Origin of the sequence: Streptomyces sediminimaris (assembly GCF_047049295.1) — a bacterium.
Lineage (GTDB): Bacteria > Actinomycetota > Actinomycetes > Streptomycetales > Streptomycetaceae > Streptomyces > Streptomyces sediminimaris.
In genome coordinates this window covers 1-55,619 of the sequence record NZ_JBJWOT010000004.1, presented here as the reverse complement: position 1 = coordinate 55,619, position 55,619 = coordinate 1, and the positions used below count along the sequence as shown (strand labels likewise).

The window sequence follows — 55,619 nt, the reverse complement described above, 5'->3', positions numbered from 1 at the left end:
CTACGGCGACACCGCCTTCGCATCACCGGATGCCGGAGGCGAGAACCTGCTCACCGCGACGGCGGCCGCGCTCTGCTCTCCCGAGGTGCCGCGATGACCGATCACGCCCTGGCCCCCGGCTGGACCCATCCCGTACGGGAAGCGGTGCTTCCCGGCTCCCCACAGGGGCTGCAGAGACTCCTTGAGAAGGTCCAGAACTGGGCGCCCTACGTCGACGGTCTGTTACTCGACGACGTCGCCGCCGTCCTGGACGACCACATGCCCGGCGGGGACGAGATCGCCGGACTCGCCCCCAGGCTCCGCAGCCACCTGATGCGCCTGGTGAACCTTGCCGTCACCTCCAAGCTGATCCACAAGGATCGAGAGGTGGCTGCCCTGGTCGAGCGGGGGCGCGCGCTCTGCGCCGAGGAACTGCCCGGCGACCATCACCGAGACGTCGGGTACCTGCGGCGGCTCGCGTGGACCCTCAACGAGCTGCTCGAACTGATGGTGATGCACCAGTGCCTCACCGAAGAGCCGTGAGAACCCGGCCGAACGCTGCCCAAGAAGACCGCGGGTTCCCGGAGAAATTGGTGGCGTGCGCCCTGGCGCGGCCATCAACGCCGGTTCTCCGGTCCGTTTTGGCCTGAGGCAGCTAAGCGGAAAGCAGAAGGAACTCCCGAACCGCTCGGACGTCTCGGTGGACCCCCAGCTCCTCGCGGAGACCATCGAGGGCATCCGATGGCCGTGAGGAATTGAGAGCGACGTTCTGCCTGAACGCGTCCGTCGCGGTGGCGCAGGCCGCGTCCAGATCACCGAGCTGGAGGTGGGCCAGGGCCGTCCGGGTCAGGTACAGGACGTTGTCGCGTACATAGCCGTCGACCGCGTACTGGGCCTGGCGTGCCCGTTCGAAGTGCGTCAGAGCACGTCGGGGATCTTTGAGATCGAGGGCGGAGGAGCCGGCCAGCATCTCGATCTCTCCCTCGTTGAGCCAGTACGACCAGGACGGGTCATCGTCGTGCGGCCCCCGCGCGTACTCGGTCCTCGCGGAGTCAAGGGCGTTGAAGCACGCGGTGGCGGCGCCGGTCTTGGACAGGGCGCGCGCCGCGCGAGCATGGAGCATCGCCTTCACCCGCGGGGTCGTACGGCGCATCGTGGCGTCCTGGGCCGTACGCACCAGGCCGACGGCGTCCTGCGGGTTGCCCTCGGAGTAGACCTGAATGGCCATGAAGGCGAGCGTGTTCGCGCCGACCTGAGGGTCATTGGCGCTGGCCGAGGCCCGCATCGAGGTGACGTAGTAGCGCTGGGCGACGGCTTGGTGGCCGACGTCGAAGTGCAGCCAGCCACACATCCGGGCGGCTTCCGACAACAGCGAGAGCAGGCGGTGCTCGAGTGGCCCGTGCTGGCCGGTGTTCTCGGCCAGGTCCTTCAGCAGTTCGTATTCGGCGAGGGCCGTCCTGCGCAGCCGGGCGCCGCCGAGGACGTCGTCCAGGCGGCGTAAGTCGTCCAGGCGCTGTTCCAGCGTGTTCAACAGCCCGGGGGACAGGGGAGTGTTGGCCAGCACCTGGCCGGCTGGGAGGGCAGGGGAGGCGGCGGCTGGCTCGGCCAGCGCCTCGCTCCAGCTCACAGCCAGCCCGGCCAGCGCGGCACCGCTGGCGATGAGAAATCCCCGTCGATCCATCATGGAGCCTCCCCGAGCGGCAGCGGCTACTGCCGTCACGGTACCCGCCAAGGTCCACGGGCTGTCGAGGATCGCGCGGTCATCGGGGAAGGCCAGCAACAGGAAGGTCGGCCAGCCGAGCTCGACGACGGCCTCCGGAGGGATGCCGTGAAGGCGAGCCATGGCGTACCGGGCGTTGTCGTCGGGAGCGTGGACGCCGTTCTCCCAGCGGGAGATCTTCTGACGGCTCTTGGCCATCCGGCCGTACCCGAGCGCGTAGTGCACGTCGTCGAGCAGATCCAGATACTCCTCGCCGGTCAGCCCGAGCTCGGCACGCAAGGCGACTAACGGATGCAGTAACAGGCCCTCGGGCATCGCGGGTTCCCCTCAGCACGCAATCTCCCTGATGAACCGTCACGTTAGCCAGTCCGGGGGCCAGCTGTGCAGAACTCCGGGGACCGCTCCGCAACAGCCCCGCAACAGGATTCTCCTTCCGCGCCCGGGGGCGGTGGCGGTGACATGAACGGCATCCCGATCCCCACCGAGCGAGGAGGGAGCACCGATGCCCGATCGGCAAACGCCGCTGGTGTCCGTGGTGGTCAGCGCCCGCGGCAACACCGCCCAGGTGCGCAACCTGCTGGACGCGCTGGCCCGGCAGACCCTGCCGGCCGCACACATGGAAGCGGTCGTCGTGGACAACGACCTGCCCGGTCCCGTACGGCCGATCGCGGACGCGGTCCGCGACGGCGACTGGCCCTTCGATGTGCGCGTGCTGTACGAGCCGACCCCGGGGCTGAGCGCGGGCCGCAACCGCGGGATCTGCGCGGCCCTCGGCGAGTACATCGCCATCACCGACCCCGACATCACCCCCGAACCCGGCTGGCTGCAGGCCCTCGTCGACGCGATAGAGGAAGAGAAGGTGTTCGCCGTCGGCGGCCGCACCAACGTCACCTACCCAGGCGGTCAGGCCACGGCGCTCACGAAGGCCCTGCGCGAGTGCCACGGCGCGGTCGACTGGCCCGAGGGCCGGGAGCCGGCCGAGTGGCCGTACTGGGCCACCGGCTGCAACCTCCTCTTCCACCGGCAGACCGCGCTCGGCATCGGCCTGTTCCGCACCGATCTCGGACGCCGCGGGCGGTGGATGGGGGACTGCGAGGACCTCGAGTTCATCGACCGCGCCCGCCAGGCCGGCCACCAGACCATCATCGAGCCGGCCGCCGTCGCCTCCCACCCCGTCTACCGCCCGGAGACGACCCTGAAGTACTTCGTGCGCCAGGGCGCCGGGCACGGCGTGTGTGTCGCCCGCATGCACCTGAGCGTGACGGTGGAACCCGCCGCGATCCAGGCCGGCCGCGAAGCCGTGCACGCCGCCGCCATCAACCTCGCCGCCGGGTGGACCTTCCTGGACCGCTCCCGCGCCGTCGAAGGCGCCCGCGACCTGGTCCGGATCGGCGCCTACCACCTCGAACGCGGCCGTCTGCGCCTTAGGGGCTGCCGCCCCATCGCCCTCGCCCAGCACGCCCCGACGAAGGAGACCACCGCATGGACGTGACCACCACAATCGGCCTGTCCGCCGCCTCCGCCCTCCTGGGCGCCGAAGTCGTCGAACGCAAAGGGGCGGGGCACCCCGACACCCTCGCCGACGGAGTAGCCGAGGCGATCTCCCGCGCCTACAGCCGCTACTGCCTCGACACCTTCGGCGCGATCCTGCACCACAACACCGACAAGACCTCCCTGCTCGGCGGAGCCGCCGACGTCAGTTTCGGGCACGGCGAACTCACCGCGCCCATCCAGGTCCTGGTCAACGGGCGGATCACGGCCGGCCTCGGCGACCACACCATCCCGGCCCCCGACATCGTCACCACCGCCGCGCGCGACTACCTCGCAAGCGCACTGCCGCTGCTCGACGTCGACCGGTGGGTCGACGTGCGGCCGCGGCTGACCCAGGCCTCCAGCCCCGGCGCCGTCAGCACCCCGGACGCGGCCCTGCGCGAGGCCTCCCGCCAGCGGTGGTTCGCGCCGCGCACCCTCGACGACCTCGCCGAACGGCACCGGTTGTTCTCCAACGACACCAGCGCCGGCGTCGCCTACTGGCCGCTGGGGATCGCCGAGCAGCTCGCCCTCGGCATCGAGGAGCAGCTGACGAGCGAGACGTTCCGCGCCGAACACCCCTACTACGGCACCGACATCAAGCTCATGGTCGTCCGCCACGGCCCGCGCGTACAGCTGACCGCCTGCGTACCGCAGATCGCCCGCGAGACCCCCGACCTGGACACCTACATCGCCCGCCGGGCCCAGGCCCGCGACCTGATCACCGAACTCGCCTCCACGATCGCGCCCGAGCACCACGTCACCGTGGCCGTCAACACCCGTGACGACGACGCCCGTCCCGAGCTGTACCTGACGGCGACCGGCTCGTCGATCGAGTCCGGAGACGAAGGCGTCGTCGGCCGCGGCAACCGCGCCAACGGCCTGATCAGCATGCTCAGGCCCTGGTCCGCCGAAGGCGTCTCCGGCAAGAACCCCGTCTACCACGTCGGCAAGCTCTACAACTTGGCCGCCGCAGAAGCCGCCCGCCGCCTGCACGAGGAGACCGGGCTGGACTGCGCGGTCGCGCTCGTCTCCCAGTCCGGCCGGGACCTGACCGACCCGTGGCAGGCAATCGTGCAGAGCTCCGGCCCCAACCCCATCGGTGCCGCCTGCGTCCGGCGGGTGATCGCCGATGTGATGGAGGACCTGGGCACGCTGCGCAGGCAGCTGCTCGACGGAAAGCTGGCCACAGCATGACCGGGCCCCGCACCGAAGCTGCCGGCCGGTTCGTGCCCTGCCTGAACCCGGCCACCCTCTCCGGCATCCCACTGGACCAGTTCCTCGCCCTGGCCGCGGGCGCCGGATTCCCGAAGGTCGAAGTCTCCATCCAGCAGGCCCAGGCGTACGGCACCGGCCCGTTACGCGACCTGCTCCAGGAGATGGGCGTGACCGTGGCGGCCGCGAGCGGCATCCTGCCCGCCGGGCCCGTCCTGCCCGCCCCGCTCCTGGTCGACCCGGACACCTACCGTGCGTGCCTCGACGGCCTGGACGAGCGACTGGAGACCATGGCCGCCCTCGGCTGCACCGTGGCCACCACCGTCCTCAACCCCCGCTCGCCGCTTCACACCACCGAGGCACGGGACCTGGCCCGGGAGCGCATCGCCCAACTCGCCGCCGTGGCCGAAGCCCACGGGGTACGGCTCGCCGTCGAAGCCGTCAGTATCCGCGACGGGCTGCCGCCCGACCTGGACGGAGCACACCCGGTCGTCGACAGCCTGCCCCTGCTGGCCGAACTGCTGCACGACACCAAGACCGGCAACGCAGGCGTGCTGGTGGACTCCTTCCACTGGGCCGCCGCCGGCGCCGACCCGGCCCACATCACCAGCCTCGGCACGAGCGCGATCACGCACGTGCAGATCGCCGACATCCCACAGCACGGTCCCGGCACCACTGGCGAACTCACCGACACGCAACGGGAGTTCCCCGGCGACGGTGCCCTGGACTGGAAGGCCTTCGCCGACGCCCTGACCCGAGCCGACTACACCGGGCCGGTGTCGGTGGAGCTGTTCAACCCCCACCTGCGGGCGCTGCCCGCCGGCGAGATCGCCCGCTGCTCCCACCATGCGGCCACCACCTGCTGGACTCTCCCGGAGGCATCCCGATGACCCCCAGTTCGACCACACGGCCGTGGCGGGTCGCGGTCGCCGGATGCGGCGCCGCCGCCTTCGGACTGCACCTGCCGCTCCTGGCCGGCTCCGAGGCCTTCGAACTGACCGCCGTCACCGACCGCGACCCCGAGCGTGCGACCAAGGCCCAGAAGCAGTTCGCCGTTCCCCGCACCGCCACGCGGGCCGGAGACCTGCTGCAGGACGCGGACGCCCTGGTGATCCTCACCGGCGTGCACGAGGACCTCATCGAGGAGGCCCTCGACGCCGGAGTCCACGTCGTCACCGAGAAACCCGTCTGCTTGGACGTCGTCCGTACCCGCAAGCTCGCCGAACGGGCGCGGGACGCCGGTCTGCTGCTGGAAGTCGGGGCGATGCGCGCCCACGACCCGGCGCTGCTCGCCGCCCTCGCCCACGTTCCCGAACCGGCCGGCGGCTGGCTGGTGAAGGCCGACGGGGTCGACGAAGCCGCGCGCCGGCGCCTGCTCCCGTCCGGCTTCGCGCCGTACACCTTCGCCAGTGACCCGCCGCAGCCCGTCCCCGACCACCTGGCGCCGCACCAGGTGACGGCCCTGCAGATCCTCCTGTGGCAGGGCTACCACCTGCTGACCGCGCTGGCCCTGGCCGTCCCCGGCACGACCGCGACGGCCTGCACGCTCGACCCGTCCGGGCAGTCCGTGCACGCCCTCCTGCACGGTCCGAAGGGCGAACCGTTCACCCTGGTCATCGCCGCGACCCCGGCCGGCGTCTTCCGCGAGCAGATTCACCTCGCCGACGCGGACGCCGCCGCCACGATCGACTTCGCCCGCCCCTACGAGCCGGCCGACGGCACCCGCCTGACCACGGCCGACGGCACGCAGAGCGGCTTCGCCGACCCGTTCGCCGCCATGTGGGCGTCCATCGACGTCCGCCTGTCCGGGCAGCACCCCGCCGACCTGCCGAGCAGCGTCGCCCTCGCCCTGCGCGTCGAGGACCTCGCCCTCGCCCTGGCGGAACTCGCCCACCCCGGCACCCGCACCCGGAAGGAATCCTGATCGTGGCAGACCAAGCTCCCGTACTGGTCCTGGACGGCCCGCCCGGAGCGGGCAAGACGTCCCTGCTTGCCCGCATGGTGTGCGCCCTGGGCGACGAGGCCATGTGGTTCACCGAGCCCAACGCCCGCCTCGCCACCGGCCTCCACGCGCCCGTGCACCCCAGCCCGGCCGGACACACCCTGTGGTTCCTGCGGCACGAGCTGGACAAGGCCCGCGCCATGCAGCCCCTGACCGCCGACCCGGCAACGAGCCTGCTCATCTCCGACCGCGACCACCTCGGCGCCCTGGCGTACTGCTACGCCACCCGGGCCGAGGACTCCCTGCCCTACCGCACCGCCCGCGACTTCTACGCCCGCCGCATCGCCCCGGAACTGCCTGAGACGGTCCTCACCGCGATCCTCCTGGTCAGCCCCGACCAGAGCCTCACCCGTCGAGGCCGGGTCGCTGAACTGCCGCGCTGGAAGCAGTGGTTCGACACCGGGCTGCTGGAACGTCTGCACACCTTCTACAGGGAGATCGCCCCCACGCTGTGCCCGACCCCACCGGCGATCATCAACACCGACGGTGCCACCCCCGAGGCGGTCCTCGCCCAGGTCGCCGGCGTCCTCGCCGACGCCGGCTTCGCGCAGAGCGCACGACGTCTCACCACCGCCCAGACCCCGGATCCGCGGCCGCCGCTGGCCGACGAGTTCGCCGACGCCTACACCCAGCTCGGCGGCCTGGAGGCGCTCGGGCACCCCTTCACCCCGCCGATCCCTCACCGCGGCAGCACCGTCCAGCTGTGCCAGCTCGGCGCACTGCACCGCGACCCGTCCGGCCGGACCCGGCTGTGGGACCCGCTGAGCGGGCCCGCCGTACGAAGGGCCGCGTGATGAGCCGCACCAAGCGCTGCGTCGTCGGCATCAACCTCGGACACGACGGCGGCGCCGCCGTGATCACCGACACCGTAATGGTCGCGATCGGCGAGGAACGCCTCAACCGCACCCGCTACAGCCCCGGCTTCGAAGCCTCCCTGCTGTACTGCCTGCGCGCAGCCGGCCTCCAACTCAGCGACGTCGACCTTGTCGCCGTCAGCGGCATCGGCCACACCCCGCCCACCCGCGCCGAGGCCGGCCTTGCCCACCTCGGCATCGACGAGAGCCGGATCGTCCCGGTCGACCACCACCTCAGCCACGCCTACACCGCCTACTGTCTCAGCCCGTACGAGGAGGCGACCGTCCTGGTCGTCGACGGCGGCGGCAACAACAACGACACCGAGACCTACTACCGCGCCACCCCACACGGCATCGAGCGCCTGGGCGGCAACCCGCCCACCCGGCCGCGCGCGGCCGGAATCGGCGCGACCTACGAGGCCTTCACCAACTGGCTCGGCTGGCACGAACAGGAGGCCGGCAAGACCATGGCGCTCGCCTCCTACGGCGACGCCGACCGCTACCACGCCCCGCTGTTCGACGTCGTCGACGCCACCGTCCACGGACGCCTCACCCGCACCCATGCGCCCGGCATCGCGGAACTCGCCGAACGCACCGGCTTCGACTTCGGACCGTGCGACAGCCGCGGCGAGCACGAACTCGGCAAACACGCCGCCGCCTACGTCCAGGACCAGACCGAGCGCGCCCTCTGCGCGCTCGCCGAGCAGACCATCGCTGCCACCGGGCTCGGCAACCTGTGCTTCGCCGGCGGCGTCGCCCTCAACTGCGTCGCCGCCGACAAGATCCGCCGCCTGGACGCGGTCACCGGATACTTCGCCCCGCCCGCCGCATCCGACCGCGGACAGGCCCTCGGCTGCGCCCTGTACGCCTGGCACCGCCTCACCGGCGACCTGCCCAGGCGGCCTCTGACCAGCGACTACTTCGGCCGCGACTACACCGACAAGGAGATCGAGCAGGCACTGAACCGCGACCCCCGATCCGGCCTGGTCGAACGGCGCCGGACACCCTTCAGGTGGCGCCGGGAGAGCGACATCGCCACAACCGCCGCCCAGATGATCGCCGACGGAAAGATCATCGGATGGTTCCAGGGCGGCAGCGAGCTCGGCCCCCGCGCCCTGGGGGCCCGCAGCATCCTTGCCGATCCCCGCACCACCGCAAGTTCCGACGCCCTCAACCGCAGGATCAAGCACCGCGAGTCATTCCGGCCATTTGCGCCGGCCGTCCTCGCCGACCACGCCAGCACCTGGTTCGACCTCGACGTGGCCAGCCCATTCATGCTGCTGGCCCCGCCGGTCCGCCCCGACCACACCGACAAGATCGCCGGAGTCGTCCACGTCGACGGCACCGCGCGCGTCCAGACCGTCGACCCAGCCGCCGCGCCCCTCTACAGCGCCCTGATCGAGCGCTTCCACCAGCTCACCGGCGTGCCCGTCGTCCTGAACACGTCCTTCAACGACCGCGAGCCCATCGTTGAGACACCCGCCCACGCGCTCGCCACGCTCCAGGCCTGCGACCTGGACGCGGCGTGTATTGGCGAGTACCTGGTCGAGCGGTCCTGACGTCCCCTCGGGACTGCCACACTGGAGGGCATGACGACCTCCACCCCGCCGCTGAGGGAAGCCGCCCGCGCCATCGTCCTCGACGATGACGACCGCGTCCTTCTCCTGCGCTACGACGAGAACGGCGGGTTCTGGGCGACCCCCGGTGGCTCCCTGGAGGACGCAGACCAGGGAGACCACGCCGCGGCGGTGCTCCGCGAGATGGGCGAAGAGCTCGGTGTCCTCCAGGAGGCGATCGAGCTCGGGGACCAGCTCGCGGAGCGCAGCAAGGAGCACCTGGTCGGCGGGCGCGAAGTCCGCCAGGTGGAGAAGTACTTCCTTGCCCGGGTCCCCGCGGCCGCCATCGACCCGGCCCGGGCGTCGCAGCCCGACAACATCCGCGAGCACCGGTGGTGGACCCTCGCCGAACTGAGCGCCACGACCGAGACGGTCTACCCGATCGGTCTCGCCGGCCTGGTCACCGGCGTCCTCGAACACGGTGCTCCCGTGCGCCCCGTCGTCCTGGACGGATGATCCCGCCTCGAGCGGTCCGGAAGATCAGACTGCAGGCATGACTGAGGACCACTCGGCCCGCCCTTCCTCGCCGTATGACGCCGTACTGTGCGACGTCGACCGCGTACTGCGGCACTGGCCCGCTGACGACGACATCGAGCACGCGCACGGACTGCCCCGCGGCGCCATCGCGACGGCGGCCTTCGCCCCGGCACGCGTCCACCCCGCCGTCACCGGGGCGATCACCGACGAGCAGTGGCGGTCCGCGGTGGCCGCAGATCTCGCCGAAACCTACGGATCACCGGAGCAGGCCTCCGCAGCCGTCGCCGCCTGGACCGAGCTCGCCCCGCTCGTGGACATGGAACTGGTAGCCCTGCTCACCCAAGTGCGGAAGGTCGCCTCCGTAGCCCTGGTCGCCAACGGAACCACGCGGCTGGAGCAGGACCTCGCCCAACAGGGTCTCGCCGATCTCGCCCACACGGTGGTCAACTCCGCCCGTATCGGTGTCGCGAAACCTGACCCCCGGTTCTACCGCATTGCCGCCGAACGCGCCGGAACCAGGGCCGACCGGTGCCTCTTCATCGACGACACCGAAGCCAATGTCACTGCGGCCCGCAACGCGGGGATGGTCGGCCACCACTACCGCCAATTCGATCAGCTGCGCACGGCGCTTGCTCCGCTGCTCGCCCAGTAGCAAACGCGGAGCGGACCCCGGCGAGTGCCGGGGTCCGCTGTGCTCGGCTGTTGCGCCGACCGGGGTTCAGTTCTTGACCTGCCACTTCAGTGGGTCGTTGTAGTAGCCCTGGGTCAGCTCGACCGTGGAGGCCTTCTGGCCCTCGGGGACCAGAAAGACGTTGCAGATCTTCGCCGACTGCCCTCCGCTCAGCTGCTTCTCGGTGTCCGATGCCGGGCAGTTCGGCCACTTGGCCTGTCCCATAAGGACGATGAGGGCCTTGGTGCGCTGACCCTTGTCCGTCGCGACAACAAGGTCGTCGTCCATGTCGCCCACGGTCATGGCCGCGCCGCTTTTGTGGGTGAGGGTGGCCCACACGTACACGGGGACCTGGGGGCCGTCGCTCTTGTCCAGCTGCAGGCCGGACCCGTCCACTTCGGCCTTCGTCCCGGTCTGCACCTTCGTCGGCGTGACCGTGAAGGTGGCACCCTTGGACTTCTGCATGGTGGATTCCTGCGGCGGACTGGCCTCGCCCAGGCGATAGACCGACTTGCTGTCCGCCGACTGGGTCTCGGAACCGCCCTGGTTTTTCACCGATTCCGAGTTGTTGCAGCCAGTCAGCGTCACTGCCAGCGTCACAGCACCCGCTGCCACACCCGTGATGCGCGTTCGCATGCGCATGTTCCTCGCTTTCCCCGTTTATCGTTCCCGTCGCCTTCGCCGGGCACCGCCATGCCGGCGGTCTCCGAGCGCAGCTCGGCTCAGGCGTGGGCCGACACACCGCGCGGAATGCGCGGCAGCCCGGTGACGGCTGGCCCCTCGACAGGCGGGAGGACGGATGCGGAAGCCCAGCGTTCGAACTGGCCGTCCCGTACGACCGGATAGATGAACTTGAGGCCCGAGATCGCGCTGGCGTCCGCCATGAGGTTCAGGAGGTTCACGATCAGCACGTCACCTCGGTCCCGGGCGCACACGGCTGCCTCCTGCCACCAGGCACCGGTGTCCTCCACGGCGTCAGCTTCCGGGACGTCGAGACAGACCATGATCCTTACATTGCCCGGGTCGGCCCACCGTCCTGAGGGGGCCTGGACGGGTTCCTGGCGGACGCCGACGATGCGGTCCGCGCGAACGAGTTGACCGCTGGCCAGCCTGATCCATGTGGCGTTGAGCATGGAGTCTGCTCCTTCGGTGGCACGTACACCGCCGGGCAGGCCCGCAGTGGACCCGCCCGGCGGCACTTGGCATCAGTCGGCGATGTACTTGCTGGCCACCCAGCCCGTACGACCGTCCTGCGGGCCGTTGAGCACGTAGACCCGCATCCAGCCGGCCTTCTTGGCCTTGCACTTGACCTCGACGCCGTCGCCCTTGTGCAGGAGTCCGAGCGCGGCGTAGTTCGTACCGGGGCCGGCCCGGAACTTGGTGTTCGTGGTCGGATACGTCCACCAGTAGCCCGCCGGGTACTTCTTCCCGCAGGCGGAGGTCCCGACGACGGCCTTCGTCGTGGCCGCCTCAGCTGACCCCGCGAGCACGGGGACGACCAGCGTGGCGGCGGCCACGGCGGTCACCATCGTCTTCCGCATGGTTGCGCTGGCCATCAGACTGCCCGCGGGTCGGCGCACGCGAGCTTGACCCAGCCCTTCTTGGCAGTCTTGCCGTGGTGCCAAGTGCCCCACCAGTAGCTGATGTTGTCGTTCTTGTCGAGCCACGACTTGGTGATGTGGCCGTAGTCCGAGCCCTTCTGGTACACGTACATCACGTGCTTGCCCTTGCCGTTCGGCTTGGTACGCACGTCGGCCTTCTTGCAGGTGATCTGCTGGTTGAAGGAGTCGGCCGCCGAGGCCTGCGGCGCGATCGCCGAGACGCCCACACCTGCTGTGAGAGCGAGACCCAGCCCAGCCGCGGCCGTGGCGCGGCCCATGAGTGTCTTCATTGTTTCGTCCTCGCTATTACCTGCGGATGCTGCTCCGGGACACGGAGCAGTTCTCACCGCTCGAACGTGTGCCAGACCGAGCACTGCGTGGGCTTGTGCTTGCCCTTCACCGCGCAGACCCGCATTTTGAAGACCACTCCGCGGTAGAGGGTCGGGGTCTTCCAACTGCCCTGGCCGTTGGCCTTCGTGTCCTTGACGTCGACGACGAAGTAGCCGTCGCGGTTGGTGCGGACCTGAGTGATCGCGCTGTAGCCGTCCCGCCGGAGATCATTTGCGTAGACGTGGCCGTTGTTGGAGTTGTAGAAACCCTCGGCACGCCCGTGCTGGGACGTCCACCAGCCGGAGCTGTTGGCGGAGGCGGGCGTGGTAGCCAGGCCTCCGACGAGTCCGATGCTCAGAGTCGCCACGATCGCGGTGGCGCGGGCGCGCGGGCTGTTGATCAGCCGGTGCACGAAGGGTCCTCCGGGATGCACGTGCCGGTGTCGTCGGCCGACGTGTGGAGGAGGTCGCTGCGGATCCATCCGGTCTTGCCCTTGGCATTGCCGGTGGTCATCTTGACCTTGTACCAGATGCCGCTGTCGATGACCTTGACGTCCTTCTCAGAGCACCGGTTGCCCTTGTAGGCGATGCCCACCGTCGTGGAGCTGGTGGAGGCCTTCGAGCGGACCTTGGCGGAGGACGCGGTGACGTAGCAGCCCTTCGCGGCGGCTTGCCCTGTGGCGGCCTGCGCGGCGCTGGCGGTCGCGACCAGGCCGGAGCCCGCCAGAGCGGCCGTCAGCGAGAGAGCCCCTATTGCTATTCGTGCGCGCACGTGTTCCCCGTTCGATGTTTCTGGCACTCCCGTGAATGCCTTTGCGTTCGGGACGAGACGGAAGTCAATTGAAGTCTCTTGTGCATGTCAACTTTTTACGCATTCCGAAAGATGAGTCGTCTCTGAGAGATTTCGCGTGGCGTAAATACCCAGTTCAAGACCCTTGGAGGCACCTATTTTTACGCCGGGCGGAACGGGCTCTTTTCGCGTGGCGCAATAACCGCCCGCAATGCCAGGTTTGATGCGATGTAAGCGCTCTCGCCTTTTCGTGTGCCGGATGTACGATGCACCTGAGACCCGAGTGGTTGATCAAGCAATCAAGGGGGTGGTCGCCAGGCGCGGGCCGAAGCCGTGGCCCGATGAATGAACGCCAGAAGGGTCGACAGGCCCGACGGGGACAGCCGCTCAACTCGGACATGGAGAAAGCGGCTTGCATGGCGAGGGAAGACCACCTTGTTCAGCAGGGCAAGCAACACGACCGATGGAGAACCGACCACCACAGATTCACGACCAGCGGGCGGAACCGCGCACGCCCAACGGGTCAAGATGGTCGAGAGAGCATTCACGCTCCTCGACGGGCCCGCACACGGGCCCAGCGAAATCGCCGAGGTCACCGGCCTCAGCGTCACGGCGGTGTACCGCATTTTGCAGTCCGGAATCCCCAGCATGTACTTCGTGCAGCTGCCCGGGAGGAAATACCGCCTTGGCCCCGGCGCGGCCAAGATAGGCATGCAGGCAATGGTGCACACACCGGGCACCGAGACGTCCCACCCACTCCTGGAACAGCTGAGCAGCGCCCTGGACGCCATGGCGATGCTGTGGGTGATCTCCCCGTACGGCGGCCCCCGCCGAGTGCTGGCCGACTACGCACCCGGCCGGTACGACCTGGATGCGCTGGGCCTGACCGCCGACCAACTGGTGGCCGTGGGCGGCTCCTTGCGGGTCGGACCGTCCGGCCGGGTGATCGCGGCGCACCTGCCTGACCCCCTGGTCGACAGCGTGCTGACCGATGCCGTCCCCGCAGGCGCCGGCCCTGGAGTGCTGGGAGAAGCCGACGACTTCCTGGCGTCGCTGCCGGAGATACGGGACGCCGGATACAGCCTGGGCCGCGAGGAGATCGCCGGATGGGGTGAGGTCGCCGCCCCCGTGCTGTGGGGCGACGCTGTCTACGGCGCGATCAGCTCGCTCAAGCCGTCCTCACTGCTGAAGGACACGGGGGGCGCGATCAAACGGACGGTGGCAGCCGCCGACCGGTTCAGCTTGCTCGTGTCCAGCGGGGGACTGCCTCACCTGATCGGATGACGGGCAGGTGCGAGACGGTCCGCGCCCACGCGCTCGCGCCTTGCGCATCCGCTCGGCCCAGCCGACCGCATTCCACGGCTTCGCCGACGAAACAGCCGCACGCACCCCGGCGCCGGGCCTCTCTCAACCTGAGAGTGGACCCGGCGCCGGCCTCGTACTGCGCGAGGCAGCGTTCAGCGGCGGACGTGGATACGGACCTGGACCGTCCCGCCCGTGGCGGCCGCCGCGGCTCCGAGTCCGATCACAGGGGCTAGGTAGTCGCTGTTGCCGCTGAGGGTGAGCACGATGACGGCGATGATCGTGCCCAGCACGGATAACGCGCTGATCCAGGTGAGCGCCTTCGCCGTGGTCGACGAAGGCACCGAGGGACTACGGTCGGTCTGAGTCACGGGGATGTACTCCTCCAGTTCCGGGGATCTTCTGTGACCCGGGGAGAAGCCGGCCGGACCGGCGTGACGGGCTGTCCAGCCCGGCTTCCCCTCGGGAGATGGTGCAGTCGGACCGGTGCGCGCGCCGGCCTGACACAGATCGAAGCCGAGCACGCTGCGGGCCAACACCCCCTTCGGGCGACGGACTCCGCTAACACCGTTAAAGATCGTTTGAGTGCGCCGTCATCGAAGCACGGTCATGTCGCGTGCGAACCAGCTCTATGAAGGTGGCCGTGAAGTGGCCACGCTTCGCCGAGATGTCCGTGAAGTGGCCAAGGAATGGCCACGGTTCGGCATTGACATATTTCTCGACCCTGGTTGGCCGGAGCGCCCAGGGCCTTGCCCCCCCTTCTGTGTTGGCAGTCCGATGGAACGCCGAGACCGCCTCGGTCACGAGCCCCCTCGGGCGTGAACCCTGTGAACCGTGCACGCGAAGCGCGAGAACCCGTGATCCGTCCACGTGGAGTGATCGAAGCACCTGGTGGTGCGCGAGCGGTGGTCTCTGCCGCAAGTGGGGTGAAGTGGGGATCAGCCCGCCACGGCGTCGAATTGGGGAGCTTTACACCGAGGCCTCCCAGTCCCGGAAGCCCGGTACGCCCCTCTTCGCGGCCGGAGGCACGCCCATGAAAGTGGGGCGAAGTGGGGGACCACTGACCCTTGACAAGGCGGTGGCACGACGAGCTGGAGATGCTGCGCCGCACAGACCTGCACGTTCTTCTCCGAGGACGCTGAAACACTGTTCCTTTTACGACAGATGGCGGGTTATGGTCGCGCTCTGCGAGATCGTGTACGGAGGTGCCCCGGATGGAGAACGCCGCGCCCGCACGCCGAGGTCGTCCACCGGGCATCCGGACAGCCGAGGGGGAGCTGACCACCCGCCAGGCGGCGATCGTCCGGTGCATCACGGAGGCGGTCCGCCGGCAGGGCTACCCGCCGTCGATGCGGGAGATCGGCAAGGCCGTGCACCTCGCCAGCACGTCCTCGGTCGCCCACCAGCTGATGGCCCTCGAGCGCAAGGGCGTCCTCTACCGTGACCCGCACCGTCCCCGCGCCTACCGCGTGAGACCTTCGTGGGCACCCGACCTGGGGGACCGGGGAGAGGCGCCCGTCGACGTGCCGCTCGTCGGCCGGATCGCCGCCGGCGCACCCCTGCTTGCCACGGAGTTGGTCGAGGACGTCTACTCCCTGCCCCGCCAGGTCGTAGGCGACGGTGATCTGTTCGCCCTGACGGTGTCCGGCGACTCGATGATCGACGCAGCGATCTGCGACGGCGACATCGTGACCGTACGCCGCCAGGACAGCGCCGACCACGGGGACATCGTCGCCGCGCTCCTGGAGGACGAGGCCACCGTCAAAGTGCTGCGCCGCCGGGACGGGCAGGTGTGGCTGCTTCCCCGTAACCCCGCCTACAAGCCGATCCCCGGTGACCAGGCTCAGATCCTCGGCAAGGTCGTCGGCGTCCTGCGCGTGCTCTGAGGTGCCGGAAAACCCTTGGAGATCCGCCCGCTGGTCCTGCCAAACTTGACGCACCGAAGGGGTGTAGCTCAGATGGCCAGAGCGCCGGCCTCCAAAGCCGGATGCCGCAGGTTCGACTCCTGCCGCCCCTGCCACGGCAGCGTCACCGGGCCCTCCGCCACGGACGCGAAGCCTTCCCGCAGGCCCGGGCCGCAGCGGAATCCGGAAACGGCCTCTGCCGCCTGCCCCGCCGCGAGACGATGACTTCGTTCCTCGAATACCGGTGTTCACGGAGGCTTCATGTCCATGGTTGTGCTCGCCACCGACCACGTCCACGATCATGGCGGCGATGACCGACGGAGCTGGGCCACTCCCACGGAGGACGAAGAGGAGCGGGAGGGCGCGGTCGTCGGCCTGGTGACGCAGCTCTACGACACGGTCCTGGACGACTGCCAGCCGTGCCGCCAGCAGCTCATGGATGTCCTTAAGGACGACCCGGCGACCACCGGCATCCTGGTTCACTGGGCCTGCCTGGTCACTGCGGAGACGTACGGGGAACTGCCCGAAGTCCTCATGGAGGGGAGCGAGCCGGCCGACGCGCCCTTTCACCCCACCGCAGCGTTCCGGAAGGTGGCCCAGGCCTACGCGGCCAACTGGGGCACTGCCAACGGGGCGACGGGGGCAGTGTGTGAGGCCTGCGCGGGGTGTACGTCCGAGGAACGGCTCGCGGCGGCGACGACGGCGCTCGAACTCCTCGTCGGGTTCGCAGAGTTCGACGTCGACTTCCTCTACCAGTGACCGGACAGCCGATGCCCCTCGCCGAGTTCGTCGGCACCCCGCTCCCGCGCTGAACACCTGTCCGTCCGGCGTGAGCGGCCGGTGCGGCTGGGCCGATAGCCTTGGTCAAGTTCGGGCGGCCTACGGGGGGAGGACCGCGAAGATGAGCGAGGGGATCATGGCGAACTTCCTGCGACGACGGGCCGACAAACGGCTCCTGGGCCAGCAGAGCCACACCTTCAACGCCGCCAAGGCCTTCCAGGACGCGATGTACTCCCTCGGCGTCGCCATGGTTCAGGACTACCGAGCGGGCAAGAGCGAGGAAGAGATCGTCAAGGAGGCCGCCTTCGCCCTCCCCGAAGCCGACGGCCGTACGCTGTTGCACTCCTCGCTGCTGATCCACGGCGCCCTGGACGCGTTGGAGCCGTGGATGCGCGAGCCGGACGGCCTGATCGTCGTCTTCCCGCATGGCACCCGGGCGGCGACGATATCCGCAGGCTGGGACAACGAAGACGAGGCCGCGCGTCGGCGGCGGCTCGCCGGCCTGGACGAAGCTCTGCGGGCCGCCGGAATCGGCTACCGCGACCCTGAGACGAAGCAGCCGCTCACCGTGCAGGACCTGATCCTGGACGAGCGGAGCTCCCCCGAGCTCTACCTTCTCGACTCTCCCGATCTCGTGGAGTCCGTGCCGGTCTGACCCGTGGTCATCCGGGAGTCGCGGCTGCCGCGGTTACAGGCACTTCACCCGGAGACCGCGCGCGTCCGGGGCGGATGTGGCACCGTTGACTTCAGGCTGGGCCCGTCACTCCCCCCGTGGTGGCGGGCCCAGCCTTCTCTCCGCCAGCCAGTACCCGCTTCACCGGGACGGTGACGATCCGGGCCCGGCCTGCTCGGTCGAGTGATCGACCATCGAGGCGAAGGGAAGCCGTCTCGGATCTGCCGTCAGGCAGTAGGGCGACGGGAGTTGACGGCGAGGACAGCGGGATAGAGCACCTGGCGCCCGAAGCGGGCGCGGGCACGGTCGGCGACGGCTTCGAGTGCGAGAGGCTTGTCGTCGCATGCGTCGAGGGTGAGCTGTCGGGTAGCCAGGTCGTCCGGCCGAAGGGTCTCGGCGCGAAGCGCGATCGTGCGGACTCGCGCGCGCTGGAGACCGAGAGAGTCGTAGACCGTGTACGCCGCGCGGGCCAGGAGCACGGTGTGCTGGGTCGCCTCGGACAGGACACGGCTGCGGCGGGTGGAGCTCCGGTCGGCATAGTGGATGGTGCAGGTCAGGCCGCTCGCGATCTGGCCGGAGGCACGCAGCCGGGCACCGAGGTCGTCGGCGAGAGCGAGCAGGGCACGCCGGTGGGCGGCCGGGTCGAGCTCGTCGCGGTCAAAGCGGTACTCGCTGCTGATGCTCGCCGGAGTAGGGGTGGGGTCGACGACCTGAGTGTCGCGGCCCTGGGCGTGTTCGTGGAGGGCTCGGCCGGCCCGGGCGCCGAGTAGCCGTTGCAGCGTGAGCTGGGGGACATCGGCGACGTCGCCGACGGTGTGCAGCCCGTACTCGCCGAGCGTCGCGGCGGTCCGCGCGCCCACACCGGGCAACTCGTGGACCGGACGCGGGCGCAGGAAAGCGGAGATCGCCTCGGGGGAGTCGACGACGACGGTGCGCTGCCCGGGCGGGGTGAGGGCACAGGCCATCGCGGCGAGCATCCGGTTGGGGCCGCACCCCGCCGAGCTGCGCAGGCCGAAGTAGGCGAGCGCACGCAACTGGACCAACTCGGTCAGGCCGCGGGCGTCCCGCTTCCAGTACGGGATCGCTCCAGTGAGGTCGAGGGCAGCCGAGTCCGGTCCGATCATCTGCACGCGGGGCGTGACGTTCTCCAGCAAACGGCGCAGCCCCTCGGGGAGTTCGGCTTCCTCGACGCCCGGAACGTCGAAGCGGAGGTGGAGGAGGTGGCGTCCACGCATCGTGATCACCCCGCACTTCCCTCATTCACCAGACGCCTCAGACTGTCTCGCCGCGTCAGGGGCAGAGCTTTGATGCCGGGTCCGCCGGTGCGCAGCAATCGCTCGCAGACGCTTCGTGGCATGCCGCCCACCTCCAGTTTGACGAGGATTCGTAGTTGGCACCGCGGCATCGCGCTGACCAGCGCATGTGCCAGATGCGCGTCCTGGGAGTGGCGCCGAGCTCAGAAAGATAGTTGGCACTTACGTACAGGTAGGGTTCGCGCGCGTACGCCCGTCGAGCCCCTGACCAGCAGACTTCCGAGTCCGAGACCCGCCGGTGCCAACTACCCCTCTTTTGTGCCAACTACGAATCCTCGTCTCATCCAGCCGCAGGGGTAGCCTGGCTCGCGGACAATATATCGAACTTAATTCGAACACTGCGATTCTCGTTCTGCCACCGGACCAAGCTCAACCGTGCACGTTGCGTTCCCGAGCCTTCACGATGAGCAAGCCGGGATGATATGAGTACGTTGCGTGATCTTGCGTGACGGCTCAGTGCCGGGGGGCGGTGGAGTGTGGCTGGGGAGCTGAAGCCAGGCAGCGATGGGGCGAGGCCTGTCTTCGAAAACATTCCGGAGCCGGAGTCGCCTCCGGTGGTGGTCACCACTCCGCAGGGCGCTCCTACTTTCACCCCGCAACAGCTCCTGGCCCACGTCTACAAGGCCGACGACTGGGAGGACTTCACCGTCGAATGGGTCCGGGCATTCGGCCTGTGGAACGCGCGCCCCTACCTCCAGGTGAAGAGAATGGGCGGGGCTGGCGACCGAGGAGCGGACGTCGCGGCCTGCCTGACTCCGCAGGGCACCGCCGGCGAGTGGCACTGCTATCAGTGCAAGCACTACAGCAAGGCGCTGACACAGAGCGATGCGTGGCCCGAGATGGTCAAGATCTTCACGGCGAAGGTGCTGGGCGAGTACGAGCTGCCCACCCGGTACGTCTTCGTGGCACCGAAGATCGGCCAAACCCTCGATCGGCTCCTCCTCCACCCCCCGAAGCTGAAGAAGGAATTCCTCGAAGCCTGGGACAAGACGGACTCCAAACTCGGGACAGACCTTGACCCGGCCGTACGCCAGGCGGTCGGGGACCGTGCTCGGCAGACGGACTTCTCGATGTTCGAGGCCGCGGATATCGAGAACATCCTCGAGTTGCACGCGACAACCCCGTACCACGTATGGCGCTTCCCACAGCAGCTCAAGCCGCGTCGGGCTGCCGATCCGGCGCCCGCAGAACAGAGGGCTGACGAGGCCGTATACGTGCAGAAGCTCCTGGACGTCTACAACGAGAAGTACGGCCTCAGCCTGGAAACCCTTGCCCAGGCGCGCGAGCACGAGCGGATCAACCGGCACCTGTCCCGACAGCGAGAGGCGTTCTTCCACGCAGACGCGTTGCGGGTCTTCGCCCGAGAGAGCGTCCCCGAGGCCACCTACAAGAAGATCGAAACGAACCTATACAACGCCGTGGTCGACATAGAGGACCGCGACTACAACTGCGGACACGACCGCCTGGACGCCGTACTGGACGCTGCCGCAGCCCACCAGCCCAACCCACACAACATCCTCGCCCCCGTCGTGGAAGTCCTCGACCTCAAAGGTCTCTGCCACCATCTGGCGAACGACCACAAGCTGACCTGGTGCAAAGAGGAGTCCGCGTGAATCCTCTCAACAGCCCCCTGGAAGTCGGCGTCCGCGCCCTGGTTCTGCTGTCCGAGACTTTCCCCCGCCGCCTGGACGTCGCCCAGCTCGTCTACCTCGACCACGCGATGCTCCACAGCGGCGACCTCACCGACGGCCCGTCCAGCCTCCACCCAGACCTTCCTGTCGGCCCAGGCGAACTCGGCATGCGCCGGCGTCTCATCGAACAGGGGCTCGTCGTGCTGATGCGTGCCGGCCTCGCTGACATGACCGCCACCGACGACGGCTTCCTCTACGGGGCCACAGAGGAGGCAGCCAGCTTCCTCAACGTCTTGGAAGCCCCCTACGTCGGGCTGCTCACGGAACGGGCCTCCTGGCTAGTCAGCACCTACATGCACGAAGAAACGGACGTCCGCGACGGCATGAAGCAGATCACCCAGCGCTGGTTCGACCGCCTCACCGCTGACACTCCTCACCCAGCCGAAGGGGACGTGCTGTGAACAGGCTGACGCTGGTACACCTGACATTCCTCGGAGTGGGCAAGCCTCCCGCGACCGTTGAGTTCAGCCCGGGCCTGACGGTCATCTACGGCGCTTCCGAGCGTGGCAAGTCCTACGTCGAGAAGTCCGTGGACTACATGCTTGGCGCAAGCGAGCTCAAGCCCATCCCGGAGGACAAGGGCTACAGCCGCATCCTGCTCGGGCTTCGAACAGACGACGGCAGGATACTGACCCTCTCCCGTGGGCTCGCGGACAGCACCATCGACGTGTTCCACAGTGATCTTCGCCAGCTCACCACGGCGCCGGCCGACGCCACGCTCAGCTTCAAGCACAGCTCAACCTCGCAGCGGAACATCTCCCGATACCTCCTCAAGGTGCTGGGGATCGACGGACTGAAGATCCTCCGGAACTCACGCGGCGAAGTACGGCTGCTCAACTTCCGGGATTTGGCTCGGCTGGCAGTCATCAACGACTCGCGTATGGGCGGCGAGCGGTCCCCGGTCCTCACTACAGGGCTACCGCAGAACGAGACCGGCGAGAAATCAGTCCTCAAGCTCCTCCTCACCGGGCAGGACGAACCAGTCGGCCCGACCGCGCCCGGAACTGTGGAGAAGAAGGTCGGCAAGGGTCAGGTCGAGATCCTCGACCGCCTTATCGACGACAACCGTGCAAAGCTCACCATCGACGCGAATCAGCCCGAGCTACGTGAGCAGTTGGCCCGCCTGCAAAGCTCACTGGACAACGCCACATCCCGATCCGGTCAGCTCATGGCATCACGATCCGCGCTCGTGCAGCGTCGCCGCGTCATCGAAGCAGGCGAGAGCGCCAATCAGCAGCGCGCTAGCGAAGTGCGTCAACTTCTAGCCCGGTTCGCACTGCTGCGGGAGCAGTACGAATCGGACCTCGAACGCCTGCGCATGGTCGGCGAAGCAGGGAATCTCCTGGGCTACTTCCAGACCGGCACCTGCGTCTTTTGTGGTGCAGAACCAGAGCATCAGCACCCTGGGCATCACCTGGCTGAGACAACACAACTGGTGGCAGCTGTTGCCGCCGAGACCCGGAAGACCACCGAGCTGCACCGCGACCTTCTCAGCACGATCGAAGACCTTGACGCTCAAACGGAAGATTTGAACGCGGAGAGCGCCCGCCACGATGACCAGCTCACAGGCATCGACAGTGAACTGCGTGCACTTGAGGAGCAACTCGAACCACTCACGACAGACACCAGCGAGGTCCTGGCAGTTCGCTCACGCCTGGAGCAGGAGCTGGCCATCCACGCCCAGATCGAGCAGCTCGAAGAGATGAAGGCATCACTGTCGAATGGCCTGCCAGCCCCGGCGCCGGCCAGGCCGGACGGCATTCCCGCTGCCGACGTCTCAGACTTCGAGCAGGCGATCCACCAGACGCTTCAGGCCTGGCACGTCCCCGGAGAGAATCGCGTCATCTACAACCCGACCAGTGCAGAGATCGCGGTTGACGGGCGCCCCCGGGGGAGCCGAGGCCAGGGCATGCGGTCCATCATCCACGCGGCTTTCGTCGTAGCGCTGGCACGCCGCAACAAGGCCCGCGGCCTGATCCACCCCGGATTCGTAATGCTCGACTCACCGGTCGTCACCTTCCGACAGGCCGAAAACCGGGAAGCCGATCCAGAACTGATGACCTATGACGTCGTCGAGCACTTCTACCGAGACCTGCTCGACGACCCTCCGGGGCAGGTCATCATCATCGAGAACGGCACTCCGCCCGCCGCCATCACCGAACGGGCCAGGATCTATGCCTTCAGCGTGGACGGCTCAGAGCGTCTCGGCTTCTTCCCACCACAAGATCAGCCATCTGCGGACTGACCGTAGATCCGGTTCGGCGAGTGCCAGTCACCACCCGCAAGAGGCCTCCAGGCCGACGGCTGTCCAGGACAGCCACACTGTGGCCTGTTCGGGGGCAGTGGTCGACAGAGGACACCCCCCGCGGGTGGGCGTCGGTGTGTCGTGTGAGACACGTATCAGCCCGGAGAACCGGGACTCCGGTGCCCCAGCCGCCGCAAGTCTGCAGACCGGGTACCGGCGGGCTGGAGGTCGGCGTACGGGTGGAGGCGGGCGCCCGCGGTGCCGTCGGCAAGGGTGCGCTGCGGCGCCGCTGGTTGGGCAGCCGGGGTGGGGGCCGGGTCGGTGCGGCCGAGCAGGTCGAGGGCGGCTTGGGGGCCGTGGTCACGGCGGGCGGCGGCCACCTCGTCCAGGTCCCAGGCCATCTCACCGACCACCGTACGGCGCGCGCCGCGGGACTCGACGGTACCGCGCACGAGCAGCAGGCCGGAGTGGAACACGGTGTGCGCGCAGGCCTCGTGGGAGTTCTCGAAGAAGGCGAGATCGACCAGGCCGGTGCCGTCCTCCAGGGTCACGAAGATGATCCTCTTGCCGGACGCGATCGGCGGGGTCTGGGTGGAGGCGCGGACTCCCGCGACCAGGACCTTCTGTCCGGGGATCATGCCCCGCAGGTGCGCGGCAGTGGTCGCGCCGAGCTCGTTCAGCAGCCGGTGGTGGTGCTCCATCAGATGATGGGTGACGTCGATCTGGAGCGTGTCCAGCTCCGCGCCGAGCTTGTCCCGGCTGGTCATCTCGGGCAGCCCGCTCGGGGTAGAGGTCACCAGCTCGCCGCCGAGCGGCAGTTGGCCGTCGGTGGCGGTGCGGGCGCGGGACTGCCGGTGGAGCTCGGTCGCCTGCAGCAGGAGATCCCGCCGGGTGAGGTCGCCTCGGAGCGGTCCGAGCGCGCCGATCCGGATCAGCCGCTGCGCGATCGGCAGGGAGGGGCGGGCGCGTTGCCACAGGTCCTGCAAGCCGGTGTAGGGCTGGCCGGCCACGAGCCGTGTGACCTCACCCTCGCTGATCCCTTTGATGTTGGAGAAGGCAAGGCGCACGCCCCAGCCCTGCTCGGTCTGTTCGACCATGTGCGTCGCTTGGGAGTGGTTGACGTCGACGGGCAGGATCGGCACGCCGTGGCGGCGGGCATCGGACACGACGAGCCGCCGCGGCCACATCCCGGGATCGTGCTCCAGGAGCCCGGCGTACAGGAACGCCGGGAACCTTGCTTTCAAAAAGGCGCTCTGAAGCGCAGGAACAGCAAATGCGACAGCGTGCGCCCTGCAAAATCCATATGCCCCGTGGCTGGCGATGGTCTCCCAGACCTCGTCCAGCACGGCCGTGCTGTAGCCGCGCTCCCCAGCCGTACGGCGGAACCACTTCTCGACGCCGGGCAGCCGGTCGGGGTCGGCGAGGGCGCGGCGGGCGAACTCGCCGGCAGCGCGATCGCAGCCGGTCATCTGTGCGAACGTCGCGATGATCTGCTCGTGCCAGATGGTCACGCCGTACGTATCCGACAAGATCGGTTCCAGGTCCAGGTGCGCGTACCGCGGCGCCGCGCCGTGGCGGGCCGCTATGAAGAGAGCGGGCATGCCCCCAGCGACCGGACCTGGACGGAACAGCGAGATGTCGGCGATGACGTCCTGCATGTGCCGAGGCTGCAGCCTGGACAAAAGATCTTGTTGCCCAGGTGACTCGAGCTGGAACAGGCCCACGGTGTCCGAGGCCTGGATCATCTCGAAGGCCAGCCGGTCGTTGAGGTCGACATGGTCGGGATTGTCGAGATCGAGGACTTTCCCGGTGGCGCGGCGGATCTCCGCGACAGCGTGAGCCATCGCACTCTGAAGACGGATTCCGAGCACGTCCAGCTTCAGAAGGGCGTAGCCGCCGAGCTCGATGTCCTCCTTGTCGGCCTGCACCATCGGGTAACCGGCCGGGGTCGGCTGCACCGGCACCCGGTCCAGCAGGGACGCGTCGGACAGGATCACCCCGCAGGGGTGCATGGCGTAGCCGCGGGGCAGCGCGTCCAGGCCCTCGGCGAGCTCCCACAGCGGCCCGAACTTCTCTGCCTGGGAGGCGAGTTGCCGCAGCTCCGGCAGCTCCGCCAGTGCCGCGCGGATGTCCCGCGCCCTGATGTGCGGAAAGCTCTTGGCGATCTCGCCCACGACCTGGGGCGGAATCCCGAGGGCAAGCCCGGTGTCCCGCAGGGCGTGCCTTGCCCGGTAGGTCTCGGGCATGCCGGTGACCGCGGTCCGCTCTGTGCCGAACCGCTTGATGATCGCGTCGTACACCTCCAGGCGCCGCTCGGACTCCACGTCGAGGTCGATGTCCGGGAGCGACGTACGGCGCTCGTTCACGAACCGCTCGAACAGGAGATGATGATCAAGGGGATTGGCTGTGGCGATGAACAAGGAGTGGTTGACCATGCTCCCGGCGCCGGAGCCGCGCGCGGCTACCCGGATCCCCAGCGCCCGGGTATCGGCGACCACCTGGGCCACGGCGAGGAAGTAGGCCTCAAAGCCGGTGAGCCGGCCGATGACTTCGAGCTCGTAGTCGAGCTGTCGTACGGCGCGTTCGTCGCGGTCCAGGCCGCGGGCGACCATCCCGGCCTCGCAGCGCTGCCTCAGCAGCCTCATCCCCGAACCGGGCTCCGGGCCCGCGCCCACGACGGACGGCTCGGGGAAGTGAGGGGTGCCCAGGCCGAGGTCGGCCGGGGTGAGGGTGCAGGACTGTCCGGTGGCCTCGGTCTCGGCCAGCAGGCGTACGGCGCGGGCGGACTCGTCGCCGACGGCCTGGGCGATCCGCTCGGCGACCGCGGACATGGCGGCCGGGCCCTTCAGCCACCGCTCCCCGCCGTCCAGGTGCCGGCGGTCGACGGGCCGCAGCAGCCGGGCGGCGTCGAGCACGTCGGCCAGCCGGTGCTGGCCGGGGTCGGCGTAGCGGACGGCGTTCGTCAACACGGTGCGTACGCCGAGCTGGTCGGCCAGGCCCACGGTGCGCGCGGCCAGACGCAATGATCCCGCGCCGGTGCCATCCCGGCCCAGATACACGGTCTCCAGCCGCAGACGCTCTCCAGCCAGCTCCCGCCACGGCGCGAGCAGTTGCTCGGCGACATCCGGGCGGCCGGCGGACAGCGCCCGCACCGGCTCGGAGGAGGGTCCGAGCAGCACCACCAGGTCCTCGTCGGCGTACGCGCGCAAGGCCGGCCAGGACACGACCGGCGCCGCGCCGTCTGCTTCGGCATGCGCGGCGGACACCAGGCGGCACAGCCGCGCCCACCCGGCCGCGTTCTGCGCGAGCAGGGTGATCCGCAGCGGCGGTTCCAGCACGTGCGCACCGCCGCGCACTGGCGTACGAGGTCGTACGGCGGCCGGGTCCGGCGGGGTGAGCGGAGAGACGGCGACATCGACGCCGAAAACGGGGCGGACGCCCGCGGCCACGGCGGCGGTGGCGAAGCGGACCGTGCCCGCGACGGTGTCCCGGTCAGTCAGTGCGAGCGTCGTCATCCCGCGCTCGGCGGCCCGCTGCACGAGGCCGTCGGGGAGGGAGGCTCCGTAGCGGGCGGCGTATCCGGAGGCGACGCGCAGATGAGTAAATCCACGGCTTCCACCTCCCGTCTTTCGCTTGCCGTCCCTCCCTGATCTGTGTCCTCTCCAGGTATCCCACGATACTCCGAATTCGCACAAGTGTGCGAACGGGTGGTCTGGTGCTGTCGTTCGCCTCGCAGCGGGCGCAAGGACCGGGCGGGCCCTTGATTCATGGGCCCCGGGAAGCGCGCGTATGACGTGCCTCTCACTTCCCAAGTTGGTCTACGGAAACGGCGTCATTTGGACGGGAAGGGGTGAGGCCGGCGCTCGCCCGGCCCGGAGAGGCACTCCATGCCCCAGCTCTTCCACAACCTCGCGCTCCTCGCGGCGCTGGCCAGCCTCGCGGTGATCGCCCTCAGCTCGTTCGCGCTGGACGCCGGCGACGAGCTCACCGCAGACCAGGCCCGCGTCCTGTGCGCCGCGATAAGGGCCATCGAGCACGTCGCGATCTCCTATGGCACCGCCCTGGCCGCCCAGGACGCGCCGCTCACGCTGGTCGTGAAGGCGGTGACGCTCCTCCTCGGGTAGCGCCGCTGCACATGCACGGGCGCCGCGGCGGCCGGAGTCTGATCGTGTGGACTTTCCCGTCGACGTCGCACTCGCCGAGCTCGTCCCGACCTTGCCGGTCGGGCCGGGCTGGCGGTACGAGATGAAGTTCGACGGCCACCGGACCGTCATCTGGCGGGACGCGGAGACAGTCCGGCTCCAGGCCCGCTCCGGGCGGGACGTCACGCCGGTCTGGATGGACCTGGCCCTTGCTGCGCTCGACATGCTCCCGCCGGGCCTGGTCCTCGACGGAGAGGCAGTGATCTACGCCCACGGCAGGATCGATTTCGCGGCCGCGCAGTCGCGCGCCCTGTCCACTCCGGCCCGCGCGCGCCGCCTCGCCGAGGACCTGCCCGCTCATTTCGTGGCGTGGGACGTCCTTCTCCACCCCGAGCATGGCGATGTCCGGGGACAGCGGTACGACGACCGCCGTGCCCTACTCGTCGATCTGCTGGAGGCGTACGACGTCAAGCCGCCGATCCAGCTGGTCCCGATGACCGACGACCCGGCAGTGGCCATGACCTGGTACCAACAGCTCCCGGAGCAAGGCATCGAGGGCATCGTGGCGAAGCAGGCCACCTCCGTTTACAGGACCACAGGCCGGGTCTGGAAGAAGATCAGGCATGCCGAGACCGTGGAGGCCGACGTCGTCGGCTACACCGGGCCGGCCGCGCGGCCGAGGGCACTCGCGGTCCGGCTCCCCGACGGGCGTGTGGCGCTCACCCAGTCCCTCAAGGCGCCGCTCGCGGCTCAAGTCGCGGTGCACCTCGCGGCGAGCGGCCCGCCGCGCGGCACGCGCACCCGGGCGGGGGAGCCCTACACCACGGCCGCTCCCGGTCTGGTGGTTGAGGTTCTGGCCGGGACGACCCGGCACGCCGTGGTGACGGTGACCCGGCTCCGCAGTACGTGAACCGGCCGTGCGTCTCGGGCGCGAGGGACGCGACCATCTTGATGCGCGTCGATGTCGTCCCCTGCGGAGTGGCGGATGTTGCCGGGGCCGGCGGTCATACGACTTCCGCGTCGGCTTCGTGCCCTGCGTCGTACCCGATGTGCTGGTGCCGGTGGTCGCACGACCACCGGCACCAGCACTCAGAGATCACGGGCGGCCTTCAACACCCCTGAGAAAGGGACGAACACGTGGGTACCGAGCCGCCGTCGGGCGGGTCAGCCGCCCCCGAAGGCGCGGCCGCCAGTCCGATCGACACCAGGACCGCCGCGACGGCCGCGGCCGACATGATCGCCGTTCCCAGGTCGCCGGTGGCCGGAACCTCGGTACTGCGCTTCTTCGTGTGGAAGTACACGGCGGCGAAGACGATTCCCGACACGATGAGGATGAAGAGCAGGCCGGGAGTGATAGCGAGGATGGTCATCGGACGGCCGGCGTCTCCATCAGCTCGGCAAGGCCGACGGCATCGCGCGATCCGCAGGGGCCCGTGACGGCACTCACGTCCGTTTCTGCTGGTCGGGGCGATTGTCGTAGGCGTCGTGTAGCTTCAGGAATGTCAGTCAAGGGTTCCTCCTACTGCCGGTACCAAGGGGTTGGAGGACCCGGGACACGCCGGGAGCCCTGGTGCGCGGCCAGCCGCCAAGCAAAGTCCGCACATCCAGGGCTCCTTGGGCGTGCGCCGCGAGTCCCTGCACACCTGACGTTACTGGCAGGGTCTGACAATGCCGTGTCCGTGCCCGGCACGACACCGGCGAAGGACCGGTCACCGCCTTCCACGGCCACGAGTTGTAGCCATGAGTGACTGAATCGGCCCAAATGGGCTGCACGGTCACCAGGCGTGGCGGAAACCGAGCTTCGGACCTTGTTGTAGAAAATGAAATAGAGGTCGATGCCCTCGATCTCGTTCCGTACGTGCAGGGCACGTTGGCCGCCGGCGTCTCGCCTTCGCCCTGGTGGTGACAAGGAGGAGGCCCGCCGGGTCCGTGCGGGGGCGTCCTGATACTTATGCCGGCCGTCACCGCCGACACCTAGAACGCCCGCAGCCTTAGAACTCCTAACAGAATTGCACTTCTCGCCTTGGAATGCCGGTTCCTGATGGCGCGTTAGCCTTCACATGAGGAGGGGTGAGCAGCTTCCGTGGATCGTGTCCGATGAGCTTTGGGCGCGGATCGAGCCGTTGCTGCCGGTCGTTCCGCGCCGCCCGGATCACCCGGGGCGCAGGCGTCTGGATGACCGGAAGGTGCTGTCGGGCATCCTGTTCGTGCTCTACACCGGGATTCCGTGGGAGTTCCTGCCCCAGGAACTGGGCTTCGGTTCCGGCATGACCTGCTGGCGGCGCCTGCGGGACTGGAACGACGCCGGTGTCTGGCAGCGTCTGCACGAGTCGCTGCTGGCCGAGCTGCACGCCGCCGGTGCGCTGGACTGGTCCAGGGCGGTGATCGACGGTTCCCACGTGCGGGCCATGAAGGGCGGCCCAAAACCGGACCGAGCCCGGTCGACCGTGCCCGGACAGGCTCGAAGCACCATCTGATCACCGAAGCGCACGGCATCCCGCTGGCGGCGTCACTGACCGGCGGGAACCGCAACGACGTCACCCAGCTCATGCCGCTGATCGAGGCCGTCCCACCGGTACGGGGCTGTGGACGTTCACGTATTTCCCCGGGGCTGAGTTCACGTAATTCCCCAGCCCCGGGTGCGGGTGGCGGCTACTTGACCGACGGTTTGGTGGGCTTGTCGGTGGGGTTCTTGGGGCGCTTGTTCGGTCGGTAGCTGGGGCCGTTCATGATGACCTGGTGGCTGGTGTTGATGAGCCGGTCGAGGAGGGACTCGGCGACGACGGGGTTGGGGAAGAGGGGATACCAGTCGCTGGGCGCCCGGTTGCTGGTGATGATCAGGGACCGTCCCTGCCGCTCGGAGACGAGTTCGTAGAGGTCGTCGGCGTGGGCCGCTGAGAGCTGGCGCATGGCGAAGTCGTCGAGGATGAGCACGTCGGGCCGTACCAGTTCGCGGATCCGTTTCTCCCAGGTGCGGTCTGCGTGGCCGCCGGCGAGTTCGGCGAGGATCCGGCTGGTCTTGGCGAAGCGGACGTGGGCGCCCTGCCGGACAGCGAGGTGGCCCAGCGCCTGGGCGATATGCGTCTTGCCCACCCCGACCGGGCCGAACAGAATGACGGACTCGCCTGCGTGCAGCCAGCGCAGCGCTCCCAGGTCCCGGATCTGGGCGGCGGGCAGTTTCGAGGAGGCGGTGAAGTCGAACTCCTCCAGGGTGACCTGCTGCTCGAACTTGGCTCGCTGGAGCCTGCGTTGGAAGGCGACGGTCTCGCGGCGGGTGATCTCGTCCTGGCAGAGGACCTGAAGGAAGTCGAGGTGGCCGAGTTCTCCGCCATGGGCCTGGGCGAGGCGGGCGTCGAGGGTCTCCAGCATCCCGGACAGCCTCAGGGACTTCAGTGACTCGCGCAGGGCGCTGTCCATCACGCTCATCGTGCCGCCACCTCGTCTTCGCCGTGGACCTGGTCGTCGCGGGTGTCCTCCGGGGTGTCCGGGGGTGCGACGGATCCGAACAGTCCCTGCGGGCCGTGGAGGAAGGCCGCGGCGCCCGCGTCTCCGCTGGTCTCGGGCTCGGGATCGGTCTCGGTGCCGGCGACAAGGATGCCCTTGATCGTGCGGTAGGACGGGTCGCCGACCGCGATCGCTCTCGCGCAGGCGGCCTCCAGCCGTGTGTCGCCGTACTTCTTCCGCAGCCCGAGAACCCCCTGGGCGGCTCGGAGCCGGTAGAGGGCGTTGATCTCCAGCAGCTGGTCGACGACCTCGCGGCAGGCGTCGCCGATCTCGGAAGCCTGGGTGCGGCACCAGATGGGAGTCTTCATCTGGAAGGCGATCTTCTCCGGCGGGTAGTCGCTCTTGTCGGTGCGTTTGCCCTGTTCAAGAGCCGCGTGGGTCTTGACCAGACTGCCGTCGAGGAAGACCTGCACCATGGTCGCGGTGGAGCGGACGTCGACCTTGCGGCCGATCAGTTTCCAGGGCACGGAGTAGAGGGTGCGGCCGACCTTGATGTGGATGTCCGGGCCGACGGTGGCCGTCGACCAGCGGGCCAGGGTGAACGGGGTGGGCGGAAGCGGCAGCAGGGCGGCGGCCTCGATCGCGTCGAACACGGCCATCGGGGCCGCCCCGCCCAGCGGCCGGCACTGCCGTTGGCCGGCGACCTGCTGGCTCCAGGTGACGGCCTCGGCCTGCATGTGCTCGATCGAGGTGAACTCCCGCCCGCGCCAGAACGAGTCCCGGACATAGGGCATGGGCCGCTCCACCCTGGGCTTGTCCTTGGGCTTCGATGCCCTTGCCGGGTCCACCAACGCCCCGTAGTGGGTGGCGAGTTCGGCATACGCCTTGTTGATTTTCGGGTCGTAGAGGTCGGGCTTGTCGACCCCGGTCTTCAGGTTGTCCGGCACGAGACGGCGCGGGACGCCGTCGAAGTAGCGGAAGGCCGCGACGTGCGCTTCGGTCCACGCGTGCTGGTCCAGGTGCAGCACCGGACGGACAAACATGTGCCGTGAGCAGGGAAGCACCATCACGAACGCCCAGACCCGGTGCCGTTTGCCGGTGCGCGGGTTGGTCCACTGCCCCAGGAATCCGTAGTCGATCTGGGCCTCCTCACCCGGCTCGATCTCGTCGCGCAGGACGGTGACCTGCGAGCGGCTCACCTCGTCAGGCAGCGTGGCGTGGACCCACCGGCGGAACGAGGAGATCGACACCTTCAGTTTGTGCTCGTCCCGCAGCCGCTGGTGGATCGTGGAGACCGTCACCGTTCCCAGCAAGTCCTTGATGTAGTCGCGGTGTTGGTCGATGTCGGACCAGGTGACCTGCCGCAGCCTCCTGTCGACGAGGCCGGGGAACCACCCCTCGATCAGCCCGGCCCAGTCGGTCTCGGTCATCGGTGGTCCGCCCGGGGTGATCCCGGACGCCTCCGCCGGGGCCAGGTACTTCCTGACCGTCTTGCGGTCCACCCCCAGTGACGCGGCCAGCGCGCTCTTCGAGCGGCCTGCGTACCAGTGGACGTAGATCTCGGTGATGTCGACCACGACGAACGTTCTCCTCGCCATCCGGGCTGCCCATCGGCCTGCCGAACCACGGGACGAGGAACACGGACAGCTCCGCGACGACCAGGTCCCTCGATCCCGGACTCCGCGCTACCCATGGCCAACAAGGAGGAACCGCCACAGAGAGTGACATGACGCTCAAACCGCCCCGCATGGTGAAAATGTCGTGTCTCGGTGATCTCCAGGCAGTCTCAAAGATTTCCGGGAATCGGCCCCTACATCCAGCACAAGTCCGGACACTCGGGTACCGGCTTACTCATCCCATGCCTTTCCCGGGTCTGGCGGTGGCGGCTGGTCCGCCGGACGATGACGGGATGGGCAAGCGGGAGACGCCGGAGGAAGCGGTCCGCCGACTCGGGCGGGAGATTTTCGGGTTCCTGGCGGAGGCAGGATTTACCGGACCTAACGACGTCGATGGTGGCTTCGACTATGCCGGTCACAACCTGCGGATCACCATCTACCACTACTTCTGGAAGAACGAAGCTGAAGTGGTCGCAAACGTCGGCACCCTGGGGGACTCTGGCCCCAAGATCCACGCAAGCATTGCTCAGCTCTACGCCGAGTGCAGCCTCGGGGCCGTCAATCATCTGCCAGGCAGCGCCAGCAGCACCAGGCTGGCTGAACTTCGCGTCCGAGCCTTCGCCGCCGCCCTGAAAGCCTTGCTGCCGTACCTCCTCACCCCCAATCGCACCGCGCTCGTCCGCCGGGCATCTGCCCGCCCATGACGCTCGATGCCCGGGTGCCGGCCAACGTTGGTGTTCCAGTACGGCTCTGCGGCGGGCTGACACATCGGATCATCGTAGAGCCGGTCATGGTCTGCCGAGTGCACACCGACGGATTCGTCGTCCCCAGGGGAATTCGTGATCGCCAGGATGGGGAATTATGTGAAGCTGATCATGCAGATCGTGGGGAATTACCTGATCGTCGACAGGGGCCGACGCGGACGGCCCCGCCGGCGCCCCGACAGGCTCTACGCCGACCGGGGCTACGACCACGACAAGTACCGCAAGCAGGTCCGCGCCGTCGGGATCACCCCGGTCATCGCCCGCCGCGGCACCGAACACGGCTCGGGGCTCGGCGTGCACCGGTGGGTCGTCGAGCAGAGCTTGACCCAACCGCGCTGCTGCACTGGTTCCGCCGGTTACGCATCCGCTGGGAGATCCGCGACGACATCCACGAAGCCTTCCTCAGCCTGGCCTGCAGCATCATCTGCTGGCGACGGCTGAAGGCACTCTGTTAGGAGTTCTTAGTCTTCAGGGGGCGAGCAGGTCCTCGACGGCGAACTGGTGGGTGAGGTCCAGCAGCAGTCGGTTCGCTGCTGTACGACGGCCGGTTGGTGAGGCGCCGAGGTCTTGGAGCGGCGCTTCGGTGAGCGCGGGCTCGGGGTGTGCGACGAGGCTGCCGTCGACCTGTTTGTCGTACTGGCTGCCGCGGTTCGCGAGCGCCATCACGCCGCCTTCGGTGAGGGCGGTCGCACGGAGTTGCAGCATGCCGTCGCCACCTCGCCGGTGGGCATGGACGGCGGCGGCGGTCACCAGGTCGCGGACCGTGCTCTCGAAGTCGAGCCGGGGCAGCAGGGTGGGACCGTGCTGGAGCGCGGACGTGGCTTGAAGGGCGCCGGCGAAGGAGCCGTCGTGGTGCAGCTCGATGTAGGCGCGGTCGCACTGGCCGGTGTAGGGGCGGGACTCGGTGAAGACCGCCCGTCGCAGGCCGACGCGCGGGGCGAGTTGTGTCAGCCGGTGCCGCAGGAAACTGGCGTCTTCGCTCTCGGCCAGGGCGCGGAAGATCTCGGTCATGCCCGGGTCGGCCGACCTGGTGTCGATGACCGGTGCGGTGTCGTACGGGGCCGGTACCGAGCAGACGGCGGTCACGACCACCCACACGCGCCGGGCCTCTCCTGCCAGGTGCGGGGCGAGGCGCGCGGCGAGCTCCTCCAGGCGCACCTCGGCGTCCCGCCGGGCGGCGAAGCGCCGCCGGTACGCGGCTTCCATCTCGGACTCGCCCAGCCAGACCGTGTCGGCGCCGACACGCTTCGGATAACGCCAGCTGTCCTTGTCCCAGGGCACCAGGTGCGGCGATTCCGGGCTTCGCGGCACCTGGACGACGACCACGGAACGGCCGGGCGTGGAGGGCAATGGCACGGTGTAGACGGTGAAGGCAGGGATGAACGGGCGCACCATCGAGTTGGCGATCCCGCGGAACCGGTCGGCCAGGGCCCGGGCGCGGGGGTCTTCGACTCCGACGACCGTGTCCGCGCCGCCGGTGCCGTTCTCGGCGACGCCGGTGACGATGATCCCGCCTTGGGCGTTGGCCAGGGCGGCGAAGTCCTTTGCGTGCTCGCGGTTGTCCTTCACCTCGTCGGCGTCCAGCTTCCAATCGAGGTCCTCGGCCTCGCCGAGCCCGATCGCTACGGCTTGGTCGAGCATCCCGATGGTCACACGACCGGGTTGGGCTCCGACGGAGCGGTGAAGTGACGTGTAGGCCATGGCTGCACCCTACGACCGTCGCGTGAGACGGTCGCACGACGTCGTCGGCGCGAGTTCATGTGGCGCCAGACGAAGATCGCTCCAGTCCTTCGCCTACGGCTCAGGAGGGAGGCCTGGAGCGTACCCGCGAGGTCAAGTGCCGTCCATGGTCTAGCCGTCAGCGGCGGGCGGTTGCCCCATCAGCCAGGCGTGGGCGGCCTCAATGGAGTTCTTCGAGTGGGCGAACCGGGCGCCGATCCGGAAGTGCTCGTCCGCGAGGGCCTGCCACCCGCCGGCCGCCGCGGCCGCGGGCTGGAAGGCCTCGGTGATGTTGTTCGCGACTTCGACGTAGACGTCCGAGCTGGGTGTCACCCATCCGTCGACGACGTCGCGTACGACGTCCATCATCGGCCCGTGGAGGCGCCGGGGTTTGTCCGCGAGGTCGACTCCGAGCCCCCAGATCAGGCTCCGCATCGTCACGGTCTCCCAGGTGTCCTCGCCGCCGGCGTACAACCGGCCGCTCTGCATGCGGCCCGAGCGCTCGTGCTCTCCTTCGGCGTGCTCCCGGGCGAGGCGGTACAGGACGACCAGCAGCGACGCCACGGCCTTGGGGCCGGCGTCCGCGAAGGCGGCTCGAAGCCGGTCCAGGTCGCGCTCGGACGCGGGCACGACCGGGCGCAGGGGGCCCCGCTCGCTCTTCAGGTCCTCGAGGGAGGTTGGCTCGGCGCCGCGCTGTTCGGCGCCCGCGCACAGGTAGATCGCGGCGCCGACAGCGAACCAGCCACGGTCGTGGGCGTCGACGAGACGGAACGGGTAGGAGACCTCGTCCGCCCTCTCCTGCTCACCGGTTCCCTTGCGGAGCAGGTGGTTGTTTCGAAGGCTCGGGTGCGCCTGGTCGGTACGAGCGGTCGGTTCCGGTTCCCCGGCGAGGACCTGTTCGGCGGACTCCATCCGCAAGGCCTGGACGGTGACGTGCCGTTCGGTGACCTCCGGGTACCGGGCCGCGAGGGCGGCAAGGATCGCGACCGCGGCGTCCCGCAGGAAGTCGTGCAGGTTCTCGGTGGTCCAGTGGCGCCGTGCGGACACCTGGACGAGCAGCATGCCCGGCCGGTGCCCGGCCAGCGGGGCCATACCGGACTCCCGGGTGGGACGGGGCCCATAGACCTCGGCGTACGCCCGGTACCAGCCCGCGGCCGGATCGACGAGGTAGTCGACGGCGTCCGCGATCACCTGCGCGGCGGCCAGGCCCTCGGCCCCGGGCGGCAGCATGGTGACCACCATCAGCGGAGCGGTGAACAACTCGGTACCGTCCCCCAGGCCCAGCGGGTCATCCGCCATGGGGACACCGGCGGGGGGTTGATGCCCGGCGTCGGGCACCTCGTGAGCGTCGAACGTCGGGGCGGCGTCGTTGTACGCCAGGCCCGTCACGGCCATTTCGGCCCGGATCTTGCGCTTTCGCGTGCGGTCCTTCGTCATGCCCTGTCCACACCGCGACACGCCCCACGCCCGCGTCGCACCAGATCAGGGGAGACGGGATCCGCACGCGATTCCGAGAACCTTGTCCGGGCATCGGGGCTCAGGCGTGGGCCGCGCCCCCTTCGGACTCCGGCGTACGTGCCCGCCTCGGGGGCATCCTATCGGCGGCGCGCGGAGAGCGACGGGCGGACTACACCGCCTCCAGGGCTCCGACCGGCGCCGGATCGAGGGCAGCGCCCGGGACGTGTTTGAGAGCCTGCCGGGCCTCCACAGCCTTGTCCTTCGGGCAGAGCTCCCAGTGCTTGTGGCCCGCGACGTACGCCGTCAGCTCACGGAGTTTCGACCACAGCCGCTCATACTCGGCCGTCTGCTCCGGCGTCCATCCGTCGGTGGCGGGACGCGTCGTGTTGCGCCACCGCTCGGTGTCGGTGAAGCCCTCGTGAGGAGCCGCCGACCAGTCCAGTTCCTTCTGGAAGCGGTGGAGTGCGGCGTAGGTCTCATGCAGTTCCTTCTGGGCCGCGACCAAGTCGTCGGGGAACGCGAAGGGATCGTAGGGCTGCTCAGCGGGAGCGTCGCCGGCGGCTTCGGGCGGCGTGGTACTCGGCATGGACTGGATGTTAGTTCGACGCTGTGACATCGATCGCGTCCCCGCTCGCGTCGCGGTGATCAGACCCCAGCCGAAGCGCGGCCTGCCACCGGACACACGGGTGTCAGTGCCAGCGGAGATGATGACCGCATGACGACCACCATGCGGAGTTTCGCGCTCACCTGGACGGATCCCGACGGCACGCCCCGGGCGTCCGCCGTCGCGTACGACAAGCCCAGTGCGGAGCGGCGCAGGACCGAACTCGAAGGTACGGCCGCCACCTGCATCGAGCTTGTGCCCGTCAAGCCCGGAGAGCTGCCCGAACCGAAGGGGACCGGCGGGTCCTGAGGTTCACGGCTGAGTCGCGGTCTCGGGGGCCACGAACGGCGTCGCCTCCCACGCCTGGTCGAGGATCGGGTTCATCTCCAGGGGGTGGTCGCCGAGCGCGGTACGCAGTGACCAGCCGCCCGGGGTGACGGCGCCGGCCTGCGCGCCGGCGAGCAGGATCGTGGACAGTGAGGTGCCCGTGACGGTGACGGCGTCCTCCATCCGCACCCAGCCGCACAGTTCTCCGCTGGGCACCGCCGAAGACCGCCGAGCGCCGCCGAGTGTCAGTGGGGTCCATTACGGTATGAGGTGGCGGTCGGGAGACCGTGGGCCCGGCTCGAAGGCCCGGAACGCGTACGGCCCGTGACCGTCGTTCTCCGAAGGTGCCCCGCGCCGAGCCCTCCTTCGTATTTCCTCGGCCGACGCTTCCCGCGCGGCGAGTCACGGGATCGCTGCGGCGCTGGAGGATTGCGCCTTGCCGAAGAACCACGCCCGCAAGCAGGACCTCGCCGCTCTCAAGCAGACGTTCGGCGTCAGGCATCACGACGCCGTCGCCCTCGCCGACGATCCGCGACGAGACGAACTCTGCCAGGTTCTCGCCGAGTACCCGGACGTCACGACGTACGCGGCGGCCGTCGAGGTCCTCGACCTGCCGGACGACGAGCCGGACGCACCGTGTCACTGCGAACTGTGCACCGCCGAACTGGACGAGCCCAGGGAGTACAGCTGCGAACGCTGCGGGTTCTTCGGTACCGGCTTCCACTGCTGCGAGTGCGGCGCCGACCACGAGTATCACTGTGACTGCTGACCCGGCCTCGACCACGGCGGCGGCCGTCGACCTGGCCCGGCGCGGGCTTGCGGTGTTCCCGCTCCCGCCCGGCGGCCGGCGGCCCGCCGCCAGCGGGTGGCACGCACGCTGCCTGAACGACCCCTCCCGCGTACGGGATCTGTGGCGGGCCGGCGAAAACATCGGCGTCGGCTGCCGTGCCTCGCATGTGGTCGGGCTGGACCTGGACGTCGCCGATGACGGCCCGACCGTGCTCGCTGCACTCGCTGCCCGGCTCGGCGAGCATTGGCCGGCCACCTTGACGGTGCAGACCCCGAGCGGGGGCCTGCACCTGTACTTCCGTGTCTCCGGCGACTGCACCATCCCCAGCGTCTCCGGGGGCCGGACGGCGCTCGGGCCGGGCATCGACGTCCGCGGTCCCGGCCGACGCAGCGGCGGGTACCTCATCGGACCCGGATCCGCCGTGGACGGCACGCGCTACGTCATCACCCGCGACGTCCCGATCCTCCAACTCCCGGACTGGATCGCGGGCCGGCTCACCAACTCCCGGGCGCACACAGCACGTTTGGGCTGCTGACTGCTGCTCTGCTCCGGCGGCCGCGACGCAGGCGTGGCCCGGTTGTCAGTACCGCCAGGTACGGTAGATCTCCGTTGTAACGGCATGCCGCGAACCGCCGTTTCCGCTGTTGCCCCCGCGCCCACGCCGCACCGGGGCAGCGCCGCCGGACAAGGACCGAAGTCGGGTCCCGCGCAGCACCACCCGAAGGATCCGTCTGTCCGGCTGCGCCCATTCACGCGACGTCCGGCGGGGAGCGTGGGATCCCGCTTGGAGACGACCGTGACCAAATCAGGCAGCGACTACCTCAAGCGCCAGGCCCGGGAGATCGCCAGCTCCACCGGCCGCCGGTTCCCCGACGTCCTCGCCGAGCTGCGCCGTGGACCCCGTACAGCGGCCCGGCAGCCTTCCAAGGAACTCGTCCTCGTGTGCAGCGGGATGGCCCACCCGATCGACGGCGGCCGATGCGCCCGCGCGGCCGGCCACCAGAACGTCGACGGCTGGAGCTGGTGCAGCTGGGGACCCAACGACGCCGTGCTCGTCTGGGCTGGCTACTACGAGGCGCAGGCGCAGGCGCGGCGGGAGCAGGAAGACGCCCGCCGTGCCGCGCTCACCCCGCAGGAACGGGCCGACGAGGATGCCGAGTCGGAGGCCGCCTACTGGGCGGAGATGGCCGAAGCAGCCCGGGAGCCGTACGACCCGTACGAGGACAAGTACCAGGAACTGGTCTGGGAAGCGCAGGACGAAGCGCGCTGGGAGGCAGAAGCCGACCACGACGACGCCGGGGACCCGTACATCGACTCGTACCAGGAGGCATGACGTGACCACCGCCACCCTCAAGTCTTACGGCCCTCTGCAGTTCCCCGACCGCGCCGACCTGGCGCTGTGGCAGTTCACCCGCGCGCAGCGCCTCGGGCTCATCCCCAGCCCCGACGTGGCCGGCGGCCGATGGTCCGCCGCCGTCTTCAGCGACGCCGTCGCCCGCATCGACACCATCCGGCAGGCCGTCGGCACCCTGCCCGACGTCGGAGCCACCCGCGCCGAGGAACACCTCGCCGACCGTTTCTCGATCACCGTCCACGCCGGTACTGCGGCCGAACTCGCCCGCCGCGGGCACCTACCCGTCGTCGGGGAGTACCGGGACCGCCCGCTCTACTGCGGGCTGGCCCTGGAGAATTTCCGCGACCGCCGTAAGGCCGAACGTGCCTCGGCCGCGGGCCAACTCCACATGCGTGATGCTGCCGCCGAGATCCTTGGCGTGAGGGAGAGCGACTTCGACCACCTCGTACGGGCCGGGCTGCTCGCCCACTCCGAGATCGTCGAGGGACAGCACCACACCCAGGTCCGCCTCTACCGGCAGGCCGATCTGGACCGGCTCACCCGAAGCCGCCGCATCGACTGGCCGGCCGTCCACGCGACCCCCAAGGGCCATCGGTCCCCACTCGCCTCACTCCCCACCAGGTCGGCCGGCCGGTGACCGTGCCGAGCGTCCACAGCGCTGGCTGCCCGCACGATGACGAAGAGCTCCCGCTGCCCCACGTTCGTCGCTACGCCGTCCCTCACCCCTCCAACACGGGACCGCGATCCAGCAGCAGTCCTCCGGAGGATGGGACGCGGACAACGACAACGCTCGACGACCTCCTGGAGACGCTCTCGCTGGAGAACCGGCTGGAGTTGGCCCGCAGAGTGCGAGTGGGCTCCCTGACCCTGGACGTCGGCGACCGAGTAGAGGCTCGACACCGGCTGCGGGGCTCGTACCCGGACGACGGCCTGGAGGCGGAGGAGGGACCGGGAGCGGTGCCGGCGGACTACTGCGTCCCCTATCGGGTGCCGGCCGGAACGCTCGGCCGGGTGACGCTGGTTCGGACGTACATCACCCCTTTCCCCTACCGGATCCTCTTCGACAGCGACGTCGAACTGAACCTCGCCGAAGGCGACATCGTCCGTGTCACCGAGCAGCCGTCCGAGAACGAGCGGGAACAGGACGAAGCGCTCTGGACCATCCCGCCCGACGGGATGTTCACCCTCTACTGCTCAAGATGGATCGACCGCGTCGGCCGGCCCTGTCCGCAACTCAGCCGCCACCGCGGCCCGTGTGGGCTGCCACCGAGGTGACGATGGTGGCCCCGACCTCGGTCGCAGGCAACACCGATACACCGCCCACTCGCTCGTGAAGGGCTGGGCGCCAACCGACCTCGCCGCCCGGCAGAAGACTCACGCAACCTGACCGTCCTCAACCTTGGCGATCGGCTCCCGCACCCGTCGCGGACCGGTACGCTGCTGGCAGTGGCCGACGCATCGGCCCAAGCCAGCGGCCCGGCCCATGACCGGGGCGCACCACGGCAAAGGTGCCCGCGGGCCCCCGTAGGAGGGTCCGGTCTGTGCAGCATCAGTGCGAGGTGTACGTCAGCTTCCGACGGCTGTACGGCCGTTGAGCCTTCCGCATGCTGCTCTTCGTCGCGCGCATCGGATCATGGGGCCGGGCGCGGGAAATGAGAGAGCCATGTCCAAGAGTCACGGTCGCAAGAGCCGGGCCCGGAACACGAGCCGGTCCAGGGGCGCCGCGTACGCCGCCGCCAACGCCGGCACCCTCCACCAGCACCACAGTGGGCCGTCGAACACAGACCTCCAGCCTGGCAACCCCGGCGGCTGGGGAGTCGACACCGCGCCGGACATGCGGACCGCGTCCGCGCTGATCGGTGCGTGCCTCGAGCGGTGCGCACCGTGCCAGCAGTCCCTGGCGGCGAAGCTCCTCGACGAGGACCCGATCGTGCTCGCGGTGACGGCCGGATCCGTCTACAGCCTGCAAGCTGCCGACGCGCCGGATGCAGGTTCCCTCGCTTCGCATGCCGCCCAGGTGTTCTTCCGGGCCCTGAAGTCGTCGCCTCCGGGCGATGGCCACAGCATGGTCCGCTGCGTGGAACAGATGATCCGCGCTGACCGCTCGGCGCTCCTGGAGGACGCGCTGGACCTGTGGACGTTCTACGGGCACAAGCACGCCGGACTCATGCGAGGCCAGAACACCGGCCAGGAGAGTTCGTCGCCCTTCACCTTCACTGTCTCGGGCAGTGATTCCGAGGACGCCGACCCCAGCACGGTGCTCGACCTCTCCGGTCTCGCGCACCCCGCCCGGTACGGTGTCCGGGCCGACATGACGCTGACCGGGTCCGGCAGTGTCGCCTCGGTCGCGCTGGTCCCAGACCCCGAAAGTCCCGAGGCCGGCTACGGCGATCTGCACGAGCGCCTGGCCTGGGAGCCGTATCTTCCCGAAGAACTGCCTGAGGAAGATCCGGCGTGGGTGCTGAAGGTCCATGAATCGAACGGCACCTTGCTCGGCATCGTCCGGCTGCTGGATGCCACCCTCCTGCCCGACAGCCCGAGGGAATGGCGCCCTGATGCGTACGACGTCATCCTCTGGAGCGCCCCGGAGCCGACGCCGGTGTCCGCCGTATGGCTGGAGACCGCCCGCCAACGGGGATCGGCTCTGCTGTACGGGCCGCTCGACCTGACCCGTTCCGCGCCCGGCGAACCCTCTCGCCTGCTCGCCGTCCATGCGCGCTGCATGTTCACCGACCGGCTGTGACCAGGACTGGAGAGAACCGATGACGCGCAGGTTCGAGAATGCCGGCGTGGTGCTGGGCCCGGTCGGTGGACGATCGTCCGCGTTGTGCCGGTTCGCCGGCCACGTCAACGCAGAGCGCAGCACGGCCACCCTCGCGGTGGTCGACGCGGCCCTGGCCTACGCCGAGGAGCTGGAAAGCCTGGTCGACGTCCGCGAGTTGCTGGAGTTGTGGAAGCTGGCCCACCTGTGGGGTCACCCGGAGGTTCCCGATTTCGAGCGGCCTCCATTGAGCACGGTGAGCAGGGCGATCGCTGGCTACCTGCAGAACCTGCTGGAACAGTTAACGCCCGAGCAGCTGCGGGAGCTGGGGATCGCGCTGTCGGTGAGCCACGAAATGGTCGCCCTGGCGCTGGAACTGGTGGAGGAGGCGGCAGCCGGGAGCCGTGAGTTCCAGGCGCAGACCATGGCGGAGTACGAGGCCGAGAGGCAACTGGACGACGACCGGGTCGGCGACGCCGTGGACGTGCTGCTGCTGGACGCCCCCGGCGACTGGCCACCGCTGCAGCGCGCCGCCCTCACCCTGGCCCTGGTCTGGGACGTTGCTGACCTGATCGCTTACGCGGCAGAGCTGTCGACGGTTGACGTGCTGCCCGCACCTCTGTTGTGGCAGGCCCCCGGGGCCGACCACAACTGTGCCAGCTCGCGAGTCCCCGTGCCGGGAACCGACCTCCTGGTGTGGACCAAGATCGACCCGGCGCCGTTCGACGCACGCCCGCTCTGGAGCCAGGCCGCGAGGCTCGGATTATGGTGCTGGTCGCTCGACTGGCAACGTGCGGACGGCACGCCCGTGCTCTACTCGGGCGGGCGTGCCCCGAGTCCGGCCGCCGCGCGCTGGCGAGCCCAACGGGCAACGCAGAACCTGCTTGCCGACCCCTATCGGGCCAAGAGCCCCGTGTCGGGCGATCCGCTGATCACCCCACGCTGACCATGGGGCCTGCGGACTGGTGACCTGCCGTGCACTCGGCGACCCGGACCGGTCGGCCGATGCATCCCGTAGTGCACATCGACGAAGCCCACCCCCAGCCGCCGGCGCCCGCATACTCATTTCCGTCAGGAATCCCTGACGATATTGATATCGTCAGGGATTCCTGACGGCATTCTGCCGGGATCGAGTCGAGGAGCGGCGTATGGGCTGGTTGCACACCGATGACGAGAACGGAAGCCACGAGGGATGGGTCGTTGCCGTGCTCTCCGGCGGGGAGGACGCGCCTCACGACACCTTCGAGGACTCGGAAGAGACCTGGAAGCGCCGCGTGAGCTGGGCCTGGTCCTACAAGTACGACGGCAGGCAAGGGCGACGGCGCGCTCAAGGGCTCCGGGTCGTCTGCGCATGCGGCTGGCGCAGCCCTCGTCGCCCCGTCGACTTCGACGACCCCGATGCCTGCGATGAGGGGCTGCAGCGGGAGTGGATCCGGCACGCCGAGGTCAGCCTGTCCCGCACGCTGCCCGAGCGGCTCCGACGACTGCTGGACGAAGTAGAGGATGCAGTCCAGGCACTCTGCGCCCCCCAGCGGCCGGAGGGTGAACTTGACGAGCAGCGCCCCCTCCTCGCCGTCTACGCGACGACCCTGCTCCAGAACGGCGCCGAGGTGTGGCAGCAGGACGCTGTGCGTGCAGCCAGGGCGGCGGACTACTCCTGGGACGAAGTCGCGCAGGCGCTCATGACGAGCAAGCAGGCCGCGCACGAGAAGTTCCGCAAGCACGTGCCCGAGAGCCAGTGACTTACCCCGTCTCCCCTTCACTGTCAGCGGCTTCGGATACTGTGATCCCATAGGCGAACTGAACGCCCATCCTGCTGTCGCGCGCCCACGCCGCGCGAGTGTCCGGGAGAAGGTCCTTCGGGATCCAGATCACCAACAGGCCGATCCTCTTCTCCACCGGCCGACGGCGTGGGCGCGAAGGCCGGTCTCACGGAGACGATCGTGACCAAGCGAAACACCGCCCAGCAGCGCGCACGGGAGCTGCAGCAGGCCGAGGGAATCGGCTACCACCAAGCCCTGAGCCGAGTCCGCGCAGGCACGCGAACCGAGCACGAGAGCGACCGAAGTGTCACCCTCACCGAGTCGACCCTCATCGTCATCGAGCCGGCCCACAACAGTCGCTGCATGGCGTGCTTTAAGAGCATCGCCTACGAGCAGTGGCAGCTGAACCTGATCGACGTGAGCACGTACGGCCGCTACGACCCTGTCCTCTGCGCCTCCTGCGCCAAGGCCATCGGGAACGCCGTCGCCCACATCCCGTCGACTCCCGCACCGGACCCCACCGACCCATATGAGATCCGCTTGCCCGTAGCGTCCGCGCCTGATCAGGTCGTGGGCTACCTCTCGCAGAACCGCGTCCACCTGCTGTGCCGACGCCACCCTCCTCAGGCCCCGACCGACTATCTGCCAGTCACCGTCGAAGACCTGGAGGGCCTTTTCCGTCCCGGTGGAGGCGGGCGCCGCTGCAGCGTCTGTGACCTCGACGTGCTGATTGACTGACCTGCTCTTCGAGCGAACCGACGGCCGGCGGATAGCTGGCCGTCGAGGTCGGATAGCCGCTCCCGCGACCGATCGCCCTCAGCACCTGGGACAGACCCCTGTGGTGATCTGGTCCGCAGCCCGAAGGGCAAGAGCACGGCAGCGGGCAATTGGGCCTGCCAGGTTACGGGTGTGATCGTCTGCGGATGATGTGGAGCTGAGGCCGGGACGGTAGTCCCGGCCTCAGCGCTGTCCGCTTCCGGGCTCGTCAACACACACCGCGAAGCCACCAATAGTGAGTGAGACTAGAAGGAAACTTGGTGAGTTTCGAAGATAAGTAGGTGAATACTGCTATGATGGTGGGTAGTTGAGTGCCATAGGAGGGTGAGTGAGTCAGTCGCCGCAGGAAGAGGGCGCGATCAATGCGACCACGGCGCGGAACACGCTGTACGCGCTGGTGAAGCTCGCCGAAGAGGAGGGGCGCACCACTGTGATCACCAAGCACAGGGTGCGCGCTCTCCTTGCGCCGCTGGACAGGTTCCCGGCAGCGCGGAAGACCGAGGCCTTCCCGGCCCACGTGCTGAGCGCGGCGCAGAAGGATTTCGGCGACCTCGTCACGCTGGCGGCCCAGGGCCAGCCGCAGGTGCTCATGCGGAACAGCACGCCGGTCGCAGTCCTGCTCCCCGCCGACCCCGCTCCAGATGCCCTCTCGTCCGACATGGCCGCGCACCCCGGCGCGGCGACCGCAGGAGGTGCGGTGAACAGCCAAGGCCACCAGAACCGCGGCAGCACGCCCCGCAGGCTCGCCACGCTCGGCGACGCCATCGGCTCCGTACTCACCGACGGCCCTGCCGACGGTCCCACCTTCGGGCTGCCCGGCCTGGACACCGCAACGGGCGGTCTGCAGCGGGGCAAGCTGACGCTCGTGGCAGCCCGTCCGAGCGTCGGCGGAAGCCTGCTGGGTCTGGCGGCCGCACGGAAGACGGCGCTTGTCGACCACGACATGGTCCTGTACGCGGCCTCGGGACCGAACCGGGACGACATCTTCCGCCGGATCATCTCCGCCGAGACCGGCGGCGAATATGCGCGTCTCAAGCAGGGCCGCCTTACCGAGCATGAGCAGAAAGTCGCCCACCAGCTCGTCCAGGCCGGCGACCTCCTGATGATCGATGACGGCAGTGACCTGACCGCCGAGGACATCAGGGAGACCGCCCCGCACATGGAGGGCCTGGCCCTCGTGGTCGTGGATCGCTTGCAGGCCGCCCACAGCGCCCGTCTGCCGCTGTCCGGGGACCGTCTCCCGGACGCCTCCCAGGTACTGGCCACTCTCGCGCGCACGCTGCACGTGCCGGTGCTCGCCATCGTGGACAGCGACGATCCCGCACTCCTGGGCCTCCTGGACGCCGACGTCACGTTGACGCTCTCGCCGACCGAGGACCCTGCCCGGGTCCAAGTGACGGTCGCGGAGCGCGACTTCGGCACGATCGGTTCGGCGTACCTGCAGCCCGACCTGATCCACGCCCGCTTCCTCGACGCAGGAGCCGCCCCCCTCGGCCGCGCCGACAGCCCGGCGGGCCCGGGGCTCTCGGCGTCCACCGGTGGAACGGCGGCGCTGGAACTGGCCGAAGCCGCCCTCCCTTACACGTCCGGCGGACAGCAGGGGATCCCCGCCGCCCTCACCCACGAGCTCGCGGCCTGGCGGACCGCAGTCGCGGGCGGCGACCAGGAGGCCCTGCAGGAGATCCTGCCGTCGCTGCTCCAGGCCGCCGCCGCGGTCTCAGAGTGGCCGGACACTCATGAGGGGCACCGCCTCGCCGCAGCGCTGCGGTCCTACGGCACGCCCGTCTCCGCCGACACCGCCGCAAGCGCTCAGGCCGCTGCTGCCAGTGCCCCTGTCCACGCCCCGGCGGACAGCGGACAGGCCCCGGGCGACGTAACGGAGGACGAGGAAGACGGCGGGGACTGGCTGAAGCCGGGCGACGAGGAGGACGAGCCCGAGGGGCACGTCTTCCCTGCTCTGAAGATCCTCAAGGACGCGGTCGGCCGCTCGAAGATGCACCCGATCCCTGTCATCCGCAAGGAGGAGCGCGACAGCGGCCCGTGGCCGCTGATCAGCGAGCACATGGACGGCGAGCCCCGCTGGGTCCACCCAGACATCACCGTCACCCGTGTTCCCTACATCCGGGAGAACGGCAAGCGTGTCCGGCGCGACCAGATCGACGTGCCCGACTCGTTCGGCGAGGGCGTGCTGTGCCTGATCGACCGCAACGGCAGCTTCCCCTCAGCCTGTTCAGGCGTCCCCCTCGCCCCGAACAAGCTCCTGCACACCGGCCCGCTCGACGCGTACGACAAGACGAAGGCCGGCATCTATCTCATCGGCATCCCGGAGTGGACCCGCACCGACATGCCGCACCCCCTGGGGCGGATCATCGACCGTCCCGACGAGGACGGCCGGGTGTGGGTCACCACCCCCCACGTCAAGCAGCTGGAGAAGCTCGTCCGGGACAAGCACCTCGGCGCCATGCCGACCATCTACGACTCCTGGACCGGGAAGTACAACGAGTCCCTCTTCAAGCCCTTCTACGAGGCCACCCGCAAGGCACGGACCGAGCTCGTTCAGGTCGGCGGCGACCCCTACAAGGCGTACAAGACCCGGTTGTCCATCGCGCTGCGTCTGCTGTGGCCCAAGCGCCCCTCCCAGAGGTCCCCGTTCTGGCGGCCGGACTGGCGCATGAGCATGGTCGCGGAGGCGTCCGTCCGTCACTGGAGCGTGGCCTTCAGGGCCGTCGAGGAAGGCCACCAGCTCCTCGCGCTGCGCAACGTCGACGCGGCCGTCTTCTGGGCGCCGGACGGCACCGCGCCGTCCACGTACCGCATCGGAACCGGCTTCGGCGAAGTGAAGGCCAAGTTCGTCCAGGCCGGCGAGATGATCCCCGAGGGTGACGACTGATGGCCGGCCCCACCGGGCACGGAAGGTCCCTGGGCGCCGCCCTCAACGACCTCTTGCGCTCCCAGGTCACCCCCCGCCACCGGCTGTCGTCGTACAACGCCAAGCACTGGCACGCCCAGCTCAGTCAGCTCACCGCGACCCACCGCGGGCAGCAGGCCCTCGCGGACGCCGGTCTCCACGTCACGACCAAGACCCTCATCAACTGGCTGTCCGACGCGGAGTACAACGTCCGCCGCAGCTACCTGGACATCATCCACACCGCGTACGAGAACGTCGCCATCGTCCCCGCTGACCCGCTCCCCGACCACATCACGGAGGGCCAGTACGAGATCAGCGGCGTCGTCAAAACCGGGGACGACGTACGTACGCGCGGCACGGTGGACGCCGCGCCCCTGCGGATCGACGGCAGCCGGGGCAACTGGGACGCGATCGAGGAACTCTGGCTCGCCGGCGAGCTCACCGACGACGAGTTCGAGGACCACTTCATCGACGACGTCATCGTCGAGGACATCGGCGAAGGCACCGACGGCTGGGAGTTCCCCGGCGCCGCGTACTCCGTCGAAGTCCGGTAGCAGCACGCACCGCACCAGCAGCCGAACCGCCCACCGCAAGGGAACCCACATCATGAGCCAGCACCCACAACGGCGGAAGTTACCGCTGATCGCCGTGTACGGAGAGACGGCCGCGAAGGCCGAGCAGCGTGTGACCGAGCTCCTCGACGCCGCGGGGGCAAGCCCGGCTGAGGTGCACACCCTCATCGCGGCCATCCAGGCCGGCGCCGTGGAAGGCGCGCAGGGCGAAGTCATCGAGCTGGACACGCAGGCTCCTTCCGGCAGCAGCGACCAGGTCCACGAAGGCTGGTTTCGCGCTGTCGAGGCGATCGCCGGCAGGCTCGCCCACATCGCCGACCGCACCGTCCGGCAGGCCCGAACGGCGGCCTCCGTGCCGGACACGCCGCCGGTCGTATCGAGGTCGGAACCGAACTCCCTGCCCACGCCAGTCGACAGCGTGGGGGAGGACCAGGTGCACCTGGTGTTCGAGGCAGCCGAGCGGATTTTCGTGTCTCTGACCGGCTACGCGGGCTTCGACCGCGACCTGTCGGAGGAGATCCTCGCGGTCGTCCTCAAGTCCGTCAGCGCCGAGGAACAGGAGGGCTACGTAAGGCAGTTGGAGGCCTTCGCCGAAGTCAACCGTGAACGCCTCGGGCAGCTGTACGGAAAGTACGGGCCGGGCGGGAAGTTCGGGGACGAGAGCCGCTGCTACCTGACCCATCAGCCCGAGAGCGTCGTGGTCTGCGAGCGCCTGGACACCGTCCCGATGTGGCTCACCAGCGTGTGGAACCGCGGGCTCGACGCCGAGACCGTCCTGGAGCGCTTCACCCATCTCTGGCGGTTCGGCCTGTGACCCTCGTGAGCGGGACCGGCGATCGAGGTGGTGGCGGCCGTCGACTCGGCGGCGACTTCGAGCAGAGGGCGAGGCCATGGCTCAGCTGAAGATCCGGGACCTGTACGACCTCCTGCGCCAGGCCCCCCGGCGACGAGACCTTGAGCAGGACGGGATCCGGCTCGTGTACGACGGCACCAGCCTGCACATGTCCACGGCCGACGCCCCGGACACCGTGATCGCCCGCGCCGATACCTCCGGGTTCACCACCGAGCCGTGGGACGTGACCGCGTACCGCGCCAGCATCACCAGTACGGAGGTGTGGCTGCGCATCCTCAACGATGAGCACGGCGACCACCTCATCGACGTCTGCCCCTTCTGGGCACAGCGCCCCGCCGCGATCACGTTCACCGCGGGCGGGCACACGGCGGCGTTCCCGGCGCTCGCCTGCCCGACAGCACCAGCCGACCGGCGCCCGTAGCGTGGCCGCCATCGAGGGAGGGACCGAGAGGTGAACGGACGCTGCCCGCGCTGTACGGAAACGCACAACGTCCGAATCCGACGGGGCGACAAGATCAGCAACCACGACTGCCCCACGTGCGGCGTCCCCCTACAGGGTGTGGCCTCCGGCCGCGGCCGCGGCCGGTACCTCTGTCCCATCGACGGGTTCGTGGTCACCCTCGGCCAGACCGGTGTGCAACTCGACCGCCCTATGCGCCTGATCTTCCGGCCCGGCGAATTCGGCCGCTGGAAGCACGTCGACGAGCCGGGCTCGGTCGACGCCGAATGTCTGGAGCGCGTGGCCGGTCGCGTCCTCGGAACGGGCTGCGTGGTGTCCGCCCACTACGACCCCGAGCTTCATCTCGACCGTCCGCCGGGCTGGAAGTGGCAGGCCGGCCTGGTCCTGGTCGACGCCGACGACGCGGGGGACCCGGACACTTGGCTGGTCAACGAACAGCTGGTCTACCGACAGTGCGTGGCCTGCGCCAGCCGTGTCCCCGACCTCCCCGGGCATCATGTCCCGACCGAGTGGACACCGCGCCGGGCCTGGGTCACCAAGGGCCGCGGCCGCAACCGCCGCACCCAGGTCCCCGTCGACCAGGGCCCCCACCCCGTCGACAGCCTGGCCTGCCCGGACTGCGATCCGCGCGCTATCTCTACGCATCGGTGAGGAGCGGTGAACAACCCCCGAGAGCCGCTGCGTTCGCGCCGTACAAGGCCGCCGGCGACGGCTACCAGCAGCAAGACCCGAGCCGAGGGAGAGGACACGGTGGCGGACGCAGAGGTACAGCGCCGGGAGACGCTCGCTCGGCAGCGCAGGCAGTGGGAGACCGAGACGGCCCTGAACGCCGTGATGTCGGACCCCGTGGTTCAGCGCCTCAAGGAGGAGATCGAGGAGTTGGAGGCCTCCCTGGTGCGGGAGTTCAGCCCCATGCTCCGGCGTTTCCAGGAGCGGTACGACCGCGCGGTCCAAGACGCCGACCTCGACCTGCTGAGCCGATCGTGTCCGGGCAAACATGGCAGGTGGGGGAGGATCTGCGTCCTGGACGCCGGGCACGAAGCGGAGTACCCCCACCTGGGGACCAACTCCGAAGGGCAGCCCGTGGCATGGGTGGGCACCGCTCCGGACGATGACTGACCTGCTGGACCGGCAGACGTGACGTACGGCGCCGCGCTGGACGGCGCGCGGCGCCGTGGCTGATTCCGTCGATGGGGGTCAACCGTGCGAGTCCTCGGACGCGATCTGCGCGGCGAGCGTCGGCGACGGCCACGACGGCGGGGGTGGGCCGAATGCGCGCCGGGCGGTCCACACGTGGAGGGCGGCGAGAGCAGCGGTGGCGCTCCCACCGATCACGGCACCGAAGCCGAGCGGTGCCACGTGGCCGAGCACGACGATGCCCTGCTTGGTCCCGTGCTTCGTGACGAAGTTCGGTCCCAAGACGCCGTTGATCTGGCGCAGCCTCGCGACGGGAACCTTGGCGACCGCCCGGCGTCCCCAGTATGGGCCGGTACGCGCGGCGACCCTGGGAATGGCTGCCGAGCCGATCCCGTAGAGCGCGACTCCGATGAGCATTCGCAGGCGCTCGTCCTCGCCGTCGGAGACCCCGTGGACTTCGGCGATCGACAGCGCGAAAAGGGATCTCAGCTGAAGAGACGAGAAGAACTCGCCTGTCGACGCGACTCCCGATCCGAGGCCGGGCGCGGCCGCACACGCTCCCACTACGGCGCCCCTCCCGGCGAAATCCCTGACGTACTTGCGCTCCAGGTCGCGGATGATCTGTGCCGGTGTCGCCTCCGGGTTCCGCCGGCGGGCCCGGGCGATGTTCTCGCGAGCCCGTGGGCGCTGGTCCTCGATTACCTGGTTCAGGCGCTCGCGGACCTGTTGCCCATAGGGGGCTTCTGCCGGAACTGGTCCGTCGAGGGCACCTGCTGCCATGCCATGAACTCCCTAGATCGTCACATCTCGAATGAGTCTCCCACCCTGGCTAGCCGGTCGGTTCTCGCACCAGTTGGACGGCCGTCCGGCTCGTGCCCGTGGGCATAGGGCGGACTGCGCGTCCTGCCCGCAGGGCTGCTGGCTGGGAGCCGGTGCGGACGCGATCCCTCAAGCCCGTCGGCCCGAGGGACCCGCGTGCCGTTTCACTACTCCTTGACCGGGGTCGCTTTCAGGAGGGGCAGCCACTGTGATGGCAGCGCTTGCTCGACCCGGAAGATGTCGGCGAGTTCGGCGGTGCTCAGCACTGTGATCGTGCGTGCTCGGGCGGTGCGCCACGAACGGATGAGGCGGTCGAAGACTTCCAGGACCGTCGGCGGGCGTACGAGGTAGGTCTCGTCGTTGGCGAGCATGCGCGCTGCGGCCATGATTTTTGGCTTGGGGGACATGAGGAGGGCGATGGAGCCGCTGGGCGCGGAGGCCTTTCGCTCGGCCTCCGTGTACCTGAGGTGTCCTTGGGCCTGGCGGACATTGTCGGGGCCGATTTCACCGGTGGGCGTGGCTTCGCTCTTCGCCTCCCAGGTGACCCAGCGGGCGTCGTCGAAGATCCAGACGGCATCAGGGGCTGCGGGGTTGGCGTCGTCGTCGTTGCCGTAGCTCTCCGAGGCGCCGGCGAAGGTGCCGAGGTGGACGAGCCCGGCTTCGTAGGCGCGGTACTCGGTGCCTGCGAGGCCGGCCCGCGCTTCGGTGAGGGTCTGCTCGAAGCGGTCGGGGTGGTGCAGTTCGGTACGGGCGATGACGGCGAGCATGGCGGCTTCATCAAGAGGGTCGAGGTCGCCGAGGACGGGCGCGTGGGCTCGGTCGCTGGGCGAAGCGATGTGCGCGAGGAAGCTGCTGGTCTGCGCCTTTCGCTGGAGTTCGCGGTAGTAGCGGGCTCCGGTGTCGCGGTGCGATGAGTCTCCGCTCTGCTGTGCGAGCCGCTCGGCGATGCTGTACCCGAGGTAGTTCCACAGCGCGGCATAGCGCTGGGGTGTTCGCTCGCCCTTGAGCTGGTCCAGGACGCGCTGTACGGCGGTGAGGGCCCAGTCCCATTGGTTGTTCCAGATCGCTTCCCAGACCGCGACCTCGTGCCGGGCCGCGTTGTGCAGCTCGCGGGCACTGGGGGCGACGGTGCGGGTGTACTGCTCGCGCTGGGAGGAGATATGGGTATCGACCGCAGCCCAGTCCTGATCATGCCTGCGGAAAACGGCGAGGTTGTCGAGCATGTCGCTGGAGGTGGTGCCCAAGCTGTTCGTCCGCCCGAACTCGACCTCGGCGTGGACTTCTGGATGCAGGGCCCCCTGGACGTCCGGACCGGACAGGTACGACGTCAGGGACCGGCCGAGCACCATGACGGCCGCCCAGTCCTTGTTGCTGCGGGTGGCCCGGCCCGAGCCCTGCACGATACGCGCGCGGATGCGTTCCTGGAGCACTTCCACTGCTCCGAGTGATTCGTGCAGGAAGCGTTCCTGCAGGTCTCCTCGGGCGGGCAGGCCCGCAAGTACGACGAGCCGGCAGTCGTCGCCGGGGAGGTCTATGCCGTCGTAGCGATTGGTGAGGAGCAGAGCGGCCTGGTCCATCGCGGTGAAGGTGGTGAGGTCGTCTTCGACATCGTTGGCCTTCACGACGGGGTACGTCTCGGGCAGGCACTTCGTGGCGAAGGTCTCGGCGGTACGGCCGTCGGGGGTGAGGATGACCGCTCGGCCCGCGCTGCCGACGACCCCGGAGACGAAGGCGGGCACCCGCTCAGGCGCTGTGGACAGGTCGTCGGTCAGTTCGGGGAAGATGAAGAACCGCCGCCCGGTGCCCCGGCTCTCCCAGCCCTTGGGGACGGGGATGCGGTCGATCTTCCTTCGCCCGAAGGCACGCTCGAGCTCGCCGCCGTCTCCGAGGGTCGCGCTCATGTACACCCGGCGGGCCGGGCTGTTGAAGGCTTCGTGTTGCGCCGTGGGCGCGATGAGCGGGCGAATGAGGATCTGCCCGTACGAGACGTAGATCAGGCATCGGTCAAGGCGTCCCTGGAGGAACTTCCAGGCATGGAAGGCGTCCGTACTCAGCTTCGAGCCGTGGGCTGCTGCCGCGACGGCTTGTTCGAGGGGGAGGGACTGCTCGGCGACACCGATCGGGGACGCGAGGTACACGTACGCCGACGAGTCCTCTGTCTTGGGAGCGCGCAGTCGGGTGTCGACGAGTGGATCCAGCGCGGGCTTCAGCACGGAGAGAACGTCGAGGTACGCACTCTCCTCGGTCTTGCGGGAGATAGCGAGACTCCACGGACCGGCCACGTACCCCTCGGCCGCGTGAGCATCGTCCAGGACGAGCATGCCGGCGTTGTCGAGAGCCGGATTCGAGTTGAAGACGTGGCTGTAGACGCTGACTGCGACGGCTTCCCCTGCCTCGTACTGCGCCTGGTGGGCTGGATTCCATGATTTCACGCGATTGACGAGCAGCACGTTTGGAATGCCGTACTCGTCAAACTTCGCTGCCGTCTGCCGCGCCAACTGCCGAGTCGGACAAAGATAGGCGACACGTTCGCCATACTTGCGTCGCCGGTACTCGCTAATCAGGCCTCCGACAAGAGTTTTGCCCGCCCCTGTCGGCAACTCAATTGCTACGTCTGATGCGTCTGCCTTCTTCTCATGCCAGTCTCGAAGGACATCCTGTTGGTGTCCCCACACGAATTCGGGCCCACGGTTCGTCAGGGCAAGAATCCGATATAGGTCAACCGGGTCGTCCGGCATGGCTGCATCAGCCGATTTGAGCTTGAAGGCCACTTCACTCCGTTCCCCCGCCGAGCTGACAAGAGCTCAGCACCTATTCCCGTTCCCCGGCTTCTCCAAGTACTACAGCCCGAAGACTTCCCCGCAGCCTCGGACCTCTCCCGCGGGCTGCCGGCCTCCTAGCTCCTCAGTGCCGTCGTCGCGACGCGAGGTCGATGGCCGGGGCGATCGGGCGCTGACGCTGCGCGGCCTTCTGCCGCTTCTCCTCTTCGTACCTGGCGATCTGTTCTTCGTACCGTTCTTGGAAGTTCGGGTGATCGAAACGGTCGTCGTCGTCCATCGCTTCGATCGCCTGCAACTGGTCGACGGGCGTCCGGAAGCCGGCAATAAGCGGGCTTAGCCGGTACGTTCCGTTGCCCTCCTTCCACACCATGCGAGCGAAGCCGAGGTGCTGCAGACCACGGGTCACCTTCGTACGGCTGATACCGAGATAGGTGGAGATCTTCTCCTGCGTGAGTAGGCAACGCCCGCCCGGCTCCTGACAGCCCAGCAGGTGCAGCAGCACGGGGTAGGCAGCCGGCGGCAGACCTCGCGGGGTGAAGACGAGAGCGTTGTTGGCCGTCCACACGTACTCCGGGGCCGGCTGCTCCGCTGCGATCGTCATGACCCATCCTCCTTCTCCCGCGCCAGCTCACGCTCGTAGGCCCGTTGCTTGTCCTCCCGCGGCGGTTTCGTCGCCGGATCGGGAAGATTCCGCAAGTACCGGAACGCGTCGGGCAGCTCCTCATTGTTCGCGATGAAGTCCATGAGCGACAGCTGGTCCACCTGCAGTGTGCCCCGAGCGCGCGTACCAGGCTTCGGTTCGACTGGAATCTTGCCGCCCCGCAGGCTCAGCGTCGGGTGCAGTTGGTAGACGCCGGCCTTCACCTTCGCCGTCAGACCGATTCGCCCAGCCTCCTTGAGCGACCTGGAGATCTGCGATTGCTTCACACCGAGGAGATTGGCGAGCTCGATCTGCGTCGCATGAACCTGACCACCAGGTTTCTGCATCCCCATCATCCGCACAATCAGCCGCAGGGAGACGAGGTCGTCCTTGTAGTAGTCCGGCAGCCAGCGCAGGAAAGCCTGGCTGTCCATGACGAAGTCGGCGTCAAGGAAGCCGTCACTGTTGAGTGGCGGCTCCACCGAGGCCCGGTAACCGGCAGGCAACTCAACGGTGTTGGCACGAGGCTTCAGACCACCCGGACGACGGAAGGCACTCGGGGGTGGGGGAGGGGGCGCTCCGGCAGGTGCCGCCGGCCTCCGTCGCGGCTGCTCCTGGGGTTGTGCAGTCATCGCGCGACGCGCTCCTCTCACTGGGACCCGGGCATCCGAAGCCTACGTGAATGTGCGCCTGGGACACTTTCATGTCCCCCAGGCGCACTTTCGGCGTGTCGTTATCACCCGGGGGTGATAACGCGGGTCCACGCCAGAAGACACCGCAACTACTCCCGATTGTCTCCCCTGTGCACAATCCGATGGCCCCAACCCCGGCTCACCCCTGTTCACTTTGTGCATGGGGGGCACAAAGTGGCCCGGTTTTAGAACCCCGGGGTGATAAATCGTGGGCCTGCTTATCACCCCGGGGTGATACCCCCGCCAGAGCGCACGTCTCTGACCTGCGGAAACGCGCCGTCTCGTAGTCCTCTTACCTCTTAGAGCGTGCGCGCGCGTGATACCCAATGCCGGTCTCCTGATCAAGGATCGACACGCAGGCGATACGCGGTGCGGTGGAGGCCCGCTACCGACGACCCGATCCACCTATGCGAGTAGTGCGACGCAGTGAGGAGGTCCTGTTGATGACCGCCGGCCAGCTCAGGGCCTGAACCCTAGTGCGAAGGCTCCCAGTTGGCCTCAGCGCCTCTATCCGGCCCGCGGAGCTCCTGGCGGTGCCAGGGACGTCT

57 protein-coding genes, 1 tRNA gene and 3 pseudogenes (1 of these 61 running past the window's edge) are annotated in these 55,619 nt (G+C 68.9%); 39 read left to right on the top strand and 22 right to left on the bottom strand.

The window, feature by feature from the left end:
* Together ACJ9NR_RS40790 and ACJ9NR_RS40785 are read left to right on the top strand one after the other, a co-directional pair.
* Positions 1-97, top strand: the 3' end of a protein-coding gene (locus tag ACJ9NR_RS40790) for a class I SAM-dependent methyltransferase (RefSeq protein ID WP_412512847.1). 620 nt of this gene lie to the left of the window's left edge; only the last 97 of its 717 coding nucleotides appear in the window; its start codon lies off the left edge, out of view; the stop codon is at positions 95-97.
* Positions 94-522, top strand: a complete 429-nt coding sequence (locus ACJ9NR_RS40785; RefSeq protein WP_412512846.1) for a DUF6415 family natural product biosynthesis protein — start codon at positions 94-96, stop codon at positions 520-522. The genes ACJ9NR_RS40790 and ACJ9NR_RS40785 overlap by 4 nt, the downstream gene beginning before the upstream one ends.
* Before the next feature lie 112 nt (positions 523-634).
* Here ACJ9NR_RS40785 and ACJ9NR_RS40780 read toward each other — a convergent pair whose 3' ends face one another.
* On the bottom strand, positions 635-2,014 hold the full coding sequence (locus ACJ9NR_RS40780; RefSeq protein WP_412512845.1) for an NsdA family TPR-like regulatory protein: 1,380 nt from the start codon (positions 2,012-2,014) through the stop codon (positions 635-637).
* A 187-nt stretch (positions 2,015-2,201) separates the two neighbouring features.
* On the opposite strand from ACJ9NR_RS40780, the gene ACJ9NR_RS40775 reads away from it, so the two are divergent.
* The 8 genes from ACJ9NR_RS40775 to ACJ9NR_RS40740 are packed head-to-tail and all read left to right on the top strand — an operon-like array spanning position 2,202 to position 10,045.
* On the top strand, positions 2,202-3,191 hold the full coding sequence (locus ACJ9NR_RS40775) for a glycosyltransferase family 2 protein (protein WP_412512844.1): 990 nt from the start codon (positions 2,202-2,204) through the stop codon (positions 3,189-3,191).
* Positions 3,188-4,426 carry a methionine adenosyltransferase gene (locus ACJ9NR_RS40770; protein ID WP_412512843.1) on the top strand — a complete coding sequence of 413 codons (1,239 nt, stop codon included), beginning with the start codon at positions 3,188-3,190 and terminating at the stop codon, positions 4,424-4,426. The genes ACJ9NR_RS40775 and ACJ9NR_RS40770 overlap by 4 nt, the downstream gene beginning before the upstream one ends.
* Positions 4,423-5,334, top strand: a complete 912-nt coding sequence (locus ACJ9NR_RS40765) for a sugar phosphate isomerase/epimerase family protein (protein WP_412512842.1) — start codon at positions 4,423-4,425, stop codon at positions 5,332-5,334. Before ACJ9NR_RS40770 ends, ACJ9NR_RS40765 begins: the two co-directional genes overlap by 4 nt.
* On the top strand, positions 5,331-6,368 hold the full coding sequence (locus ACJ9NR_RS40760; protein ID WP_412512841.1) for a Gfo/Idh/MocA family protein: 1,038 nt from the start codon (positions 5,331-5,333) through the stop codon (positions 6,366-6,368). Before ACJ9NR_RS40765 ends, ACJ9NR_RS40760 begins: the two co-directional genes overlap by 4 nt.
* A gap of 2 nt (positions 6,369-6,370) precedes the next feature.
* The gene (locus tag ACJ9NR_RS40755) at positions 6,371-7,240 is read left to right on the top strand and encodes a hypothetical protein (protein ID WP_412512840.1); all 870 of its coding nucleotides are present in this window, start codon (positions 6,371-6,373) and stop codon (positions 7,238-7,240) included.
* On the top strand, positions 7,240-8,859 hold the full coding sequence (locus ACJ9NR_RS40750) for a carbamoyltransferase family protein (protein WP_412512839.1): 1,620 nt from the start codon (positions 7,240-7,242) through the stop codon (positions 8,857-8,859). Before ACJ9NR_RS40755 ends, ACJ9NR_RS40750 begins: the two co-directional genes overlap by 1 nt.
* Positions 8,860-8,889: 30 nt before the next feature.
* Complete coding sequence (locus ACJ9NR_RS40745; protein WP_412512838.1) at positions 8,890-9,372, top strand: NUDIX domain-containing protein; 483 nt, start codon at positions 8,890-8,892, stop codon at positions 9,370-9,372.
* A 37-nt stretch (positions 9,373-9,409) separates the two neighbouring features.
* Entirely contained in the window at positions 9,410-10,045 is a 636-nt protein-coding gene (locus ACJ9NR_RS40740) for an HAD-IA family hydrolase (protein ID WP_412512837.1), read from the top strand.
* Between the two features lie 66 nt (positions 10,046-10,111).
* Here ACJ9NR_RS40740 and ACJ9NR_RS40735 read toward each other — a convergent pair whose 3' ends face one another.
* From ACJ9NR_RS40735 to ACJ9NR_RS40710, 6 genes are all read right to left on the bottom strand, one after another.
* Positions 10,112-10,699 carry a hypothetical protein gene (locus ACJ9NR_RS40735; RefSeq protein ID WP_412512836.1) on the bottom strand — a complete coding sequence of 196 codons (588 nt, stop codon included), beginning with the start codon at positions 10,697-10,699 and terminating at the stop codon, positions 10,112-10,114.
* 86 nt (positions 10,700-10,785) lie between these two features.
* On the bottom strand, positions 10,786-11,196 hold the full coding sequence (locus ACJ9NR_RS40730) for a hypothetical protein (protein WP_412512835.1): 411 nt from the start codon (positions 11,194-11,196) through the stop codon (positions 10,786-10,788).
* Positions 11,197-11,268: 72 nt separating this feature from the next.
* Complete coding sequence (locus tag ACJ9NR_RS40725; RefSeq protein ID WP_412512834.1) at positions 11,269-11,619, bottom strand: SH3 domain-containing protein; 351 nt, start codon at positions 11,617-11,619, stop codon at positions 11,269-11,271.
* Positions 11,619-11,954 (bottom strand): hypothetical protein, encoded by a 336-nt coding sequence (locus ACJ9NR_RS40720; RefSeq protein WP_412512833.1) that lies wholly within the window; start codon positions 11,952-11,954, stop codon positions 11,619-11,621. The genes ACJ9NR_RS40725 and ACJ9NR_RS40720 overlap by 1 nt, the downstream gene beginning before the upstream one ends.
* A gap of 53 nt (positions 11,955-12,007) precedes the next feature.
* Positions 12,008-12,406 (bottom strand): hypothetical protein, encoded by a 399-nt coding sequence (locus ACJ9NR_RS40715; protein WP_412512832.1) that lies wholly within the window; start codon positions 12,404-12,406, stop codon positions 12,008-12,010.
* On the bottom strand, positions 12,394-12,765 hold the full coding sequence (locus ACJ9NR_RS40710; protein ID WP_412512831.1) for an SH3 domain-containing protein: 372 nt from the start codon (positions 12,763-12,765) through the stop codon (positions 12,394-12,396). The genes ACJ9NR_RS40715 and ACJ9NR_RS40710 overlap by 13 nt, the downstream gene beginning before the upstream one ends.
* Positions 12,766-13,311: 546 nt before the next feature.
* Here ACJ9NR_RS40710 and ACJ9NR_RS40705 point away from each other — a divergent pair.
* Positions 13,312-14,067, top strand: coding sequence for an IclR family transcriptional regulator (locus tag ACJ9NR_RS40705; RefSeq protein ID WP_412512830.1), 756 nt, complete (start codon positions 13,312-13,314; stop codon positions 14,065-14,067).
* 173 nt (positions 14,068-14,240) lie between these two features.
* Here ACJ9NR_RS40705 and ACJ9NR_RS40700 read toward each other — a convergent pair whose 3' ends face one another.
* Positions 14,241-14,456 (bottom strand): hypothetical protein, encoded by a 216-nt coding sequence (locus tag ACJ9NR_RS40700; RefSeq protein ID WP_401440852.1) that lies wholly within the window; start codon positions 14,454-14,456, stop codon positions 14,241-14,243.
* Positions 14,457-15,299: 843 nt separating this feature from the next.
* Between ACJ9NR_RS40700 and lexA the strand changes: the two genes are divergently transcribed.
* The 4 genes from lexA (at position 15,300) to ACJ9NR_RS40680 (ending at position 17,424) form a co-directional block, all read left to right on the top strand.
* On the top strand, positions 15,300-15,971 hold the full coding sequence (gene lexA / locus ACJ9NR_RS40695; protein WP_412512829.1) for a transcriptional repressor LexA: 672 nt from the start codon (positions 15,300-15,302) through the stop codon (positions 15,969-15,971).
* Between the two features lie 57 nt (positions 15,972-16,028).
* Positions 16,029-16,105, top strand: a tRNA-Trp gene (locus ACJ9NR_RS40690).
* A 145-nt stretch (positions 16,106-16,250) separates the two neighbouring features.
* Entirely contained in the window at positions 16,251-16,748 is a 498-nt protein-coding gene (locus ACJ9NR_RS40685; protein WP_412512828.1) for a hypothetical protein, read from the top strand.
* A gap of 142 nt (positions 16,749-16,890) precedes the next feature.
* Positions 16,891-17,424, top strand: coding sequence for a hypothetical protein (locus ACJ9NR_RS40680; RefSeq protein ID WP_412512827.1), 534 nt, complete (start codon positions 16,891-16,893; stop codon positions 17,422-17,424).
* A 245-nt stretch (positions 17,425-17,669) separates the two neighbouring features.
* Here the strand turns inward: ACJ9NR_RS40680 and ACJ9NR_RS40675 are convergent, their stop codons facing one another.
* Positions 17,670-18,677: a DNA polymerase Y family protein gene (locus tag ACJ9NR_RS40675; RefSeq protein ID WP_412513007.1), complete on the bottom strand. Its 1,008-nt coding sequence runs from the start codon at positions 18,675-18,677 to the stop codon at positions 17,670-17,672.
* Positions 18,678-19,231: 554 nt separating this feature from the next.
* Here ACJ9NR_RS40675 and ACJ9NR_RS40670 point away from each other — a divergent pair.
* Genes ACJ9NR_RS40670 through ACJ9NR_RS40660 form a run of 3 tightly spaced genes read left to right on the top strand, consistent with a single transcriptional unit; the run spans position 19,232 to position 22,691 of the window.
* Positions 19,232-20,368 (top strand): ABC-three component system protein, encoded by a 1,137-nt coding sequence (locus tag ACJ9NR_RS40670; protein ID WP_412512826.1) that lies wholly within the window; start codon positions 19,232-19,234, stop codon positions 20,366-20,368.
* A complete protein-coding gene (locus tag ACJ9NR_RS40665) occupies positions 20,365-20,847 on the top strand; it encodes an ABC-three component system middle component 2 (protein WP_412512825.1) in 483 nt (160 codons plus the stop codon). The genes ACJ9NR_RS40670 and ACJ9NR_RS40665 overlap by 4 nt, the downstream gene beginning before the upstream one ends.
* The gene (locus ACJ9NR_RS40660) at positions 20,844-22,691 is read left to right on the top strand and encodes a hypothetical protein (RefSeq protein WP_412512824.1); all 1,848 of its coding nucleotides are present in this window, start codon (positions 20,844-20,846) and stop codon (positions 22,689-22,691) included. The genes ACJ9NR_RS40665 and ACJ9NR_RS40660 overlap by 4 nt, the downstream gene beginning before the upstream one ends.
* 155 nt (positions 22,692-22,846) lie before the next feature.
* On the opposite strand, the gene ACJ9NR_RS40655 is transcribed toward ACJ9NR_RS40660, so the two are convergent.
* Positions 22,847-26,287, bottom strand: a complete 3,441-nt coding sequence (locus ACJ9NR_RS40655) for a DNA polymerase III subunit alpha (RefSeq protein ID WP_412513006.1) — start codon at positions 26,285-26,287, stop codon at positions 22,847-22,849.
* A gap of 291 nt (positions 26,288-26,578) precedes the next feature.
* Between ACJ9NR_RS40655 and ACJ9NR_RS40650 the strand changes: the two genes are divergently transcribed.
* A complete protein-coding gene (locus ACJ9NR_RS40650) occupies positions 26,579-26,815 on the top strand; it encodes a hypothetical protein (protein WP_412512823.1) in 237 nt (78 codons plus the stop codon).
* 46 nt (positions 26,816-26,861) lie between these two features.
* The gene (locus ACJ9NR_RS40645) at positions 26,862-27,743 is read left to right on the top strand and encodes an ATP-dependent DNA ligase (RefSeq protein WP_412512822.1); all 882 of its coding nucleotides are present in this window, start codon (positions 26,862-26,864) and stop codon (positions 27,741-27,743) included.
* Positions 27,744-27,942: 199 nt separating this feature from the next.
* On the opposite strand, the gene ACJ9NR_RS40640 is transcribed toward ACJ9NR_RS40645, so the two are convergent.
* Positions 27,943-28,203 (bottom strand): hypothetical protein, encoded by a 261-nt coding sequence (locus ACJ9NR_RS40640; protein WP_412512821.1) that lies wholly within the window; start codon positions 28,201-28,203, stop codon positions 27,943-27,945.
* 149 nt (positions 28,204-28,352) lie between these two features.
* Positions 28,353-28,559, bottom strand: a pseudogene (locus ACJ9NR_RS40635) (hypothetical protein); the annotation flags it as partial.
* 334 nt (positions 28,560-28,893) lie between these two features.
* On the opposite strand from ACJ9NR_RS40635, the pseudogene ACJ9NR_RS40630 reads away from it, so the two are divergent.
* A pseudogene (locus tag ACJ9NR_RS40630) lies at positions 28,894-29,417 on the top strand (IS5 family transposase); the annotation flags it as partial.
* Between the two features lie 68 nt (positions 29,418-29,485).
* On the opposite strand, the gene istB reads toward ACJ9NR_RS40630, so the two are convergent.
* Together istB and istA are read right to left on the bottom strand one after the other, a co-directional pair.
* Positions 29,486-30,259, bottom strand: a complete 774-nt coding sequence (istB, locus tag ACJ9NR_RS40625) for an IS21-like element helper ATPase IstB (RefSeq protein ID WP_412512820.1) — start codon at positions 30,257-30,259, stop codon at positions 29,486-29,488.
* A complete protein-coding gene (gene istA, locus ACJ9NR_RS40620; RefSeq protein ID WP_412512819.1) occupies positions 30,256-31,854 on the bottom strand; it encodes an IS21 family transposase in 1,599 nt (532 codons plus the stop codon). Before istA ends, istB begins: the two co-directional genes overlap by 4 nt.
* A gap of 332 nt (positions 31,855-32,186) precedes the next feature.
* Here istA and ACJ9NR_RS40615 point away from each other — a divergent pair, with 332 nt between their 5' ends.
* Positions 32,187-32,597: a hypothetical protein gene (locus tag ACJ9NR_RS40615; RefSeq protein ID WP_412512818.1), complete on the top strand. Its 411-nt coding sequence runs from the start codon at positions 32,187-32,189 to the stop codon at positions 32,595-32,597.
* Positions 32,598-32,801: 204 nt separating this feature from the next.
* A pseudogene (locus ACJ9NR_RS40610) lies at positions 32,802-33,112 on the top strand (transposase); the annotation flags it as partial.
* 13 nt (positions 33,113-33,125) lie between these two features.
* Here ACJ9NR_RS40610 and ACJ9NR_RS40605 read toward each other — a convergent pair.
* The 3 genes from ACJ9NR_RS40605 to ACJ9NR_RS40595 form a co-directional block, all read right to left on the bottom strand.
* The gene (locus ACJ9NR_RS40605; protein ID WP_412512817.1) at positions 33,126-34,358 is read right to left on the bottom strand and encodes an AlbA family DNA-binding domain-containing protein; all 1,233 of its coding nucleotides are present in this window, start codon (positions 34,356-34,358) and stop codon (positions 33,126-33,128) included.
* A 150-nt stretch (positions 34,359-34,508) separates the two neighbouring features.
* A complete protein-coding gene (locus ACJ9NR_RS40600; RefSeq protein ID WP_412512816.1) occupies positions 34,509-35,813 on the bottom strand; it encodes a hypothetical protein in 1,305 nt (434 codons plus the stop codon).
* Positions 35,814-36,003: 190 nt separating this feature from the next.
* Positions 36,004-36,420 carry a DUF8825 domain-containing protein gene (locus ACJ9NR_RS40595; RefSeq protein ID WP_412512815.1) on the bottom strand — a complete coding sequence of 139 codons (417 nt, stop codon included), beginning with the start codon at positions 36,418-36,420 and terminating at the stop codon, positions 36,004-36,006.
* A gap of 129 nt (positions 36,421-36,549) precedes the next feature.
* On the opposite strand from ACJ9NR_RS40595, the gene ACJ9NR_RS40590 reads away from it, so the two are divergent.
* Positions 36,550-36,747 carry a DUF8636 domain-containing protein gene (locus tag ACJ9NR_RS40590; protein ID WP_412512814.1) on the top strand — a complete coding sequence of 66 codons (198 nt, stop codon included), beginning with the start codon at positions 36,550-36,552 and terminating at the stop codon, positions 36,745-36,747.
* 3 nt (positions 36,748-36,750) lie between these two features.
* Here the strand turns inward: ACJ9NR_RS40590 and ACJ9NR_RS40585 are convergent, their stop codons facing one another.
* Positions 36,751-36,981 (bottom strand): hypothetical protein, encoded by a 231-nt coding sequence (locus ACJ9NR_RS40585; RefSeq protein ID WP_412512813.1) that lies wholly within the window; start codon positions 36,979-36,981, stop codon positions 36,751-36,753.
* 220 nt (positions 36,982-37,201) lie between these two features.
* On the opposite strand from ACJ9NR_RS40585, the gene ACJ9NR_RS40580 reads away from it, so the two are divergent.
* From ACJ9NR_RS40580 to ACJ9NR_RS40510, 15 genes are all read left to right on the top strand, one after another.
* On the top strand, positions 37,202-37,534 hold the full coding sequence (locus ACJ9NR_RS40580; RefSeq protein WP_412512812.1) for a hypothetical protein: 333 nt from the start codon (positions 37,202-37,204) through the stop codon (positions 37,532-37,534).
* Entirely contained in the window at positions 37,524-38,090 is a 567-nt protein-coding gene (locus tag ACJ9NR_RS40575; RefSeq protein WP_412512811.1) for a bifunctional DNA primase/polymerase, read from the top strand. The genes ACJ9NR_RS40580 and ACJ9NR_RS40575 overlap by 11 nt, the downstream gene beginning before the upstream one ends.
* Before the next feature lie 261 nt (positions 38,091-38,351).
* Positions 38,352-38,888: a hypothetical protein gene (locus ACJ9NR_RS40570; RefSeq protein WP_412512810.1), complete on the top strand. Its 537-nt coding sequence runs from the start codon at positions 38,352-38,354 to the stop codon at positions 38,886-38,888.
* 1 nt (position 38,889) lies between these two features.
* Positions 38,890-39,546 carry a hypothetical protein gene (locus ACJ9NR_RS40565; protein ID WP_412512809.1) on the top strand — a complete coding sequence of 219 codons (657 nt, stop codon included), beginning with the start codon at positions 38,890-38,892 and terminating at the stop codon, positions 39,544-39,546.
* Entirely contained in the window at positions 39,543-40,184 is a 642-nt protein-coding gene (locus ACJ9NR_RS40560) for a hypothetical protein (RefSeq protein ID WP_412512808.1), read from the top strand. The genes ACJ9NR_RS40565 and ACJ9NR_RS40560 overlap by 4 nt, the downstream gene beginning before the upstream one ends.
* Positions 40,185-40,743: 559 nt before the next feature.
* Positions 40,744-41,652: a hypothetical protein gene (locus ACJ9NR_RS40555; protein WP_412512807.1), complete on the top strand. Its 909-nt coding sequence runs from the start codon at positions 40,744-40,746 to the stop codon at positions 41,650-41,652.
* A 19-nt stretch (positions 41,653-41,671) separates the two neighbouring features.
* Entirely contained in the window at positions 41,672-42,616 is a 945-nt protein-coding gene (locus tag ACJ9NR_RS40550) for a hypothetical protein (protein WP_412512806.1), read from the top strand.
* Between the two features lie 202 nt (positions 42,617-42,818).
* Complete coding sequence (locus ACJ9NR_RS40545) at positions 42,819-43,412, top strand: hypothetical protein (protein WP_412512805.1); 594 nt, start codon at positions 42,819-42,821, stop codon at positions 43,410-43,412.
* Positions 43,413-43,613: 201 nt separating this feature from the next.
* Positions 43,614-44,171 carry a hypothetical protein gene (locus tag ACJ9NR_RS40540; RefSeq protein WP_412512804.1) on the top strand — a complete coding sequence of 186 codons (558 nt, stop codon included), beginning with the start codon at positions 43,614-43,616 and terminating at the stop codon, positions 44,169-44,171.
* A 367-nt stretch (positions 44,172-44,538) separates the two neighbouring features.
* A complete protein-coding gene (locus ACJ9NR_RS40535; RefSeq protein WP_412512803.1) occupies positions 44,539-47,100 on the top strand; it encodes a type II toxin-antitoxin system prevent-host-death family antitoxin in 2,562 nt (853 codons plus the stop codon).
* Positions 47,100-47,672 carry a hypothetical protein gene (locus ACJ9NR_RS40530; RefSeq protein ID WP_412512802.1) on the top strand — a complete coding sequence of 191 codons (573 nt, stop codon included), beginning with the start codon at positions 47,100-47,102 and terminating at the stop codon, positions 47,670-47,672. The genes ACJ9NR_RS40535 and ACJ9NR_RS40530 overlap by 1 nt, the downstream gene beginning before the upstream one ends.
* A gap of 52 nt (positions 47,673-47,724) precedes the next feature.
* Positions 47,725-48,504: a hypothetical protein gene (locus tag ACJ9NR_RS40525; RefSeq protein ID WP_412512801.1), complete on the top strand. Its 780-nt coding sequence runs from the start codon at positions 47,725-47,727 to the stop codon at positions 48,502-48,504.
* Positions 48,505-48,580: 76 nt separating this feature from the next.
* Positions 48,581-48,964 (top strand): hypothetical protein, encoded by a 384-nt coding sequence (locus tag ACJ9NR_RS40520; RefSeq protein ID WP_412512800.1) that lies wholly within the window; start codon positions 48,581-48,583, stop codon positions 48,962-48,964.
* Between the two features lie 138 nt (positions 48,965-49,102).
* Entirely contained in the window at positions 49,103-49,654 is a 552-nt protein-coding gene (locus tag ACJ9NR_RS40515; RefSeq protein WP_412512799.1) for a hypothetical protein, read from the top strand.
* A 99-nt stretch (positions 49,655-49,753) separates the two neighbouring features.
* Complete coding sequence (locus ACJ9NR_RS40510; RefSeq protein ID WP_412512798.1) at positions 49,754-50,122, top strand: hypothetical protein; 369 nt, start codon at positions 49,754-49,756, stop codon at positions 50,120-50,122.
* A 78-nt stretch (positions 50,123-50,200) separates the two neighbouring features.
* Here ACJ9NR_RS40510 and ACJ9NR_RS40505 read toward each other — a convergent pair whose 3' ends face one another.
* The 4 genes from ACJ9NR_RS40505 to ACJ9NR_RS40490 form a co-directional block, all read right to left on the bottom strand.
* Complete coding sequence (locus ACJ9NR_RS40505) at positions 50,201-50,920, bottom strand: hypothetical protein (protein WP_412512797.1); 720 nt, start codon at positions 50,918-50,920, stop codon at positions 50,201-50,203.
* Between the two features lie 206 nt (positions 50,921-51,126).
* The gene (locus ACJ9NR_RS40500) at positions 51,127-53,730 is read right to left on the bottom strand and encodes a DEAD/DEAH box helicase (RefSeq protein WP_412512796.1); all 2,604 of its coding nucleotides are present in this window, start codon (positions 53,728-53,730) and stop codon (positions 51,127-51,129) included.
* A gap of 133 nt (positions 53,731-53,863) precedes the next feature.
* The gene (locus ACJ9NR_RS40495) at positions 53,864-54,340 is read right to left on the bottom strand and encodes a helix-turn-helix domain-containing protein (protein WP_412512795.1); all 477 of its coding nucleotides are present in this window, start codon (positions 54,338-54,340) and stop codon (positions 53,864-53,866) included.
* On the bottom strand, positions 54,337-54,861 hold the full coding sequence (locus tag ACJ9NR_RS40490) for a hypothetical protein (RefSeq protein ID WP_412512794.1): 525 nt from the start codon (positions 54,859-54,861) through the stop codon (positions 54,337-54,339). The genes ACJ9NR_RS40495 and ACJ9NR_RS40490 overlap by 4 nt, the downstream gene beginning before the upstream one ends.
* Positions 54,862-55,619: the final 758 nt, after the last annotated feature.

Bases quoted from the DNA above. Each gene is read 5' to 3' on its own strand.
- ACJ9NR_RS40785 (WP_412512846.1), top strand. From the start codon at position 94: ATGACCGATCACGCCCTGGCCCCCGGCTGGACCCATCCCGTACGGGAA.
- ACJ9NR_RS40780 (WP_412512845.1), bottom strand. From the start codon at position 2,014: ATGCCCGAGGGCCTGTTACTGCATCCGTTAGTCGCCTTGCGTGCCGAG.
- ACJ9NR_RS40775 (WP_412512844.1), top strand. From the start codon at position 2,202: ATGCCCGATCGGCAAACGCCGCTGGTGTCCGTGGTGGTCAGCGCCCGC.
- ACJ9NR_RS40765 (WP_412512842.1), top strand. From the start codon at position 4,423: ATGACCGGGCCCCGCACCGAAGCTGCCGGCCGGTTCGTGCCCTGCCTG.
- ACJ9NR_RS40760 (WP_412512841.1), top strand. From the start codon at position 5,331: ATGACCCCCAGTTCGACCACACGGCCGTGGCGGGTCGCGGTCGCCGGA.
- ACJ9NR_RS40750 (WP_412512839.1), top strand. From the start codon at position 7,240: ATGAGCCGCACCAAGCGCTGCGTCGTCGGCATCAACCTCGGACACGAC.
- ACJ9NR_RS40745 (WP_412512838.1), top strand. From the start codon at position 8,890: ATGACGACCTCCACCCCGCCGCTGAGGGAAGCCGCCCGCGCCATCGTC.
- ACJ9NR_RS40740 (WP_412512837.1), top strand. From the start codon at position 9,410: ATGACTGAGGACCACTCGGCCCGCCCTTCCTCGCCGTATGACGCCGTA.
- ACJ9NR_RS40735 (WP_412512836.1), bottom strand. From the start codon at position 10,699: ATGCGAACGCGCATCACGGGTGTGGCAGCGGGTGCTGTGACGCTGGCA.
- ACJ9NR_RS40730 (WP_412512835.1), bottom strand. From the start codon at position 11,196: ATGCTCAACGCCACATGGATCAGGCTGGCCAGCGGTCAACTCGTTCGC.
- ACJ9NR_RS40725 (WP_412512834.1), bottom strand. From the start codon at position 11,619: ATGGCCAGCGCAACCATGCGGAAGACGATGGTGACCGCCGTGGCCGCC.
- ACJ9NR_RS40720 (WP_412512833.1), bottom strand. From the start codon at position 11,954: ATGAAGACACTCATGGGCCGCGCCACGGCCGCGGCTGGGCTGGGTCTC.
- ACJ9NR_RS40705 (WP_412512830.1), top strand. From the start codon at position 13,312: ATGGTCGAGAGAGCATTCACGCTCCTCGACGGGCCCGCACACGGGCCC.
- lexA (WP_412512829.1), top strand. From the start codon at position 15,300: ATGGAGAACGCCGCGCCCGCACGCCGAGGTCGTCCACCGGGCATCCGG.
- ACJ9NR_RS40685 (WP_412512828.1), top strand. From the start codon at position 16,251: ATGTCCATGGTTGTGCTCGCCACCGACCACGTCCACGATCATGGCGGC.
- ACJ9NR_RS40680 (WP_412512827.1), top strand. From the start codon at position 16,891: ATGAGCGAGGGGATCATGGCGAACTTCCTGCGACGACGGGCCGACAAA.
- ACJ9NR_RS40675 (WP_412513007.1), bottom strand. From the start codon at position 18,677: ATGCGTGGACGCCACCTCCTCCACCTCCGCTTCGACGTTCCGGGCGTC.
- ACJ9NR_RS40650 (WP_412512823.1), top strand. From the start codon at position 26,579: ATGCCCCAGCTCTTCCACAACCTCGCGCTCCTCGCGGCGCTGGCCAGC.
- ACJ9NR_RS40640 (WP_412512821.1), bottom strand. From the start codon at position 28,203: ATGACCATCCTCGCTATCACTCCCGGCCTGCTCTTCATCCTCATCGTG.
- istB (WP_412512820.1), bottom strand. From the start codon at position 30,259: ATGAGCGTGATGGACAGCGCCCTGCGCGAGTCACTGAAGTCCCTGAGG.
- ACJ9NR_RS40615 (WP_412512818.1), top strand. From the start codon at position 32,187: ATGGGCAAGCGGGAGACGCCGGAGGAAGCGGTCCGCCGACTCGGGCGG.
- ACJ9NR_RS40605 (WP_412512817.1), bottom strand. From the start codon at position 34,358: ATGGCCTACACGTCACTTCACCGCTCCGTCGGAGCCCAACCCGGTCGT.
- ACJ9NR_RS40600 (WP_412512816.1), bottom strand. From the start codon at position 35,813: ATGACGAAGGACCGCACGCGAAAGCGCAAGATCCGGGCCGAAATGGCC.
- ACJ9NR_RS40595 (WP_412512815.1), bottom strand. From the start codon at position 36,420: ATGCCGAGTACCACGCCGCCCGAAGCCGCCGGCGACGCTCCCGCTGAG.
- ACJ9NR_RS40590 (WP_412512814.1), top strand. From the start codon at position 36,550: ATGACGACCACCATGCGGAGTTTCGCGCTCACCTGGACGGATCCCGAC.
- ACJ9NR_RS40555 (WP_412512807.1), top strand. From the start codon at position 40,744: ATGCGGACCGCGTCCGCGCTGATCGGTGCGTGCCTCGAGCGGTGCGCA.
- ACJ9NR_RS40550 (WP_412512806.1), top strand. From the start codon at position 41,672: ATGACGCGCAGGTTCGAGAATGCCGGCGTGGTGCTGGGCCCGGTCGGT.
- ACJ9NR_RS40545 (WP_412512805.1), top strand. From the start codon at position 42,819: ATGGGCTGGTTGCACACCGATGACGAGAACGGAAGCCACGAGGGATGG.
- ACJ9NR_RS40530 (WP_412512802.1), top strand. From the start codon at position 47,100: ATGGCCGGCCCCACCGGGCACGGAAGGTCCCTGGGCGCCGCCCTCAAC.
- ACJ9NR_RS40525 (WP_412512801.1), top strand. From the start codon at position 47,725: ATGAGCCAGCACCCACAACGGCGGAAGTTACCGCTGATCGCCGTGTAC.
- ACJ9NR_RS40520 (WP_412512800.1), top strand. From the start codon at position 48,581: ATGGCTCAGCTGAAGATCCGGGACCTGTACGACCTCCTGCGCCAGGCC.
- ACJ9NR_RS40505 (WP_412512797.1), bottom strand. From the start codon at position 50,920: ATGGCAGCAGGTGCCCTCGACGGACCAGTTCCGGCAGAAGCCCCCTAT.
- ACJ9NR_RS40495 (WP_412512795.1), bottom strand. From the start codon at position 54,340: ATGACGATCGCAGCGGAGCAGCCGGCCCCGGAGTACGTGTGGACGGCC.